The 57,671-nt window shown below is 39.2% G+C and carries 55 protein-coding genes; 33 read left to right on the top strand and 22 right to left on the bottom strand.

The window, feature by feature from the left end; translation table 11 throughout:
* Positions 1-19: 19 nt before the first annotated feature.
* The 8 genes from CWB80_RS11130 to CWB80_RS11095 are packed head-to-tail and all read right to left on the bottom strand — an operon-like array spanning position 20 to position 8,328.
* Complete coding sequence (locus CWB80_RS11130; RefSeq protein ID WP_054553796.1) at positions 20-676, bottom strand: 3-oxoacid CoA-transferase subunit B; 657 nt, start codon at positions 674-676, stop codon at positions 20-22.
* A gap of 11 nt (positions 677-687) precedes the next feature.
* Positions 688-1,386 (bottom strand): CoA transferase subunit A, encoded by a 699-nt coding sequence (locus CWB80_RS11125; RefSeq protein WP_138602200.1) that lies wholly within the window; start codon positions 1,384-1,386, stop codon positions 688-690.
* Positions 1,387-1,397: 11 nt separating this feature from the next.
* Positions 1,398-2,303: a hydroxymethylglutaryl-CoA lyase gene (locus tag CWB80_RS11120; protein WP_138602202.1), complete on the bottom strand. Its 906-nt coding sequence runs from the start codon at positions 2,301-2,303 to the stop codon at positions 1,398-1,400.
* A complete protein-coding gene (locus tag CWB80_RS11115; RefSeq protein WP_138602204.1) occupies positions 2,303-4,267 on the bottom strand; it encodes an acetyl/propionyl/methylcrotonyl-CoA carboxylase subunit alpha in 1,965 nt (654 codons plus the stop codon). The genes CWB80_RS11120 and CWB80_RS11115 overlap by 1 nt, the downstream gene beginning before the upstream one ends.
* Before the next feature lie 8 nt (positions 4,268-4,275).
* Entirely contained in the window at positions 4,276-5,046 is a 771-nt protein-coding gene (locus CWB80_RS11110) for an enoyl-CoA hydratase/isomerase family protein (RefSeq protein WP_138602206.1), read from the bottom strand.
* 10 nt (positions 5,047-5,056) lie between these two features.
* Positions 5,057-6,664, bottom strand: coding sequence for a carboxyl transferase domain-containing protein (locus tag CWB80_RS11105; RefSeq protein WP_135924635.1), 1,608 nt, complete (start codon positions 6,662-6,664; stop codon positions 5,057-5,059).
* Positions 6,665-6,673: 9 nt separating this feature from the next.
* Complete coding sequence (locus tag CWB80_RS11100; protein ID WP_138602208.1) at positions 6,674-7,849, bottom strand: isovaleryl-CoA dehydrogenase; 1,176 nt, start codon at positions 7,847-7,849, stop codon at positions 6,674-6,676.
* A 44-nt stretch (positions 7,850-7,893) separates the two neighbouring features.
* On the bottom strand, positions 7,894-8,328 hold the full coding sequence (locus tag CWB80_RS11095; protein WP_054553803.1) for a MerR family transcriptional regulator: 435 nt from the start codon (positions 8,326-8,328) through the stop codon (positions 7,894-7,896).
* A gap of 341 nt (positions 8,329-8,669) precedes the next feature.
* Between CWB80_RS11095 and CWB80_RS11090 the strand changes: the two genes are divergently transcribed.
* The 11 genes from CWB80_RS11090 (at position 8,670) to CWB80_RS11040 (ending at position 19,907) form a co-directional block, all read left to right on the top strand.
* On the top strand, positions 8,670-9,851 hold the full coding sequence (locus tag CWB80_RS11090) for a thiolase family protein (RefSeq protein ID WP_054553804.1): 1,182 nt from the start codon (positions 8,670-8,672) through the stop codon (positions 9,849-9,851).
* Positions 9,852-9,942: 91 nt separating this feature from the next.
* On the top strand, positions 9,943-11,433 hold the full coding sequence (locus CWB80_RS11085) for a CoA-acylating methylmalonate-semialdehyde dehydrogenase (RefSeq protein WP_138602210.1): 1,491 nt from the start codon (positions 9,943-9,945) through the stop codon (positions 11,431-11,433).
* Between the two features lie 109 nt (positions 11,434-11,542).
* Positions 11,543-12,700, top strand: coding sequence for an acyl-CoA dehydrogenase family protein (locus tag CWB80_RS11080; RefSeq protein ID WP_138602212.1), 1,158 nt, complete (start codon positions 11,543-11,545; stop codon positions 12,698-12,700).
* 10 nt (positions 12,701-12,710) lie between these two features.
* Entirely contained in the window at positions 12,711-13,490 is a 780-nt protein-coding gene (locus CWB80_RS11075; protein ID WP_135924626.1) for an enoyl-CoA hydratase, read from the top strand.
* Positions 13,490-14,632 carry an enoyl-CoA hydratase/isomerase family protein gene (locus CWB80_RS11070; protein WP_138602214.1) on the top strand — a complete coding sequence of 381 codons (1,143 nt, stop codon included), beginning with the start codon at positions 13,490-13,492 and terminating at the stop codon, positions 14,630-14,632. Before CWB80_RS11075 ends, CWB80_RS11070 begins: the two co-directional genes overlap by 1 nt.
* 17 nt (positions 14,633-14,649) lie before the next feature.
* A complete protein-coding gene (gene mmsB, locus CWB80_RS11065) occupies positions 14,650-15,540 on the top strand; it encodes a 3-hydroxyisobutyrate dehydrogenase (RefSeq protein ID WP_138557510.1) in 891 nt (296 codons plus the stop codon).
* Between the two features lie 9 nt (positions 15,541-15,549).
* Positions 15,550-16,311: an SDR family oxidoreductase gene (locus CWB80_RS11060; RefSeq protein WP_138602216.1), complete on the top strand. Its 762-nt coding sequence runs from the start codon at positions 15,550-15,552 to the stop codon at positions 16,309-16,311.
* A gap of 108 nt (positions 16,312-16,419) precedes the next feature.
* Positions 16,420-16,908 carry a hypothetical protein gene (locus CWB80_RS11055; RefSeq protein ID WP_138602218.1) on the top strand — a complete coding sequence of 163 codons (489 nt, stop codon included), beginning with the start codon at positions 16,420-16,422 and terminating at the stop codon, positions 16,906-16,908.
* A 55-nt stretch (positions 16,909-16,963) separates the two neighbouring features.
* Positions 16,964-18,784 carry a protein kinase domain-containing protein gene (locus CWB80_RS11050; RefSeq protein WP_138602220.1) on the top strand — a complete coding sequence of 607 codons (1,821 nt, stop codon included), beginning with the start codon at positions 16,964-16,966 and terminating at the stop codon, positions 18,782-18,784.
* A 38-nt stretch (positions 18,785-18,822) separates the two neighbouring features.
* The gene (locus CWB80_RS11045; protein ID WP_138602222.1) at positions 18,823-19,494 is read left to right on the top strand and encodes an RDD family protein; all 672 of its coding nucleotides are present in this window, start codon (positions 18,823-18,825) and stop codon (positions 19,492-19,494) included.
* Between the two features lie 14 nt (positions 19,495-19,508).
* A complete protein-coding gene (locus CWB80_RS11040; RefSeq protein WP_138602224.1) occupies positions 19,509-19,907 on the top strand; it encodes a biotin/lipoyl-containing protein in 399 nt (132 codons plus the stop codon).
* Positions 19,908-20,076: 169 nt separating this feature from the next.
* Here the strand turns inward: CWB80_RS11040 and gloA are convergent, their stop codons facing one another.
* On the bottom strand, positions 20,077-20,607 hold the full coding sequence (gene gloA, locus CWB80_RS11035; RefSeq protein ID WP_054553814.1) for a lactoylglutathione lyase: 531 nt from the start codon (positions 20,605-20,607) through the stop codon (positions 20,077-20,079).
* Positions 20,608-20,790: 183 nt separating this feature from the next.
* A complete protein-coding gene (locus CWB80_RS11030; RefSeq protein WP_063705328.1) occupies positions 20,791-21,207 on the bottom strand; it encodes a VF530 family protein in 417 nt (138 codons plus the stop codon).
* Positions 21,208-21,390: 183 nt separating this feature from the next.
* Here CWB80_RS11030 and CWB80_RS11025 point away from each other — a divergent pair, with 183 nt between their 5' ends.
* Positions 21,391-21,957: a hypothetical protein gene (locus CWB80_RS11025; protein WP_054553816.1), complete on the top strand. Its 567-nt coding sequence runs from the start codon at positions 21,391-21,393 to the stop codon at positions 21,955-21,957.
* Positions 21,958-22,005: 48 nt separating this feature from the next.
* On the opposite strand, the gene acuI is transcribed toward CWB80_RS11025, so the two are convergent.
* Together acuI and acuR are read right to left on the bottom strand one after the other, a co-directional pair.
* The gene (gene acuI, locus CWB80_RS11020) at positions 22,006-22,995 is read right to left on the bottom strand and encodes an acrylyl-CoA reductase (NADPH) (protein WP_138602226.1); all 990 of its coding nucleotides are present in this window, start codon (positions 22,993-22,995) and stop codon (positions 22,006-22,008) included.
* 61 nt (positions 22,996-23,056) lie between these two features.
* Complete coding sequence (acuR, locus tag CWB80_RS11015) at positions 23,057-23,689, bottom strand: acrylate utilization transcriptional regulator AcuR (protein ID WP_054553818.1); 633 nt, start codon at positions 23,687-23,689, stop codon at positions 23,057-23,059.
* A gap of 373 nt (positions 23,690-24,062) precedes the next feature.
* On the opposite strand from acuR, the gene rmf reads away from it, so the two are divergent.
* Positions 24,063-24,233 (top strand): ribosome modulation factor, encoded by a 171-nt coding sequence (gene rmf, locus CWB80_RS11010; RefSeq protein ID WP_036968408.1) that lies wholly within the window; start codon positions 24,063-24,065, stop codon positions 24,231-24,233.
* Between the two features lie 64 nt (positions 24,234-24,297).
* Here rmf and fabA read toward each other — a convergent pair whose 3' ends face one another.
* Positions 24,298-24,813: a bifunctional 3-hydroxydecanoyl-ACP dehydratase/trans-2-decenoyl-ACP isomerase gene (gene fabA / locus CWB80_RS11005; RefSeq protein WP_054553819.1), complete on the bottom strand. Its 516-nt coding sequence runs from the start codon at positions 24,811-24,813 to the stop codon at positions 24,298-24,300.
* A 207-nt stretch (positions 24,814-25,020) separates the two neighbouring features.
* Here fabA and CWB80_RS11000 point away from each other — a divergent pair, with 207 nt between their 5' ends.
* From CWB80_RS11000 to CWB80_RS10985, 4 genes are all read left to right on the top strand, one after another.
* Positions 25,021-25,878, top strand: coding sequence for a 6-carboxytetrahydropterin synthase (locus CWB80_RS11000; RefSeq protein WP_138602228.1), 858 nt, complete (start codon positions 25,021-25,023; stop codon positions 25,876-25,878).
* Positions 25,871-26,689, top strand: coding sequence for a M23 family metallopeptidase (locus CWB80_RS10995; RefSeq protein ID WP_138602230.1), 819 nt, complete (start codon positions 25,871-25,873; stop codon positions 26,687-26,689). The genes CWB80_RS11000 and CWB80_RS10995 overlap by 8 nt, the downstream gene beginning before the upstream one ends.
* A gap of 5 nt (positions 26,690-26,694) precedes the next feature.
* Positions 26,695-27,129, top strand: a complete 435-nt coding sequence (locus tag CWB80_RS10990; protein WP_138602233.1) for an acyl-CoA thioesterase — start codon at positions 26,695-26,697, stop codon at positions 27,127-27,129.
* Positions 27,130-27,311: 182 nt separating this feature from the next.
* On the top strand, positions 27,312-28,223 hold the full coding sequence (locus CWB80_RS10985; protein ID WP_138602235.1) for an endonuclease/exonuclease/phosphatase family protein: 912 nt from the start codon (positions 27,312-27,314) through the stop codon (positions 28,221-28,223).
* Here the strand turns inward: CWB80_RS10985 and CWB80_RS10980 are convergent.
* Together CWB80_RS10980 and CWB80_RS10975 are read right to left on the bottom strand one after the other, a co-directional pair.
* Entirely contained in the window at positions 28,196-28,600 is a 405-nt protein-coding gene (locus CWB80_RS10980; protein WP_054553824.1) for a response regulator, read from the bottom strand. The genes CWB80_RS10985 and CWB80_RS10980 overlap by 28 nt on opposite strands.
* A complete protein-coding gene (locus CWB80_RS10975; protein WP_138602237.1) occupies positions 28,600-29,514 on the bottom strand; it encodes a glycosyltransferase family 2 protein in 915 nt (304 codons plus the stop codon). Before CWB80_RS10975 ends, CWB80_RS10980 begins: the two co-directional genes overlap by 1 nt.
* A 220-nt stretch (positions 29,515-29,734) precedes the next feature.
* On the opposite strand from CWB80_RS10975, the gene CWB80_RS10970 reads away from it, so the two are divergent.
* The 14 genes from CWB80_RS10970 to CWB80_RS10905 all read left to right on the top strand — a co-directional run bounded on the left by CWB80_RS10970 (position 29,735) and on the right by CWB80_RS10905 (position 47,158).
* Positions 29,735-30,886 carry a glycosyltransferase gene (locus CWB80_RS10970; RefSeq protein ID WP_138602239.1) on the top strand — a complete coding sequence of 384 codons (1,152 nt, stop codon included), beginning with the start codon at positions 29,735-29,737 and terminating at the stop codon, positions 30,884-30,886.
* Between the two features lie 9 nt (positions 30,887-30,895).
* A complete protein-coding gene (locus CWB80_RS10965) occupies positions 30,896-32,311 on the top strand; it encodes a lipopolysaccharide biosynthesis protein (protein ID WP_138602240.1) in 1,416 nt (471 codons plus the stop codon).
* Complete coding sequence (locus CWB80_RS10960; protein ID WP_054553828.1) at positions 32,295-33,659, top strand: O-antigen ligase family protein; 1,365 nt, start codon at positions 32,295-32,297, stop codon at positions 33,657-33,659. Before CWB80_RS10965 ends, CWB80_RS10960 begins: the two co-directional genes overlap by 17 nt.
* Positions 33,652-34,362: an acyltransferase gene (locus CWB80_RS10955; protein ID WP_138602242.1), complete on the top strand. Its 711-nt coding sequence runs from the start codon at positions 33,652-33,654 to the stop codon at positions 34,360-34,362. Before CWB80_RS10960 ends, CWB80_RS10955 begins: the two co-directional genes overlap by 8 nt.
* Positions 34,359-35,483 carry a glycosyltransferase family protein gene (locus CWB80_RS10950; RefSeq protein WP_138602244.1) on the top strand — a complete coding sequence of 375 codons (1,125 nt, stop codon included), beginning with the start codon at positions 34,359-34,361 and terminating at the stop codon, positions 35,481-35,483. The genes CWB80_RS10955 and CWB80_RS10950 overlap by 4 nt, the downstream gene beginning before the upstream one ends.
* Positions 35,484-35,636: 153 nt before the next feature.
* On the top strand, positions 35,637-37,112 hold the full coding sequence (locus CWB80_RS10945; protein WP_054553831.1) for a GumC family protein: 1,476 nt from the start codon (positions 35,637-35,639) through the stop codon (positions 37,110-37,112).
* Positions 37,109-38,185, top strand: coding sequence for a glycosyltransferase (locus tag CWB80_RS10940; RefSeq protein ID WP_138602246.1), 1,077 nt, complete (start codon positions 37,109-37,111; stop codon positions 38,183-38,185). The genes CWB80_RS10945 and CWB80_RS10940 overlap by 4 nt, the downstream gene beginning before the upstream one ends.
* 9 nt (positions 38,186-38,194) lie before the next feature.
* The gene (locus CWB80_RS23110) at positions 38,195-40,030 is read left to right on the top strand and encodes a sugar transferase (RefSeq protein WP_349304226.1); all 1,836 of its coding nucleotides are present in this window, start codon (positions 38,195-38,197) and stop codon (positions 40,028-40,030) included.
* Positions 40,031-40,188: 158 nt separating this feature from the next.
* Entirely contained in the window at positions 40,189-40,509 is a 321-nt protein-coding gene (locus CWB80_RS10930) for an STAS domain-containing protein (protein ID WP_138602248.1), read from the top strand.
* Between the two features lie 8 nt (positions 40,510-40,517).
* Entirely contained in the window at positions 40,518-41,375 is an 858-nt protein-coding gene (locus CWB80_RS10925) for an OmpA family protein (RefSeq protein ID WP_138602250.1), read from the top strand.
* Position 41,376: 1 nt separating this feature from the next.
* Positions 41,377-43,443 (top strand): SLBB domain-containing protein, encoded by a 2,067-nt coding sequence (locus CWB80_RS10920; protein ID WP_138602252.1) that lies wholly within the window; start codon positions 41,377-41,379, stop codon positions 43,441-43,443.
* Complete coding sequence (locus CWB80_RS10915) at positions 43,440-44,144, top strand: AAA family ATPase (RefSeq protein WP_138602254.1); 705 nt, start codon at positions 43,440-43,442, stop codon at positions 44,142-44,144. The genes CWB80_RS10920 and CWB80_RS10915 overlap by 4 nt, the downstream gene beginning before the upstream one ends.
* A gap of 7 nt (positions 44,145-44,151) precedes the next feature.
* The gene (locus CWB80_RS10910; RefSeq protein ID WP_138602256.1) at positions 44,152-45,609 is read left to right on the top strand and encodes a SpoIIE family protein phosphatase; all 1,458 of its coding nucleotides are present in this window, start codon (positions 44,152-44,154) and stop codon (positions 45,607-45,609) included.
* A 100-nt stretch (positions 45,610-45,709) separates the two neighbouring features.
* A complete protein-coding gene (locus CWB80_RS10905; protein ID WP_138602258.1) occupies positions 45,710-47,158 on the top strand; it encodes a sigma-54-dependent transcriptional regulator in 1,449 nt (482 codons plus the stop codon).
* Here the strand turns inward: CWB80_RS10905 and CWB80_RS10900 are convergent.
* Positions 47,127-48,161, bottom strand: coding sequence for a glycosyltransferase family 4 protein (locus CWB80_RS10900; RefSeq protein ID WP_138602260.1), 1,035 nt, complete (start codon positions 48,159-48,161; stop codon positions 47,127-47,129). The two genes, CWB80_RS10905 and CWB80_RS10900, sit on opposite strands and share 32 nt — an antisense overlap.
* A 20-nt stretch (positions 48,162-48,181) precedes the next feature.
* Between CWB80_RS10900 and CWB80_RS10895 the strand changes: the two genes are divergently transcribed.
* Positions 48,182-48,514, top strand: coding sequence for an Hpt domain-containing protein (locus CWB80_RS10895; RefSeq protein WP_054553841.1), 333 nt, complete (start codon positions 48,182-48,184; stop codon positions 48,512-48,514).
* Here the strand turns inward: CWB80_RS10895 and CWB80_RS10890 are convergent.
* Complete coding sequence (locus tag CWB80_RS10890) at positions 48,479-49,384, bottom strand: gluconeogenesis factor YvcK family protein (RefSeq protein WP_138602262.1); 906 nt, start codon at positions 49,382-49,384, stop codon at positions 48,479-48,481. The genes CWB80_RS10895 and CWB80_RS10890 overlap by 36 nt on opposite strands.
* 166 nt (positions 49,385-49,550) lie before the next feature.
* Here CWB80_RS10890 and CWB80_RS10885 point away from each other — a divergent pair, with 166 nt between their 5' ends.
* Positions 49,551-51,524, top strand: a complete 1,974-nt coding sequence (locus CWB80_RS10885) for a response regulator (RefSeq protein ID WP_171041520.1) — start codon at positions 49,551-49,553, stop codon at positions 51,522-51,524.
* Positions 51,525-51,565: 41 nt separating this feature from the next.
* Here the strand turns inward: CWB80_RS10885 and CWB80_RS10880 are convergent, their stop codons facing one another.
* Genes CWB80_RS10880 through CWB80_RS10860 form a run of 5 tightly spaced genes read right to left on the bottom strand, consistent with a single transcriptional unit; the run spans position 51,566 to position 57,099 of the window.
* On the bottom strand, positions 51,566-52,888 hold the full coding sequence (locus CWB80_RS10880; RefSeq protein WP_138602266.1) for a Na+/H+ antiporter family protein: 1,323 nt from the start codon (positions 52,886-52,888) through the stop codon (positions 51,566-51,568).
* A gap of 8 nt (positions 52,889-52,896) precedes the next feature.
* On the bottom strand, positions 52,897-54,837 hold the full coding sequence (locus CWB80_RS10875; protein WP_138602268.1) for a transglutaminase TgpA family protein: 1,941 nt from the start codon (positions 54,835-54,837) through the stop codon (positions 52,897-52,899).
* Between the two features lie 2 nt (positions 54,838-54,839).
* Positions 54,840-55,799 (bottom strand): DUF58 domain-containing protein, encoded by a 960-nt coding sequence (locus CWB80_RS10870; protein WP_138602270.1) that lies wholly within the window; start codon positions 55,797-55,799, stop codon positions 54,840-54,842.
* A 3-nt stretch (positions 55,800-55,802) separates the two neighbouring features.
* Positions 55,803-56,696, bottom strand: a complete 894-nt coding sequence (locus CWB80_RS10865; RefSeq protein ID WP_138602272.1) for an AAA family ATPase — start codon at positions 56,694-56,696, stop codon at positions 55,803-55,805.
* Positions 56,697-56,703: 7 nt separating this feature from the next.
* Complete coding sequence (locus CWB80_RS10860; protein ID WP_054553848.1) at positions 56,704-57,099, bottom strand: response regulator; 396 nt, start codon at positions 57,097-57,099, stop codon at positions 56,704-56,706.
* Between the last annotated feature and the right edge of the window lie 572 nt (positions 57,100-57,671).

Here is a 57,671-nt window from a genome sequence, read left to right as displayed (position 1 = left end):
TACATGGGATGTGAGTGGTTTAAAAAACCATCTCTGGAACATCACCTTCAACAAGCAATTTGCCTGCCGTTTTGCTAATAATTTCATCTACCGACACGCCTGGAGCGCGTTCGATTAGATGAAATGCGCCGTCTTTAACTTCTAGTACGGCTAAATCAGTTACGATTTTCTTTACACAGTTAACCCCAGTTAGCGGTAAAGTGCAACTTTCTAATAACTTAGAGTCGCCATGCTTGCTTGCATGAGTCATCGTAACAATAATATTCTTCGCGCCAGCAACGAGGTCCATCGCGCCACCCATGCCTTTAATTAGCTTTTTTGGGATCATCCACGATGCGATGTTACCGTTCTGGTCAACTTCAAATGCACCTAATACTGTTAAGTCTACATGACCACCCCGTATCATGGCAAAACTATCTGCACTATTAAATATTGCTGCACCTGTGGCTGCTGTCACGGTTTCTTTACCCGCGTTGATCATATCTGCATCAACTTGGTCTTTGGTTGGGTACGCACCCATGCCTAATAAGCCATTTTCAGACTGCAACATAACTTCGATACCGTCAGGTACATAGTTAGCAACCAGAGTAGGGATACCAATACCTAGGTTTACGTAATAGCCATCTTGTAGTTCTTGTGCAACACGCATTGCAACTTGTTCACGTGATAATGCCATTTTATTGCTCCTTAATCGCGAGTTGTTACACGTTCAATGCGTTTTTCAAAGTCGCCTTTGATCACGCGATTAACATAAATACCTGGGGTATGAATTTGGCTTGGCTCAAGATCACCTGGCTCAACAATCTCTTCAACTTCAGCAACGGTAATTTTACCTGCTGTCGCGGCCATCGGATTGAAGTTCATAGCTGTGTGGCGAAATACAAGATTACCGTAGCGGTCGGCTTTCCATGCTTTAACAATGGCAAACTCACCTGTAATTGACTCTTCTAAGATATATGGGCGACCATCAAATTCTTTAACTTCTTTGCCTTCGGCAACCGGAGTGCCGTAACCTGTAGCAGTATAAAACGCAGGAATACCAGCACCACCGGCGCGCATCTTCTCAGCGAGTGTACCTTGTGGTGTTAAAACAACATCAATTTCGCCATCGAGTAGTTGTTTTTCGAAAAGCGCATTTTCACCCACATAAGAAGCGATGATTTTTTTAATTTGCTTATCGTGAAGTAAAATACCTAAGCCGAAATCATCAACACCGCAGTTGTTTGAAACAACGGTTAGATTTTTAGTCCGTTTACGCTTAATTTCACTGATAAGTCCCTCAGGAATACCACACAAGCCAAAGCCACCAGCGATAATAGTATCGCCATCTTTTAAACCTTCCATTGCAGCTTCATAACTTGAAACCACTTTATCGAAACCGGCCATGAGCCTACTCCTTAATTATTCTGAGTGTTCTTTAGAGCAAGTGATACCTTGCTGACAGGTTGTTTATTTAATGCACTGCAAATAGCCCAACCAGCTTTCGCCAGTCTTTCTAAATCAATTCCATGCTCTATGCCAAGTCCTTGCAGTAAGTAAACTACATCTTCAGTGGCAACATTTCCTGACGCACCTTTGGCATAAGGGCAGCCACCAAGGCCTGCAACAGCACTATCAATCGTTGCTATACCGCGGCTTAGGGCGGTGTAAATATTTGTGAGCGCTTGTCCGTATGTGTCGTGAAAATGTACAGCGAGCTTTGATTTATCAATATGTTGCAAGAGTAAATCTAATAACTCATCGACTTTTTTCGCCGTACCTACACCAATGGTGTCGCCAAGGCTAATTTCGTAGCAACCAAGCTCGAGTAATCGCTCTGATACTTTTAATACATCATTGTAGTCGACATCACCTTGATATGGACAACCCATGACGCAGCTAACATAACCTCTAACACGAATGTTATTCGCTTTGGCAAAATCCATAACATCTTTAAAGCGATCAATACTTTCATCAATAGAGCAGTTAATGTTCTTTTGACAAAACGCTTCACTTACCGCTGTAAAGATAGCAAATTCTTGTATGCCGACTTTTTTTGCCGCCTCTGCACCGCGTAAATTCGGGGTGAGGGCACTTAAGTTAACATTAGGCAAATTTAACGCGCTAATAACATCGCTTGAGTCAGCCATTTGTGGCACCCATTTAGGTGACACAAAGGCGCCTGCTTCAATATCTTTAAGGCCTGCATCTGCAAGGGCGTTGATAAGAGCGACTTTATCTTGGGTATTAACGGTAGCTTCATTTTGCAAACCGTCTCTGGCGCCAACTTCTACAATGCGAACAAAATCAGGAAACTGTGCCATTACGCCTCCGGCTCTTCAACAATCGCGAGCATATCACCATGACTCACCAGTTCACCTTCAGCAAAGCAATAGCTGGTTAATACACCATCATGTGGGGCATTAAGCGTGTATTCCATTTTCATCGCTTCGATGATGACAACAGCGTCACCTTTAGCAACAGTACTACCCACTTCAACTAAATGTTTAACAACAGTACCATTGAGTGGTGCAGCAAGTGGCAACGCATCACTTTCGTGTTCACTAATATAGTGTTTATCAATCAGCTCTAGCACCGTTTGCTGTGCTTTGTACATCACTGTGATGTGAGAGTTTGTTTGATTGATATGAGCCACGACTTTTTCGCCATTAACAACTAAGTTTGCAAGGCCATTTTCAACATTTCCAGAGGTTGTATAGTCAACCCCATCTAAGTTGATTTTAAAGCCTTCAGATGTTTTAACCGCATGAACGTTTAAATCAACAAACGGAATCGTAGTCTTAGCGTCACTGTTTAGCATAAAGCCTGTTAATTGTTGCCATGGGCTGCTGCTTTCACCTTTTAGTTGATGTGCATACGTATAGGCTGCCACCACGGTTGCAATAACAGACTGTTGCTCGTTTTTAGCAACAAGGCGCTCACCTTGGTCTTCAATAAAGTGCGTATCGGGTGCACCTGCTTGAAAAGTAGGGTGTTTAGCAAGATTATGTAAGAAATTAACGTTACAGCTAAAACCTGCAAGGTGGAATTGCTCTAGTGCTTTTGATAAACGCCCAAGCGCTGCCTCACGGTTATCATCATGAACAATTAATTTAGCAATCATAGGATCGTAGAACGGGCTAATTTCATCGCCCGCTGCAATCCCTGTATCTATACGTACAAATTCAGATTCGTTCGGTGTGAATAGGGCGTCAATGTGGCCAGAACACGGAATAAAGTCATTACTTGGATCTTCTGCATAAATACGCGCTTCAAAGCTGTGACCTTGTAGCTGAATATCTGCTTGGCTAAGTGGTAATGATTCACCTGCCGCAATATTGATTTGCCAATTCACCAAATCAACACCGGTTACCATTTCTGTTACTGGGTGCTCTACTTGTAAACGGGTGTTCATTTCCATAAAAAAGAATTCATCACCGCATAGTAAAAACTCAACCGTACCAGCACCGCGATAGTTAATCGCTTGGGCACAACGTACCGCTGCTTCACCCATTTCTTTACGAAGCGCATCAGATAAACCCGGAGCAGGGGCTTCTTCAATTACTTTTTGGTGACGACGCTGTAATGAGCAGTCACGGTCGCCTAAGTACACACAGTTACCATGACTATCGGCAAAAACTTGTACTTCAACATGGCGAGGTTTGGTGACATAGCGCTCTAACAGCACTAAATCGTTACCAAATCCGGCTTTTGCTTCACGTTTTGCGCCTTCAAGTGCACTGATAAAATCTTTTGCGTGTTCAACAACTCGCATACCTTTACCACCGCCACCAAAAGCAGCTTTAATCAGTACCGGGTAACCAATTTTTTCAGCTTCGGCTTGTAAGAAATCAGTATCTTGGTTGTCACCATAGTAACCAGGCACTAAAGGTACATTTGCTTGGTGCATAATTTCTTTAGCGCGGGTTTTTGAGCCCATGGCTTCAATGCTTGATGCTGGCGGGCCAATAAAGGCGATATCATTTTTCTCACACGCGAGCGCAAAGTCACAGTTCTCTGATAAAAAACCATAACCTGGGTGAATACAATCAACACCTGCTTGTTTTGCCACATCGATGATTTTGTCTGCCACTAAGTATGAGTCTTTACTTGGCGCAGGGCCAATGTGATACGCCTCATCAGCATGCTTTACGTGCTGAGCATGTTTATCAGCATCTGAGTAAACTGCAACCGTTGTTAAGCCCATTTGCTTTGCTGTACGCATAACTCGGCAGGCAATTTCACCACGGTTGGCAACGAGAATTTTTTTCAATGATTTTGTTGTCATAATGGTTCCTATTTCTGCCAGTTAGGGGCACGTTTTTCAAAAAATGCAGTTAGGCCTTCTTGGCCTTCTTCAGATACACGAATGCGAGCAATGCGCTCAGCGGTTAACTCAATCAGTGCATCATCTATTACGTTGCCAGCTACATCATTGATTAGCTGCTTAGCTGCTTTAACGGCAATAGGACCATTGTTGACAAGGTTTTGTAAATGCTTGTCGAGCGCTGTTTGCAAATCGCCGGTGATCTGGTGAATTAAACCAAGTTGCTTGGCTGTATGCGCGTCAAAAATCTCTGCCGTTAAAAAATAACGACGTGCAGCGCGCTCACCAATAGCTTTAATGACATAAGGGCTGATAACCGCAGGAATAAGACCAAGCTTTACTTCACTTAAGCAAAACTGTGCATCGTCTTGGCAAATCGCGATATCACAACACGCAATCAAGCCTAACGCACCGCCAAATGCAGCACCTTGTACGGCACAAATTGTAGGATGAGGGCTTGTAGCAAGGACTTTCATAAGCTTTGCTAGCTGCATAGAATCCGCTAAGTTTTCTGCAAAGTCATTGCCAGCCATCGACTTCATCCAGTTTAAATCAGCGCCAGCAGAGAAGTGCTTACCTTCGGTTTTTAAAACCAGTGCGCGCACATCGCAACTATTTGCGTGTTCAATTAAACGGATCAATTCACTGATGACTTCTTCGTTAAATGCATTGTGTTTTTCAGGGCGACTTAGTAGCAGTACAGCCACATTTGATTTTGTTATTTCGAGTGTTACTGACATAAGGCCTCCATTACATTCTAAATACGCCGAACTGCGAATCGCGCTCTGGTGCATTTTTAGCTGCACTTAAGGCAAGCCCTAATACATTGCGGGTATCAGCAGGATCGATAATGCCATCATCCCAAAGGCGGGCACTGGCGTAATATGGATGACCTTGTTTTTCGTATTGCTCGATAATTGGCTTTTTAAACTCACTGACTTGCTCATCAGTCATGCTTTCGCCTTTACGGGCTAAACCGTCTTGTTTAACTTGTGCAAGAACGCCTGCTGCTTGTTCACCACCCATTACAGAGATACGGGCATTTGGCCACATCCACATCATGGTAGGTTCAAACGCGCGGCCACACATACCGTAGTTACCTGCACCATAAGAGCCACCAATTAAAACGGTGAATTTAGGTACATCAGCACATGACACAGCAGTTACCATTTTTGCACCATGTTTGGCGATGCCTTCGGCTTCGTACTTTTTACCAACCATAAAGCCAGTAATGTTTTGTAAAAACACCAAAGGAATTTTGCGTTGTGCACATAGCTGAATAAAGTGCGCGCCTTTTTGCGCTGATTCACTAAATAAAATGCCGTTGTTGGCAACAATACCGACTGGGTGGCCAAAGATTTTTGCAAAGCCAGTTACTAAGGTTTCGCCAAAGTAGCGTTTAAATTCATCAAACGATGAATCATCAACAACACGGGCAATTACTTCGCGTACATCAAATGGCTTTTTAAGGTCGGTACCGACAATGCCGTAAATTTCGTTAATGTCGTAACGCGGCGGTTTAACATCATCAAGTAACGGTGCAGTAGGGCGTTGATAGTTTATTCGTTCAATACATTGGCGCGCGATAGAAAGTGCATGGGCATCGTTTTCAGCATAGTGGTCGGCAACACCGGATGTTTTACAGTGAACATCAGCACCACCGAGCTCTTCAGCACTCACTTCTTCACCTGTAGCCGCTTTAACCAGAGGCGGGCCTGCTAAGAAAATTGTACCTTGCTCTTTTACAATAATACTTTCATCAGCCATTGCAGGTACATAAGCACCACCTGCAGTACATAAACCCATTACGACCGCAATTTGTGGAATGCCTTTTCCAGACATACGAGCCTGATTATAGAAAATACGGCCAAAGTGTAATTTATCTGGAAATACATCATCTTGTTCAGGCAGGTTTGCACCGCCTGAATCAACTAAATAAATACACGGTAAATGACAACGCTCTGCGATATCTTGGGCACGCAAGTGTTTTTTCACCGTTAGTGGAAAGTATGTACCGCCTTTTACAGTTGCATCATTGGCGATGATCATACATTCAACGCCTTTCACACGACCAATACCAGCAACAACACCCGCACATGGAATAGCTTGTTCATACACGCCAAAGGCAGCAAATTGTGAAATCTCTAAAAATGGCGAGCCTTCATCAAGTAGCGTTTCAATACGGTCACGAACAAACAACTTACCACGGCCTTGGTGGCGCTCAATCAGGGCAGGGCCACCGCCTAAACGGATATCCGCTACTTTTTCACGTAAATCAGTTACGAGCGCTGCCATGTTGTCGTGATTTTGCAAAAATTGCGGATCGTGTGGATTTACACTCGATTTTAAAATCGTCATAACAAGGTCCTATCGGCTTTCAGTGAATAATTCGCGACCAATTAGCATGCGGCGGATTTCTGAAGTACCTGCGCCAATTTCATATAGTTTTGCATCACGTAACAAGCGACCTGTCGCGTATTCGTTGATATAACCATTACCACCTAAGATTTGGATAGCATCAAGGGCCATCTTAGTTGCAAGCTCTGCTGCATATAAAATAGCGCCAGCGGCATCTTTACGCGTTGTTTCGCCGCGATCACATGCACTAGCTACTGTGTAAACATAAGAACGAGCAGCATTCATTTGCGTGTACATATCAGCGATTTTGCCTTGAATAAGTTGGAACTGACCAATTGGGCTATCAAATTGTTTACGCTCATGAATATAAGGAACCACAATATCCATACATGCTTGCATAATACCAAGCGGGCCTGCAGCTAAAACAACACGCTCATAATCTAGGCCACTCATAAGTACTTTTACGCCTTCGTTTAAGTTACCTAGAATGTTTTCTGTTGGTACTTCGCAGTTCTCGAACACTAATTCACAGGTGTTAGAGCCACGCATACCAAGTTTGTCTAGCTTTTGTGCAGTAGAAAACCCTGGCGTGTTACGTTCAACAATGAACGCTGTAATGCCCTTAGGGCCGGCATTTAAATCTGTTTTTGCATAGATAACAAAGGTATCGGCATCTGGACCATTGGTGATCCACATCTTGTTACCATTAAGTACAAACACATCGCCTTTTTTCTCAGCTTTTAATTTCATTGATACAACGTCAGAACCTGCATTTGGCTCACTCATCGCAAGGGCACCAATGTGCTCACCGCTGATAAGCTTAGGTAGGTATTTTTCTTTTTGAGCCTGTGACCCATTACGGTTAATTTGGTTAACACATAAATTTGAATGAGCACCATAACTTAAACCAATCGATGCACTTGCACGGCTAATTTCTTCCATTGCAATAACATGTTCAAGGTAGCCAAGGCCTGCACCGCCAAACTCTTCAGGCACTGTCATACCTAATAAACCCATTTCGCCAAGCTGTGGCCAAAGTTGATTAGGGAAGGCATTGTCTACATCTGTTTGTTCTGCAAGTGGGGCAATTTCTTGGCTCGCAAAGCTATTAACGTGATCGCGGATCATGTCTGCTGTTTCGCCAAGTCCGAAGTTCATTTCTTTATAAAGTGAAATAGTGCTCATAATGTGTGTTCCTGTGAGAGTCTGTTGACGAGATTGTTGTCAGGTTATTCGTCTAAATTATTAAGGGTTTCACGACAGCGGCGTTCTGCAGTCACCAATTCCATTAGTACAACTTTAATGTCGTCCATTTGTTGGCTCAGGTCCGCTTTTTTCTCTGCGATAAGGTCAAGCATAGTCACTAGCTGCTTAGCGCTCGATTTATCTGCATCGTACAGTTCAAACAAACGACCCGTTTCAGCCAAGGTAAAACCTAAGCGTTTACCGCGTAGAATAAGCTTTAGTCTTACTTTGTCGCGTTTTGAATAAATACGGGTTTGACCATTGCGATCAGGTGAGATCAGGCCTTGATCTTCATAAAAGCGGATAGAGCGGGTGGTAATATCAAATTCTTTTGCTAGTTCGCTGATACTAAACGTTTGCTCATTGCTAGCAGGTTCAACTGCTGCGCTTTCAAAGTTTGTTTGATTGTCTTGTTTCATGATTTATTTACCTCATTCGAATAACACCAATATAAGTGAAGTTTACGTAAAGGTAAAGGGTGATTTGGGAGTTATACTTTAGACTTATAAAGATAACTGGTTGGATTTGTTGAAAAGCTTTATTTATCTAGCCTTGTAAGCAAATGTTCGATTTTTCATACAACAAAATACAGATAAGTTTACAGTTTTACCAGCCGCAAAAATGTTGATTTTAGATTTACGTTGGCGTAAACGTAAATATTATGTATGCTGAATTAAATCGAAATTAAACTATAACAAATTAACTGTTTGGTTACACATGATTTGAACACATGATGATAACCACTTACATGGAGCCAATTATGACTACTGAAGCCGTTGTTATTGTTGCCGCAAAACGCACCCCTATGGGTGGTTTTATGGGCGCACTAAGTGGTGCACACGCAACTGATTTAGGTGCTACAGCTATTAAAAGTAGCTTAGAGCAAGCCGGTTTATCTGCCGATAAGATTGACGAAGTGATCATGGGCTGCGTATTACCAGCTGGTCTTGGTCAAGCACCTGCACGCCAAGCAATGTTAAAAGCGGGTCTTAATCAAGGTACTGGCGCTACAACAATCAACAAAGTATGTGGTTCTGGCTTAAAAGCTGCAATGTTTGCCCATGACTTAATTAAATCAGGCTCTATCAACTCAGCGGTTGCTGGTGGCATGGAAAGCATGAGTAATGCCCCTTATATGTTACCAAATGCACGTTCAGGTATGCGTATGGGTCATGGCGAAGTAAAAGATCACATGATGTGTGATGGCCTTGAAGATGCTTACGACAACAAAGCAATGGGTTGTTTTGCACAAGACACTGCTGATCAGTATTCAATTGGTCGTGAACAAATGGATAACTTTGCGCTTAGCTCACTAACTAAAGCGAATAGTGCGATTGAAACCGGCGCATTTGCAAACGAGATTGCCGCGCACACTATTTCTACACGCAAAGGTGATGTGACCGTTGCGATTGATGAGCAACCAGGCAATGCACGTCCTGATAAAATCCCGGGTTTACGTCCTGCATTCAAAAAAGACGGTACGATTACAGCTGCAAACTCGTCATCAATTTCTGATGGTGCAGCAGCGCTTGTGTTAATGCGTGAATCAGATGCTAAAGCACAAGGTTTAACACCACTGTGTCGTATTGTTGCTCACAGCACACACTCTCAAGCACCAAGTGAATTTACTTTAGCACCTGTTGGCGCAATGCAATCGCTTTTAGAAAAAGCCGGTTGGTCTGTTAATGATGTTGATTTATGGGAAATCAATGAAGCGTTTGCCATGGTGACTATGCTTGCAATTAACGAGTTAAAACTTGATGAAAGCAAAGTAAACGTAAACGGCGGTGCCTGTGCACTTGGTCACCCTATTGGTGCAAGCGGCGCGCGTATCTTAGTTACCTTAATTCATGCATTAAAAAATCGTGGTCTTAGCAAAGGTGTTGCCTCACTGTGTATCGGTGGTGGTGAAGCTGTTGCTATGGCTGTTGAAGCTATTTAATCGCTTTAGAATTTTAATCTCTCACAGCCGCAACGTATTTTAAAAACTATCATGTTGCGGCCTCTTTATACCCACTGGGGAGGAGTGCCTCATGCACCAAGTACCTTTATTTATCAACGGCGAATTTACCCAATCAAGTTCATCGCAGCTGATTGATGTTATCAATCCTGCAAACCAAGAAGTGTTAGCCCAAGTTCCGTGTGCAACGGATGCTGAAATGGATGCAGCCATTGCCTCTGCAAAAGAAACATTTAAAACATGGAAAGAAGTGCCAATTTCTGAGCGTGCGCGCATTATGATGAAATACGCAGCACTACTAAAAGAAAACCATGACGAACTTGCGACGATTATTTGTCATGAGCTGGGTAAAACATTTGAAGACGCCAAAGGCGATGTTTGGCGTGGTATTGAAGTTGTTGAGCAAGCAGCCAATGCACCATCACTGATGATGGGCGAAACAATGGAAAACGTAGCGCGTAAAATCGATACTTACTCTTACATGCAGCCACTGGGTGTATGTGCGGGTATTACGCCATTTAACTTCCCTGCGATGATCCCATTATGGATGTTCCCACTGGCAATTGTGTGTGGTAACACCTTTATTCTGAAACCATCAGAGCAAGATCCATTAACACCAATGCGTTTAGCTGAACTATTTGTTGAAGCGGGGGCACCAAAAGGGGTGTTACAAGTTGTTCATGGTACAAAACCACAAGTTGACCGTTTATTAGAAGACCCAGCAGTACGTGCAATTTCATTTGTTGGTTCGTGTGGTGTAGGTGAATACATTTATTCAAAAGGCACAGCAAACCTTAAACGCGTGCAAGCTTGTGTAGGTGCAAAAAACCACATGGTTATTATGCCTGATGCAAGTAAATCGCATGTTGTAAACAACCTAGTAGGTGCGTCTGTAGGTGCTGCGGGTCAGCGCTGTATGGGTATTTCGGTTGCTGTGTTTGTTGGTCAAGCAAAAGACTGGGTTGACGAAATTAAAGCAGGCTTTGAAAACGTACGCCCAGGTGTATGGGATGATGCCAACGCGGCTTACGGCCCACAAACATCAAAAGCAGCTAAAGACCGTATTTTATCTCTTATCGCAAGTGGTAAAGAGCAAGGTGCAACGTGCTTAATTGATGGCTCTGACTTTACTGTTGAAGGTTACGAGCAAGGCAACTGGGTTGGTCCAACGCTATTTACTGATGTAAACACCGAGATGGATTTATACAAAGAAGAGATCTTTGGTCCTGTATTGGCTTGTATGTTTGTAGATACTCTTGAAGAGGCGATTGAGCTTATCAATAACTCGCCTTACGGTAACGGTACTTCGTTATTCACATCAAGCGGCGCTGCTGCACGTAAATTCCAACATGAAATCGAAGTAGGTCAAGTTGGTATCAATGTGCCAATTCCTGTGCCACTCCCGTTTTTCTCTTTCACAGGTTGGAAAGGCTCATTCTACGGTGACCAACACACCTATGGTAAGCAAGGTATTCGTTTTTACACAGAAACGAAAACAATTACTTCACGTTGGTTCGAGGATGATATCGCCTCAGGTCCGAACATGAGTATCAACCTTAAATAAGCCGTAATTAATTTACTGCTGAGCGAGCACACGCTCGCTCAAAGAACACACATTTAAACGACAACAATCGTTATTCACACAAGAATAAGACAACAAATAGAGGTCTACTATGGACTTTAATTTAACCGAAGATCAGCAAGCGTTTGCTGAAACAGCCCGTCAGTTTGCAGAGTCAGAACTTGCTCCACATGCAGCTAAGTGGGACCAAGAACACATTTTCCCGAAAGACACCATTAAAGCAGCCGGTGAGCTAGGCTTTTGTGGTTTATATACCCCTGAAGAAGCGGGTGGCTTAGGTTTATCTCGCCTAGATTCAAGTATTATTTTTGAGCAGCTTGCCATGGGTTGTACCGCAACAACCGCTATGTTGACCATTCATAATATGGCAACCTGGATGATTGCAAGCTTTGGTACTGAGGAAGTAAAAGCTCAATACTGTGAACAATTAGTAATGGGTGAGTTACTTGCGTCTTACTGTTTAACAGAGCCAGGCTCTGGCTCTGATGCTGCATCGCTAAAAACCAAAGCGGTTAAAGAGGGCGATGAGTATGTGATCTCAGGCTCTAAGATGTTTATCTCAGGTGCTGGTGAAACTGATTTACTTGTAGTTATGGCACGCACTGGTGGTGAAGGCGCTGCCGGTATTTCGGCATTTGTTGTACCTGCAGACGCAGCAGGTATCGAATACGGTAAAGCTGAAGAAAAAATGGGCTGGAATGCACAGCCTACACGTTTAATTAGCTTCGAAGGTGTGAGAATTCCTGCGGCTAACTTATTAGGTCAAGAAGGCGAAGGCTTTAAGTTTGCAATGCAAGGCTTAGATGGTGGCCGAATTAATATTGCTACCTGTTCATTAGGTACAGCACAAGCAGCACTTAATACTGCGCGCGAATACTTAAAAGAACGTGAGCAATTTGGTAAGCCATTAGCTGCTTTCCAAGCACTGCAATTTAAGATTGCCGATATGAACACTGAGCTTGTTGCCGCTCGTCAAATGGTGCGCTTAGCCGCATTTAAACTAGATACCGGTGACAGTGAAAAAACCACTTACTGCGCGATGGCAAAACGTTTTGCTACAGATGTTGGTTTTAAAGTCTGTGACGACGCACTACAAATTCACGGCGGTTACGGTTACATCAAAGAATACCCATTAGAGCGTCATTTTAGAGACGTACGTGTGCATCAAATTCTTGAAGGCACAAACGAAATCATGCGTGTGATTATCGCACGCCGTATCTTAGCTGAGTCAGCTGGCGACATTCTATAAGGAGCAACCTATGTCTAATCCATCGATTGATTTAAATATTGAAGGTAACGTAGCGGTTTTAACTATGAATAACCCGCCAGCGAATACCTGGACACAAGATACATTAACCGCGCTTAAAGACACTGTAACTGAGCTAAATGCTAACAAAAATGTCTATGCATTAGTGATTACAGGCCAAGGTGAAAAGTTCTTTAGTGCAGGTGCTGATTTAAACGTGTTTGCCAGCGGTGACAAAGGCGTTGCTGCCACTATGTCAAAAGTGTTTGGTGATGCATTTGAAGCACTAACCAATTTCCGTGGTGTATCAATTGCGGCAATTAATGGTTATGCCATGGGTGGTGGTCTTGAAGTGGCCCTTGCTTGTGATATTCGTATAGCTGAAGAGCAAGCTCAAATGGCACTTCCTGAAGCGAAAGTTGGCTTACTGCCTTGTGCTGGCGGTACGCAAAACCTTGCATGGCTTGTTGGTGAAGGCTGGGCAAAACGCATGATCTTATGTGGCGAGCGCCTAAAAGCAGACAAAGCTCGCGAAATTGGCCTTGTTGAAGAAGTGGTTGGTGCTGGCGAAAGTTTAGCTGCAGCAATGAAACTTGCTAACCAAGTTGGCGAGCAAAGCCCAGTTGCTGTGACTGCATGTAAAGAACTTATTCAAAAAGGTCGCACACAACCTATGGCTCATGCGTTGCCATTAGAGCGTGAGCTATTTGTTCAGTTGTTTGATACGCAAGACCAAAAAGAAGGCGTGAATGCGTTCTTAGAAAAGCGTAAAGCAAATTGGGTAAATGGCTAATGACTAACGTAACACTACTAAATCATCAAGATGCGCCTGTGGTGTTTGAAACTGCAGAGGCCAAGAGCGGCCTCATTGCAATTGCGACACTCAATGCGCCGAAATCGTTAAACGCTTTAAATTACGACATGATCCAACTGCTTGAGCCTCAGCTTAGAAAATGGGCTGACGATGACGCCGTTGCCATGGTCATTCTAAAAGGGGCTGGCGAGAAAGCATTTTGTGCCGGCGGCGATGTCGTTAGCCTGCATAAAGCAATGAGCACAGGTGAGCCAGCTAACTACATTGAAGACTTTTTTACCCTTGAGTATAAATTAGACTACCTAATTCACTGCTATGAAAAGCCAATATTACTTTGGGGTAATGGCATTGTTATGGGGGGCGGCCTTGGTTTAATGGCTGGGGCAAGTCACCGAGTGGTAACAGAAACATCGCGTATCGCAATGCCTGAGCTAACCATTGGTTTATACCCAGATGTGGGTGGCAGTTACTTCTTACATAAAATGCCTGAGCAAGTGGGTCTATTCTTAGGGTTAACTGCGGCGTCTATCAATGCTGAAGATGCCTTGTTTGTTAATCTTGCTGATCACTATGCAACAGCAGATAAATATGACGCTATTTTAACGGCAATCACCGCTGAAAAATGGGGCAAAACAGCCTCATTAAATCACGAAAAGCTGACTAAAATTTTAATCTTGATTGATAATATTTCAGGCCGTGTTCCTAAAGGCAATGTAAAAGATAACTTAGCGGTTATTCAAAAGCTGGCTGAGTTTGATTCATTGCAGGGAAAAATTGACTACATTCAAGCTTTACAAACTGAAGACAAATGGCTTACTCGTGCGCAAAAATCATTAGCGCATGGTTGTCCGCTTAGTTGTGCACTGGTTGAACGTCAATTAGCAAATTCAAAAGAGATGACGTTAGCAGATTGCTTTAAGATGGAGCTAGGCATGTCGGTACGCTGTGGCGAAGTAGGCGAGTTCCAAGAGGGCGTTCGTGCGCTACTAATCGACAAAGACGGTGCACCTAACTGGCAGTTTAAATCGCTTAGCGATATCGACGAAGCAGTTGTAGATAGCTTCTTTACAGCACGCTGGGATGAGCAATCTCACCCACTAAACTCATTAACGTCATCTTAAGTCCAAGGGGTAAACAAATGGCTAAATTAACAATAGGATTTATTGGTTTAGGCAACATGGGTGGCCCAATGGCGGCAAACCTTGTCAATGCAGGTCATACAGTTCGTGTGTTTGACTTAAATAAAGCAGCGGTCAGTGAGCTTGCCGATAAAGGTGCAATTGCTGCTACCGATGCAGCTGAGTGTGCCATTGGCGCTGATATTTTTATCAGTATGCTACCAGCAAGCAAACACGTTAAGTCGCTTTATTTAGGCGAAACAGGCCTTATCAACTTACTTGATAGCAAAACTTTGGTGATTGACTGCTCAACCATTGATGCCGAATCAGCGCGTCAAGTAGGTAGTGAACTTGCTCAAAAAGGCATTGATTTTGTTGATGCACCGGTATCAGGTGGTGTAGCAGGTGCAACAGCGGGTACTTTAACCTTTATCGTCGGTGGTGAGCAAAGTCACTTTGAAAAAGCCAAGCTGGCTTTAGTAGATATGGGTAAAAACATCTTCCATGCTGGTGATATTGGCGCAGGCCAAGTCGCAAAAATCTGTAACAACATGCTGCTAAGCATTTTAATGGCTGGTACTAGCGAAGCACTACAAATGGGCATTAACAACGGGCTTGATCCAAAAGTGTTAAGTGACATCATGACTGCAAGCTCTGGCCGTAACTGGACACTTGAGCTTTATAACCCATGCCCTGGTGTAATGGAAACGGCGCCAGCAAGTAATGATTATAAACCAGGCTTTATGGTTGATTTAATGGCGAAAGACTTAGGTCTAGCTATGGAAGCGGCTCAGCAAAGTAATTCATCTACCCCAATGGGGTCAATGGCGAAGAATCTATACACTATGCTTCAGCATCAAGGTGCGGGTAGTGATGATTTTAGCGCTATTTTTAAATTATTCTCGAAGTAGGAGATTGTTGTGGAAATTAAAAACAACAACATCGTAATTACCGGTGGTGCGCAAGGTTTAGGCTTTGCAATGGCCGAAAAATTTGCATCCCTTGGTGCGAACATCGCCCTTATCGATATGCAACAAGACGTTCTTGATACTGCAGTGTCATCGCTTGCTAAATATGGCACAAAAGTCATGGCGTATGCTGCTAATGTCACAGATGAAGACGCTGTGGTAGCAACGTTTAACACGATTAACAAAGACTTTGGCCATATCGGCGTGTTAATTAATAACGCGGGTATCTTACGCGATGGTATGTTTATCAAAGCAAAAGAAGGCAAAGTGCTAGATAAAATGTCGTTGGCTCAATTTCAATCTGTGATTGATGTGAACCTGACCGGTGTATTCTTAGCAGGACGTGAAGCTGCGAGCCACATGATTGAGTCTGGCAAAGGCGGTGTAATTGTTAATATGTCGAGTGTTGCTCGTGCTGGTAACATTGGCCAAACAAACTATGCTGCGTCTAAAGCCGGTGTTGTTGCGATGACAACGGGTTGGGCGAAAGAACTAGGTCGCTTTGGTATCCGTGTTGGTGCAATTGCACCAGGTGTTATTCGCACAGCAATGACAGATGCAATGAAACCAGAAGCAAAACAACGCATGATGGCGGTAACGCCAGTGGGTCGTTTTGGTGAAGCAGATGAAATTGCTCAAACAGCACAATACATTGTAGAGAACGACTTTTTTACAGGTCGTGTTGTTGAAATTGATGGCGGTATCCGCCTTTAGTTTTAAATGGTAACCCTTTACCCATTGAAAGTACCAAAACGGTAAGCCTAGCTTGCCGTTTTTTTATTTTTAAAGTATTTTAAATTCATAATAATAAGGAGATTTGTTATGAACACTGATGGCATTACAGTATCAATGAGCAAGGGAATTAAAGCCAACTTCAAACTGGGTGAACATTTAATTGAATACTGGGGTTCTGCTTACTCAGGTAAAGAAGTTCTGAAAGTAGACGGTGAATTAATAGCAGAATCACGTAACTTTAAAACTAAATCTGTTCATGAGTTTAATATTGATGGTAAAGCCTGCCAATTAACAATTTTAGTGACTTTATTCAGGAAGTTTTCTTCTACCATCACATTAGAGTGTGAGAGTGAGCTAGTTCACAGTTATCAACTCACATATGGTAAAACCCGACAAATTGCTTGGTATTTAAAAGCAATCCCATTTTTATTTGCAGGGATTTTAGGCTGGTGTTTTGCCGCTGATTTTCTTACCTTATTAGAGTTAGTCATTTTTGGCTGCTTAACCTTTGCAATATCAGAGCTGCTTATGAAAGATCAAGGCTGGATCATCGAAGAGCAAAAGCCTTGTAATTAACTGCCTAGCATTCAATAATTAAGCGGTTAAAAGCCGCTTAACTTTGAGAGATGCAGTGAATCCCAAACAAATCCGCAATTTTTATATCAATGAAGAACAGTCTGTTTATTTGCTGTCTCACCATGATGCTAAAAAGCACCGCCAATGGCTTAACATTTGTATTAAACAACTTACCTTGCTTGGTTACAGTGACGTTGAACTAATTGGCTCTGGTGCATTTGGATTTGTTTTTGCCGGTGTTGATGATGAAAACCTACCTTGGGTATTTAAGTTTTCACGGATAACCCTTGCACAAAGTGTACGTGATCGTCTAGAAGACGAAGCGTACATGCTCTCGCAAGTTAATAATCCGCTGGTGCCAAAATTTTATGCCTTTGAACGCATTAAAAAGCAAGGCATTTTAATGATGGAGCGGGCTCTAGGTGAAGACTTAGAAAAAATTTCCATCAAGCAGGGGCGTTTTAGTGCAGCAAAAGTCATGGCGCTTGCTCTTAGGCTACGTAATGTGCTGGTAGATTTACGTGAACACAAAAATGGCTTAAGCCCACAGCCAATTGTGCATGGCGATATTAAACCCTCTAACATCGTTTATGATGAACAAACCAATAAATTGTCATTAGTAGACTGGGGCAGCTCTGTTTATGCACAAATTGATGCAGAGGGGAATCCGGTTGCCAGCAATTTTATGGATCTTATGTCTGCTGATATCAGCACCACTAATGCACGTATGGGTGATGTGTATTTTATTGGTGATGAGCAAATGTCAGGCGGGCAGTCATCGCCACGTTTTGATGAACAAGGTGTTGCCTCAACTCTTTATGCACTGGCCTCTGCACAATCTTGCAGGTTCGGTGCGGCGGTTATTCCGGCTACAAGCCTGAATTTACCTATGGAGCTTGCCCGAGTTATTGACGGTATGCTTTCAAAGGATAAGGCCACTCGCGATGGCGCTGGTGATTATTTTATGCGAAACATGCCGACAATGGCTAAAGCTTACCTCCCTGAGCTGCCCCGTAAGGTCATTCGCCCTTATATTCCTTATTGGTTTAGTGAGTTTGATGAGCACCCAGACACGGTTGTTTATAGCTCACGTAAGCAATTTTTAAGACAAGCCGACCATAATCAACAATTACTTGATGTAAACGATGCCCAGCTCGACAGATACTACAAAGAGTTTTTATTTGATACCGGCGACACCGAAAAAGCATTTTTGGCCTCAATAAGCAGATTAGCAAAATACCCAGTAGTAGGGGGCCTTAGTTTTCACTGGAAAGAAAGCTCACTGTTTGTTGAATCTTCCCTTATTTTGCATGATGAAACGCTTGGCACTGCGTTTACCGATGCGATTAACAACACGGTAATGTTAGCACAGGGGATTGAACAAAAAGGTCTCTTTAAATGTTGCTTGTTTGATGCGCGTAAAACCATTCAGCTCGAGCGCGATGGCACAGGTGCGTTTAAATTTGAACATTTACCTGAGCTTGATTATGAAGTAATGGATGTACAAGCCTCAGACGTAACCAGACCGCATTCGTACTTTGAAGATGGTAAAGACCCTGATGAGCAATTACAGCTCCCGAAAAAGGTCATAAAGTGCGTATTTGAACTTAACCAAATTCACCACACAGGTTGTATCATTTTCGAAGCCTTACCTGATAGGATGAAAATACACCATTACTATCGTCTGCTAGATGCCAGTAAAGAACCAGAATTTAAACGTTTATTAAGTAAGCTCATGCAATACGCGGTTAATATCACAGATGTGGGTGTAGCAGGATTTATGAAGCTACCTTACAAGAATACTCGTGAATTTGATTTGTGTACTAAACAGCCCGATGAGTTTTATCCGCGAGACCCAAAAAGAGCTAAATGCTAAAAGCTGACTAAATTAAAGCAGTAAGGAGAATAACAAACATGGACTACACCCCAAATTATAAAAATTATTCATTGAATGAGCTTCTAGATGCTCAAAAATATATTGATAAAGATAGCTTCCCACAAAGAGCACAAGAGTTAGAATTAGAGATAGCAAATAAAATAAAAGACCCAGAAATAAAAGCAGAGTTTGAAGAGCTAGAAACGAATAAAAGGTATGCTACTTTTTGGCCTCGTTTTTGGGCCGCGATTATTGATGGTTTAATATTTACAGCATTACTTTATATTGAATGCTTACTCTTTGGCGTTGAATACTCTAACCAAAACATGGTTTTACAAGCCGTTAATGGCGTTCAGTATATTGGCTACGTTGTTTTTATGCATGGGTTTTATGGCCAAACTCTTGGTAAGATGGTGATGGATGTTAAAGTCCTCGATCATGACACTGAAACAGATATTAATCTTAAACAATCGGTTCGCCGAGAATCTGTAAATATTGCTATTAACTCATCTTGGATACTACTACTTTTATCTATTTCAATATCGTTACAACAACTAGGTAGCATACATGAGTTTTTAACTTATTTAATTATGGGTTTGAGTTCTTTAGCTACAGTATGGGCATTGTCAGAATTTATAACTATGCTGTTTAATGAAAAGCGTCGTGCAATACATGACTTCATAGGTAAAACGGTTGTTGTTAGGTTGTAATAAGGAGCGCGACTATGTCAATCCCAATAAAAATACCTGAATTACCAAATGATATTGGCGATGTTAAGGTAGCAAATGTTCATGTAGATGTTGGCGATATTGTTTTAGTTAATTCCCCCCTCTTTGATATAGAAACAGATAAAACAATATTAGAAATTCAAGCGTCTGAAGCAGGTGAAATTAGTGAATTTAAGGTTAAAGCTGGGGATTATGTTACTGCTAACCAAGTAGTTGGGATGATGTTACCTGATGAAAACGCTGAAATTAGATTTTTTCACTCTACCCCGAAGGAAAATGCTACTTCTAAAGTAAACACCTCAGATAAAAAGAGTAAGAACCATCAAGTTCAACATTATTGGCTGCTAGTTCTTTTTTTTGTGGCTATTGTAGGTATTATTTATACAAGTTTGTAACTGAGAAGATGATGTTATTTGGCTTTTAACAGGTGTATTTAAAGCTAAACAATGACCAAATGATAATTAATGGAATCTTTATTTTAAAGAGAACTCTGAGTTAATAAGTAAAACCTTAAAATGAAAAATTCAATAACCTGCTAAATAGCAGGTTATTAAAGGGGCAGCCTTACTTATGCTCTTCAATGATCTCAGTGATCCCTTCAGCCGAGAGTATTTCTATCCAATAACCATCTGGGTCTTTAATAAAGGCTAAGCCTTTCATTGAGCCATCGTCTGGTTTTTTGACAAACTCAACATCATATTTTGCAAAACGCTCGCATGCTGCGTACACATCTGGCACGCTAATACCGATATGACCAAAGCCTTTTGGTTCATCATTACCACTATGGTAACCTGTAAAACTGTCGTCATTTTCTGTGCCCCAATTATGTGTAAGCTCGATAAGAGCAGGGCGGCGAAATACCCACTGTGCTTTTTCTTTATCGCTGCCTGTTGGCATGTCTTGCTCATAACCTAAAAAGTACAGCGTAAACTCCATTTTAGGGAAGTCATATTTACCAAGTAACTTCATACCTAAAACATTTTGATAGAAATCTAAAGAAGGCTTTGGATCTTTAATGCGCAACATTGTCTGTTGCATTACATAACCTTGCGTAGCGGTTGCGATTTGTTCAGGTGATTCGTTGTAGTTAGACATACACATCCTTTTTAGCTGATATTTCTGGTAATGTAATTAGTCTAACATATTCACGTTACCCTTAAATTAATAACAAATATTTTTGATGTGCTAAGACAAATCTTCAGTTCTTAATTTGCTAACCCAAATAAAAAACCGCCCAAACAGGCGGCTTATTTCATCTTACAGCTCAAAGCTTAAAAATCAATTACCCCAAGGATTACTCGCACTTGAACGTTGTTTTCTAGCTCGAGCAAGTTGTTTAGCTTCTTTTTTAGCGTGAATGCGTTTGGCGTCGGTAAAACTTAACTCACACGGTTCACCTGGTTTTTGATCAGCAGGGATCACGCGATCGCGTGGCGGTAATTCGTAGTTAACATTGTCTGGGCGTGGTAAGTTTTTAAGACGATACAAATAAAAGTTCTCGACTTTTTCTTGAGCCCATTGGGTTTTACGTAAAAACTTAACCGCAGATTTAACATCTGGATTATTCTTAAAGCAGTTCAACCGCATATAGGCGTGGAGTAATTCCCAGCCATATTGTTCGACAAGCTCTGTTACGACTTGCTCAATACCAACACCTTGTAGCGGGTTATTGCTGAAAATTTCTTTATTACTCATATCATGCTCTTGTTTATTGTTTACGTAATTAGTTAATTATAATTTGAAAGATCTAATTTAGATACCGCTTATCAATTTGATATACGAACCATTTTAAAAGTTTACATGTTTACCTTATATGGGTAATCTATGCGCTTGAATTGGCATGAGGCTAATTTATTAAATTGATTAAGGAATCTATAAATGGGACTTTTTGATAAGATCAAAACACAAGCTAATACAATTGGAACAAATATTAGTGAATCAACCTCTAAACTAACCAGTGATATCTCTACTGCGTCGAAAGAAAAATCAAAGCTTTCAGCGATTAATTCTGAAATTACTTCAATTAACGGGCAACTAAATATTGCTTACCAAGACATTGGTAAAAAGTATGTATCTAATTTAGTCGATAATAAGGGTGAAAATGTTGAAGCTGTTCTAAAAGATACACTCGACAGAATAGAGCCTCTTTTAGAGAAAAAAATAGAGCTTGAGAAAGAAGCAGTAGAAATTGAGAAAAAATTAAAAGATCAGATAATTCTACAAGAAAAAGCAATTTTTCAACGTGAGTTTGATGAAGAAAAAGAAAAGCTAGAGAAAGCTGTGAAACTGGATGTATTAACAGAAAAAGAGATGCAGGATAAATTAGCTAGAGCTCAGCTTAAATTGGATAATTTTGATAATATTCGTAAAGTTAAAAAACAGTACGATATGCAATTAATTTCAAAGGAAGAACTAAACGAAAAGCTTGCGGCGTTTGGTGTTTAAATTCTTTTTTTTAAAAAGGCTCTAAGGTGTTTAGAGCCTTTAAATCTATTACTTACAATTAACTACTACACGGCCACGTATTTCACCTTTTAATAGGGCTTCTGCATTTGCAACGGCGTCAGAAAGCGGGACTTCTTGTGAAATAGTATTTAGGTACTGCGCCTCAACTAACTCACTTAAACGTTGCCATGCTTCAATTCGGTCAGCTTTAGGGCGCATTACACTATCAATACCCATTAGGCTAATGCCACGAAGGATAAACGGCGCTACCGTTGCCGGAAAGTCCATACCTTGTGCTAAACCACAGGCTGTTACAACACCACCGTATTTAATCGATGCACACACATTTGCAAGGGTGTGGCTACCCACAGAATCAATTGCACCAGCGAATTGCTCTTTTGCCAGTGGTTTACCAGGTGCTGAGAATTCATCGCGAGATAAAACACGTTTTGCGCCTAATTTTTCAAGATGATCTGCTTCGTTCATGCGGCCTGTTGTGGCAACAACATCAAAGCCAAGCTTATTAAGTAAATAGATAGCAAAACTGCCCACGCCGCCATTGGCTCCAGTGACCAGAATTTCACCGCTTTGAGGCGTGATCCCTTGTTTTTCTAAAGCGATAATACTAAGCATTGCGGTATACCCCGCAGTACCAATTTGCATTGCTTGTTTTGGTGTTAAATTAGCGGGAAGGGGGATAAGCCAATCTGCACTCATAGATGCTTTTGCACTTAAACCACCGAGGTATTTCTCACCAACACCAAAGCCATTTAACAAGACTTTATCACCTACTTTAAATTCATCACTTTTAGACTCAGTCACTGTGCCTGCAAGGTCAATACCTGGGATCATCGGGAATGTTCTTACCACAGGGCCTTTACCTGTAATCGCTAAAGCATCTTTGTAATTCAAGGTGCTGTAGTCAACATCAATATTTACATCGTGCTGGTGGATACTTTCTACAGGAAAGTCTATGTATTCGGCACGATAGCCTTGATCATCTTTGTTGATAACTACCGATTTTACTGATGTTGTCATGTTGACTCCTTTTAGACCGATCGTCTTTTAATGGTTAAAATAAAACCGTATTAAAACGGCTTTATAAAATTAAGCGTAAAAATTGAGCTGTATAAAGGGTAAGCGGTTCACTTGATTTATCAAGTTTAGAGCGCATCACTGCGCCTTCCCATCCAATCCAGAAGAACTCAGCAAGCATTTTACAATCTGATGATTGAGGTATTTGTTTTTGCTGCTTTGCGTCTATCAAGCAGTGTTCAATTAGAGCTTGCCAGCTGGTGTAAGCCTGCTTAATACGTGCAATCATTGCTTCATTAAGGTAGCTGAGCTCTTGGTTTAAATTACCAATTAAGCAGCCGCGATTAAACTCAAACTTTGCCATGCCTTGTTTAGCGTCATTAGCAAACAGTACAATCCTTTCAAGAGGGGTTGTTGCATCGTTTGCTAGGTGGCGTTTTAACTTTGCCTGAAAATAGCTGTCGTAAGCATCTATGAGTGCCAAGCCGAAATCATTTTTACTTTTAAAGTAATGATAAAAAGATCCCTTAGGTACTTGTGCTGATTTTAAGATTAAATCAATGCCGGTTGCGCTAAAGCCTTTTTCAGTTAATACGGCTAACCCTGTATTAATTAGTAGGGCACGCGTATCTGCATTTGAACGCGCTATTTTTGGTGGCCTGCCACGACGGCTCGGCACAGAGTTATTTGTTTCCATGAGCACCATATTAGACCGATCGGTTTTTAATATGCAAGTAATAAATAGACTAAATTGTAATCATCACAAATTTGTCATGATTACAATTTAATTGGGAACTTTGTCGAAATAGGCTAGGTCACAAATATTGAAGCTAAAAGAGCTGTATCGTTTTTAGCTGAATTTAAGTGTATTAATAGATGGTTTTAGTTAAAGAGGTACGACCACCTAGTCATTTAAAATGTTAATTCATTTGAGCATCAGCACGTTAGTTATTGTCAATTTATTTAATTGCTTTTTGCTATTTGAATTTAACAGTTTTATTAACTATTCATTAAATGTAGATGTCAATTTCGCTACATATCTATAAATATAAAAGGTGAGGATATTACCTATGAAGAGACAGAAAAGAGATCGTTTAGAAAGAGCTCATTCTCAAGGTTATAAAGCAGGCTTGGCAGGCCGTTCCAAAGAACAATGCCCTTATCAACAAATAGACCCTAAATCAGAATGGTTAGGCGGCTGGCGAGAAGCCATTGAAAACCGAAATATGTTTAAAACTTAAAATAGGCACCTTATTTACGCAAAAAAGCCCCACTTTGGGGCTTTTTTGTATCTACAAATTAATATTAGAATGCAGATGTATCTTGGAAAAGACCTACTTTAAGATCTTTTGCTTCATAGATTACGCGGCCATCTACTTCTACAGTACCATCAGCCATACCCATGAATAATTTACGTTTAATTACACGCTTCATGTCTAAACGATAAGTTACTTTTTTAGCTGTCGGTAAGATTTGACCTGTGAATTTAACTTCACCTACACCAAGTGCACGACCAAGACCTGGACCACCAGACCAACCTAGGAAGAAACCAACTAATTGCCACATAGCGTCAAGACCAAGACAACCAGGCATTACTGGGTCACCTTTAAAGTGACAGTCGAAGAACCAAAGATCAGGGTTGATATCTAGTTCTGCAACGATTTGGCCTTTACCGTGCTCACCACCATCAGCAGTGATAGAGATAATGCGGTCCATCATTAACATGTTGTCACTTGGTAAACGACAGTTGCCTTCACCGAACATTTCACCTTGACCGCAAAGGACCAATTCTTCTTTTGTATAGCTGTTTTTAGGTTCCATAACTCTCATTCATCGCTTAGAAATTGCCCCGTACTTTAGCGTACACTTGTACGCTAAACAACTCGGAGCAGTTAATTATTTGCTATTTTTCGCTTGTTTTATGACCATTTAATTAAACTGTCGCTGATAAAGGGAGATAAAACCGCGCATTGTGAAGTAAAAATCATTATAATTGCTGTGATTCTTTAACCAGTCTAAAGGAAATTTATGATCCTTTTTGTAAACTCACTGACAGTGATTGATTTTTCTTACTTGTGTAATAAACGCGGCGCAGTTGGCGAGAGCTGGATTGTGGATTTAACTCTGCACGGTCAATTAAATGATGAGTCGATGGTGCTTGATTTTGGCTTAGTTAAAAAGCAAATCAAGGGCATTATTGATAACTGTATCGACCATAAACTTGCTGTGCCTGCCACACTAAACGGTTCACTAACACAGCATGCTGAGCACAGCGTGCTAGATTGTCATTTTGGTGATAATTATCACTTAGCTATGAGCGCTCCTAACCAAGCATATTGTTTAATCGATGCTGATGTTATTGATGAAAAGTCGGTAACCGAGTTTTTAATTAAAACAATTATGCCTGAGCTACCTAGCAACATTGAAAAGATTGAAATTAATTTATACCCAGAGCATAGCCAAAGTTTTTATTATCATTACAGCCATGGTCTTAAAAAGCACGATGGTAATTGTCAGCGTATTATTCATGGTCATCGCTCTCAGATTGGTATTAGCCTTGATGGTATGGCTATGCCTCGCTTACAAAAAGAGTGGGCAGATAAATGGGAAGACATTTATCTAGCAACAGCTGAAGATGAAATCAATAAATCAGACCTTAAGCATGTAACTGCACAAGAGAACGATGTGTGCTTTGCTTACACATCACAGCAGGGCTATTTTGAAATGGCGATAGACAAATCACGCTGCGACATTTTACCTTGCGATACTACGGTTGAGTGCATTGCAGACTACTTAAGTTCACAAGTTAAAAACCAATACCCTGATTCAGAAGTTAAAATTACAGCTTACGAAGGGGTTGGTAAGGGGTCAATCAGTTATGCGTAAAGGATTACTAATAGCTGCATTTGCAGGATTGTTTTCTTTAACTGCAAGTGCTGTTGAATTAAAAGGACATTTAACTCAAGGCGGTTTAGTAACAGGCCAAATTGATGGCGCTAAAAGTGTTAGCTTCAATGGTGAGCCTCTTAAGCTTTCAACAAATGGTGAGTTTGTGTTTGGCTTTGGTCGTGATGCGAAGACAAATCATAGCCTTACTTGGGTTGATAGTGCTGGTGTAAGCCACGAACAATCAATTGTGATCACTAAGCGTGATTACAAAATTGATAAAATCACCGGTGTAGCAAAAAAATATGTTTCGCCACCTAAAGAAGTGTCTGAGCGTATTAGCCGTGAAGCTGTTGCTGTACGTAAAGCGAGGCAAGTCAATTCTGACTTACGGTACTTTTTAGATCCTGTTTATAAGCCGGCAACGGGGCGCATTTCAGGTGTTTATGGTAGCCAGCGTTACTTTAATGGTGAGCCTCGCCGCCCGCACTTTGGTTTAGACATTGCCAATAAAACGGGTAGTCCAGTGTATGCACCAGTAAGCGGCACAGTTGTTTTTGCTGATGCTGACTTATATTACTCTGGTGGAACCTTGATCCTTGACCACGGCCATGGTGTTACCTCTACTTATATTCATTTAAGCAAATTAGATGTAAAAGTAGGGGATGAAATTAAGCGTGGCGATAAAATTGCCGAGATCGGTGCAACCGGTCGCGTAACTGGCCCTCATTTAGACTGGCGTTTTAATTGGAAAAATGAACGCCTTGACCCTGCGCTAATGATGCAAGACACATTAGCTAATAAAAAGTAGAGACTATGACACAACCAATCGATCGTGACGCTATTATTGCAAAGCGTATTGCTGACTCAACAACGTCGGTAACAAAAACTGTTTTTCCTGGCCGCACCAATCACCACAATACCTTATTTGGCGGTGATGCGTTGGCTTGGATGGATGAGGTCGCGTTTATCGCTGCTACACGTTTTTGTCGTAAGCCACTTGTAACTATTTCGTCTGACCGTGTAGATTTTAAAGAAGCCATTCCAGCTGGTACATTTGCAGAGCTAATTTCTAAAGTGGTGCATGTAGGAAACACTAGCCTTAAAGTAGACGTTGAAATCTTTTTAGAAACAATGCACAAAGACGATAAGCATTTAGCTATTTCTGGTAGTTTCACGTTTGTAGCTGTTGATGATAATCACAGGCCAACACCGGTTGTTTGCGATAAAATGATCAACGGTTTCGAATAAAGCACGGCTATACCAATTCGCAATAAAACTTAATTAAGCGAATTGGTGTTAAACTTAAAAAATAAGTACCTGCGGGTATTTATTTTTGCATATAAAAGAACACATCATACTAAAATTTGTGTAAATATTATCTCAGCAAAGATTAAGAAATAGGACTATAAGTAATCAGAGGGAGGGTGGCTATGCGTTTACTAATTCTGGTTCTTTATGGCGTTCTTTTATTTTTAGCTTTTAATCAATTAGATTCTTATATGCTGGATTTAATCGCAGCGCTAAGAGGTCAGTTAATTTTAGTTAGCTTTTTACCTGTAGGGTTATGTTATTTTTACAGTAAAAAGGTGGCATCAAGCTTACTAGTTTTAAGTACAATTTTGACTTTAGTGCACTTTAAACCTTACTCATCTAATCAGAGGGAGGTCGGTGATATTAAGGTTACGCAAATAAACCTACAATATAGTAACCCTAACTTACAACAGATTATCTATAACCAAATGATAGAAGAGAAAAATGATATCCTGGTGTTATTAGAATTTAATGATACACAGCGTCATGTTCTTGATAATCTCAACACTGAATATCATTTGTTTGGTTATGCTGAAGTTGAAGGCGCGCCTTTTGGTATAATCGTTATCTCAAAACTTCCGATTATCCAAAAACAAATTAAACGTTTTGATAATCCAAAACTAGGCTATGTAAAACTTAGTTTTTTGCATAATAACATTATGTTAAATAGCCTTGTTTTTCATCCTCCATCACCAAGAGATAGAACTCTATGGACGCAACGCAACTCTGTTTTAAGTAAAGTGCAAAACGAAATTAAAACTTTAGGAGGGAATTGGTTAATTGCAGGGGATTTTAACACGGTTCCATGGTCGCGCTATTTTATTGAAGCTGATAATAATTGCTTTGATCGTAGTGGATTTTATGTAACTTGGCCTTCTAAAATTCAATTTAATGGCTCACCAGTTTTAGGTCTTCCTATTGACCATTGCATTGCAAGTGAGAAAATTAGGCTAACTAATATTAATACTAGTTTCGTTAAAGGTAGCGACCACAGGTCGCTTACCTATGAAGTTAAACTATCTAAACAGTGAAGTTGTCTTAATTTACTATTTTCTATCAATATCTCTACTAACATACTTAATTCAAAATTATCCCAAGGCTTTGCCGTAATCATTGTTGCGACTTTATCTTTGACTGCATGCTTAGATGCTTCCATCTCTGCATAGCCAGTTAATAACATACGCGAACTGTAAGGTTTTACTGCCTTAATTTTCTCAAGTACAGCTAAACCACTCAAAGAAGGCATTAATAGATCACAAATTACCAGGTCAAGCGCATTTTGTTTCGCATATTCAATAGCTGCATAGGGATCACTGTAACAAACTACAGAATAGTTACTAATTAGCAGTCGTTTTAATGAGCGCAAAATTGCCTCATCATCATCAATTATTAATACAGTTTCTTTCATTAGCTTGCACCCAATAAGTGTTTTAGATCATAAAGAACATGTTTAAAATTTCGCTTATGAGGAAATAGCCAAAATGCCTTATTTGAATAGGATAGTGCTTTCGAGTAATTACCTAATTCTCTATAAAACTCACCATAACACTCACTTAAACGTGCTTTTATTTTCTTTAATTCTCCTTTTGTAACCCCGTATTGATTCCTGCGTATAATTTCAACCATTGCGGCTAATCGATTTTCTCTATTAGCAGTTATTGAGTTTGCTCGCATCAAGTAGTGCATTGCGCACAAAGAGCTGTAAGCTACATCACCTTGCTTAGCTATTTTTAACCAACAATCCAGATCTGTTGCGCTTGTTAATTTGTGATCAAATCCGCCTACGTCAATCAAAGCGGCACGTTTAACCATTACAGATGAAGTGCCAACAATGTTAGTTGTTATCATTTGACTTATTGGATTTTTCAGCAAATGAAATTCTGTGTTCGTTCTATTGCTTTCGAATTCAGGCCAGTAGTCAAAACAGCTGATTATGTCTTCATTTTTTTCATTAAAGTGCATGTAGTCTGTAAAACTTAGTACGCACTCTGGATGCTCGTTATGAAAGGCTAACTGTTTAGCTAGTTTATCTTTTGACCAGTAATCGTCTGCATCTAAAAATGCAACATACTCTGAATTTGCTTGTGTGATGGCCAAGTTTCTTGCTGCCACGACACCTTTCCTATTTTGCGTAAATAAACGTACTTCTTTATTTGTTTTAGCGAGTTGTTGTAAGTAGTCTATGCTTCCGTCAGTAGACCCATCATCAACAATAATAATTTCAAAATTAACATCATTTTGTTGGTAAATACTGTTTATGCATGTCTCTAAATACTTGAGACAATTGTAATTAGGGATGATTACACTAACTTGAGTAGACATAAGATTACTCCAAAAACTTAAACATATTATTCTTGTAGTACGCAATTTAGAAGCCACTTTTATTAGCTCGATATTGGCTATAATTCTCTGATTTTTCTTTTTGTGCGTTGCATTTTGCAATTATTTATAGATTTGACGTCTCAAATTGAGAAAAGTACCCCATAAAAAGCAGGTATGGTTATTGCCCTTGTTTCTACATATATTTTAGTAGGAGCATTTTATGAAACACATCGCTATCTTAGTTCCGAGTTTCCCAGTTGCATCAGAAACATTTGTTGTCACAGAAATTAATGCACTTCTAGATGCTGGACATAAAGTGACGGTATTCACTTTTGAAAAAACCTCTGTGTTGATTAATTTATCAAGTGCAATAGAGGTCAAAGAGATTGAAAAGCCTGATTTTAAAAAAATACTTCCCGCAATGTTTAATGTTGTGAAACTCAGTAAAGCAATAAATACTGCAATCCAGTTTCGCTCGATATCTACACAATCTCTTATTGGCTATGGCTACAAAATTGCTCAGTACCTTAAAGTTGCCAAAATAGATCATTTGCACTGCCATTTTATGCATGGCCCTTTAGCATATGGCATTGTTGCTGCGAAAATGGCAAATATAACTGTCTCTTCGATAGGGCATGGCCATGATGTTTATGTGAATAGTGCCGATTTAAACTCGAAATTAGCTTTATGTGATTTCTCTGTCGCTGTGTGTGAAGAAATGGCTATGCAGTTTAAAAAATGCGAAAAAAGTAACGTGAAATTACTTCACTGCGGTATCGATACTACAAAATTTAACCAAACACCTTCATCATTAAGCGAATCTGTAAGGTTAATTTTTATAGGTAGGCTAGTCGAAAAGAAAGGGCTTCAATTCTTATTACCAGCTCTTAAACATATGCCTAAAGAATTTGGTATTACTTTAGATATCGTTGGCGACGGTCCAATGATCAACGACCTAATATATATGGCTGAAGAGCTTGGCGTAAGAAAGTCAGTCAGGTTTCTAGGTGAAAAACCTCATGCTTGGGTAAGTGAAAACCTAGTGAATTATTCAGCTTTGATTGCCCCATTTTGTGTTGCTAAAAATGGTGACCGAGATACAGGGCCACTGGTTTTAAAAGAGGCAATGGCATGTGGTTTACCTGTTTTAACAACCACTTTAATGGGTGCGAATGAAATTGTTACGCCTAATGTTGGCATGAAATGTATGCCTAGCAGTATCTCTGGTATTAGCAAGATGCTTTATAAATTTCATCAGTTGTCACCTCATAAACGCTATTTACTCGGCCAAAATGCAAAACAACATGTTAATCAGCACTACAATGCATTTAACCAGGCTAAACAACTATCAAAGTGGGTTGAAGCTTTGTAAGGAACAGTTATGAGTAATCTAAAACAAATAGGTTATTTTGCCGTCGCAGTATTATCAGTAAAAGGACTAGGCTTTTTATTGCTACCAATTAGCACACGATTCCTAAGTCAAGTAGAGTTTGGTCAGTTAAATTTTCTTGTAACTGTTTCTGCGCTGTGCTCGCTTATTTTATCAATAGGCTTACCAGAGCTTTTACTTAAACAACAGTACAATACTCATACTGAAAAACTTGCTCTGTTTCGTGACGCGGTAATAACAACCTTTATATTTAGTTTACTCTTTGCAGGTTGTTCTTTGATTTTTTCTGAGCAAATAGCACATCAGTTACCGGCCAAAGTTGATCCTCTAGATTTAAGGCTATTAATTGTTAACCTTGTACTATCGGCGCTAATTGGTATTCCGTACATTTATTACCGCTTGACTAATAATGCGAGAACATATTGTTATTTATGCATTTCTCATGCTTTAGTCCAAACAACATTAACGATTACCTTACTATTTTTAGGTTTCAGTATCACTGGAGTTATGGTGTCTGGGGTAGTGAGTAGTTTACTTATTGTATGTATTAGCTATTTTGATATTTTAAAGGTTATTAATGTAAGTTATTCAGAGTTTTCTTGGCGAATACAAGGGAAACAGATTGTTTTTATCATTTCTATTGTTATCTCTAGTTTATTTATTTATACCGGAAACGGCGCTGAAAATTGGTTTATAGTTGCAAACTTTGATGAGACATTGTTAGCGAATTACTACGTGGCGGCGCAGTTTGCAGTATTAACTTCGTTTACGTTTGAGCCTATACGCCTTTGGTGGTTTGCTAAACGTTTTAGCCTAGTTAAAAACAATAAATCTGAATACGAAAGTAAAGCCATTCTCTGTTTGAATGTTGGTTTAGCGCTTTGCGTAGTGATGTCTGTTCTTGCTCCAATCACTTTAAATTTAGTGTTACCTGATAATTACCACGGCAACGAGCACTGGTTAGTATTGTTAATTGTTGTGGTTGCTATTAGGCACCATAGCGATATTTTGAATATTGGTTGTTATACGCATAAGAATGGGATCTGGGTACCCATTATTAATTTTTTAACTGCATTAGTCGGTCTGAGCCTTTTATATCTTCTGGTGCCAATGTTTGCAGTAGAAGGAGCGATCTTATCTTTAATTATTATGCAGAGCTTTAAACTGTTATGTTTTTACTTAACTAGCCAAAAATTTGTTCCGCTAACTTTTAAACTATCTTCACTTGCTCCTAGTTGGCTTGCTTTATTGATCATAGCGGGTATTTCGTTTATGCCTGGCAATTTAATTCTACAATTAGGTGTCCTGTTAGCGTACATTTTTGTATTTATTAATCAGTACAAGAGCATCATTTTACGAGTTATCAAAAAAACGGTAGAGGAGCGTAAATATGCTCAATTACTATAAGCAAAATCAACTTGTAATAAATGGTATTGTTGTCACCGTACTGGTTATTTCGACTTACTCGCTACTAGGTCCTATCGCCGTTTTTGCTTTATTACTACTTCCTTTTGCAGCGTTTACAGCAGTGAAAGTCAGTGTTGCATTTATTATCTTATTTATTCTTTTTAGTTATTTTAGGCTACACGAAGCATTTCCTGTTTTGATGCCATTAAAAATTCCTAAGCTCTTGGCATTAGCATCTCTTTTAGGGATTGCATGGCATCTATTTATTTCGCAAAAATTAAAGCCTCATTGGCATACAAATCACCTTATATTTTTTGCTTGGTTTATTTGGTTAACTATTTGCGTATTCAGTGCGGCTAACCGTGGTTTAGCGCTTGAGTATTGGTCAGGTGTGTTGATTAAAGTGCTCATAATGGTGTTTGCAATTTCATGGTGGATGACTTCTCTACAACATTTTAATGTTATCCGCATTGGTATTATGATTTCAGGCTCAGCCATCGCGCTTGTAGCCTTAAGTAATAAAATGAATGGGATCGGTCTTGTTGAAGGAACTCGTGTGACTATTTCGCGAGAACTTCGCTCACAACTCGGTGACCCGAATGATTTATCACTTGTCATGATGTTCCCAGTGTCTTTTCTTGCAGCTGAAGTTTTTGATAGTAGCGCCCATAAAATAAGACGTTTTATAGCACTCATCTGTCTAATAGTTGCGATTAGTGGCGTTATTGCTACTCAAAGTCGTGGGGGATTACTGGGGATTGCAGCAGTATTAAGCTTTTTTATCTATCAAAAAATTAAAAATCCAATCATTGTTGGTTGTATAGGTGCTGTCGGAATGCTCGCGATGATTGTTTTTGCAGGGATATCAGATAGACAAAGTGGTGGTGCTCATGAAGATGGTGTCGATGAGTCTGCAATGGGCCGTATCTATGCTTGGCATGCGGCAATTAACATGGCGCTGTCTAATCCATTGACTGGGGTAGGTGTAAATAATTTTGTCGCGAATTATTTTTTCTATAGTCCACATTGGGATGGCAAGAATCATGCAGTACACAGTACATGGTTTCAAGTACTTGGCGAAACAGGCATTGTTGGGATGTTCATATTCATTGCCCTGATCACATGTATTTACCGAAGTTTAAACCGTGTTTTCTTGATAAATAAACAGCTTAACGATGAAAAAATAGCAGTGAATGCGAAAGCACTTAAAGGCGGGCTGATAGGCTTTATGGTGTCAGGAACCTTTTTAACTCAAGCTTTTACTTGGCCTATATACATCATCTTGGCGTTAACTATTGCTCTTGAAAAGCTTGTTATAGATAAACAAAAGGAAAGGCATTATGACTGAGAATTTAAAACAGTGGTTAAAATCAAGTGACAGTCCTTTTGCAAAGTCACTTTTTCAAATTGCAAAACTCATTCGCAATCCGCAAATGTTTGTAATACCAGGTTTCCATGCATGCCTATACAAACTGCATTTACTTGTTAAAACAATTTTCAGTGAACTATTACGTATCTTCTATTTTACGCCAATTTTTAAAAGCCAAATTAAAGGTTCAAAACGTAATTTATATCTTTATTCTGGTATGCCACAAATTTTAGGGCAGCTAGATATAACGTGCCAAGATAATTCTCGTATTAGTGGTATTAGCACTTTTTGTGGTCGTAGTCATGGGTTAAACAAATCGCAACTTATCATTGGTAACAATGTTGATATTGGTTGGCAAAACTCATTCTCTGTGGCTGGTAAAATTGTTCTGCAAGATGATGTTAGGCTTGCTGGACGGGTTTTTTTAGCTGGTTTTCCAGGCCACCCTTTAAACTCGCAAAGGCGCGCTTTAGGTGAGCCTGATGATGATTCGCAAGTCGGAGACATCATTATAGAGCAAGGGGCTTGGGTTGGAACGGGGGCGACAATCCTTGCTGGCGTAACAGTAGGAAAGGGCGCAATAGTTGCTGCAAGTAGTGTTGTTACAAAAGATGTACCTGCAAATACGATCGTGGCTGGAAACCCTGCAAAAGTTGTTAAGAAGCTGGAGTCAGAGTCATGAAATTTATCGTTTTTGGTGAAGATTGGCAAAGCCATCCAAGCAGTACTCAACATATCTTTAAAGAATTAGCGAAAAGCCATGATATTGTATGGATAAATTCAATCGGTATGCGAAAGCCAACAATAAAGTTGCTTGATGTAAAAAGAGTTTTTTACAAACTAAAGTCCTTAGTGTTGAAAAAGAGGCATACTGAAGAATCTGCAGACAAGCACAGCAAACTTAAAGATCATACTTTGCCGATTTTACCTTGGCATGACAATAAGCTTGTAAAAGCATTTAATAAATGGATTTTTAATAAAAAGCCTTTTGTTGATAATGAACCAATTATCTATTGGGTTAGTGTTCCTACTGCCATATACCTTATTAATTTACGTCCCATAGACAAGATTGTTTATTATTGTGGCGATGACTTTTCGGCTTTAGCGGGTGTTGATCATTTAATGGTTGAACCACTAGAGAGAGAGCTTATTCTTAAAGCCGACCTCATTTATGTAGTAAGTGAATTTCTTTCTAGCAAAATGCCAAAGCATAAAGTTAAGCTGTTATCTCATGGTGTTGACTTTGATTTATTTAATAATAAAAAGCAGAAGGCAGTTGAACTTAGTAATATAAATAAACCGATTATTGGCTTTTATGGTTCTTTAAATGCGTGGCTCGACAAAGAGCTTTTGCAAAAACTGGCACTTGAACGGCCTCAATACCAAATAATGTTAATTGGTAACATTATTGAAAACTTTGATTCATTATTATCCCTTAACAATGTGTCCCATGTACCCGCAGTAGAGCACCATAAACTTGCTACTTTCTCTCAACATTGGCATGTCTCGATTCTCCCATTTGTTGATAACGCGCAAATTAGAGCATGCGATCCGCTTAAACTTAAGGAGTATCTAGCGACTGGGACCCCCATTGTTTCAACTAATTTTGCTGCAGTGAGCCCCTATCAAGAGGCTGTGCTGATCGCAGACTCTATGAATGCCTTCATTGAGCGTGTGGACTATGCCGTTAGCATAAGCGATGAGCAAAAGCTTAATTGGCGACAAACTCAAGCTGATTACGCAAAAAATCACAGTTGGCAAGTTAAGGCGCTACAAATAAGTGATGAGCTAGGGCTTGGTTAACTTCATCTATTAAAAGCTGCATTAACGCAGCTTTTTTTATTTTTGGAACAAGATCTGCAACAGAATAACTAATTGAAATTATCGCAATTTATTTTTTTCAAAATGCAAATATAACTGTATTTTTTTGCAAATTGCAAAGCAATAGGTAACTCCATGTTAGTTAAAGAGCAGATCAAACGATTAATATATTTAGGGCTTTATGCGCTTTACACGCGTATTAAGCTTTTTATTATTCCGTTTTGCATTGTGCCTCTTGTTGTTATTTTCATGGGGCTGACTGCTCAAAAACAATATACCAACCACGCAACCATTTTGATTGAAGAATCTGCACTTTTAAATCCGTACTTAGATGATCTGTCTTTTTCATTTCAGTTATCAGATCGTATGGCAGCACTTAGAACTTTAGTTATAAGCAGAAAAGTACTTATTGCTGTCGCTAAGGAAACTAATTTAATCGCAGAAGATGCAACGCCAAAACAAGTTGAAGAAATTCATCAAAAGCTCTCTAAAGCTCTCTCTTTGTCATTAATCGGCGATGAATTAGTGCGTATAAACTTTATATGGCACGACCAAAGTCAAATGAAACCTGTACTTGAAAAAGTGGTAGAGAAATTTATTGAACGCTTACTTGCGCCAACTAAAGCCTCTTTAGATACGTCAGAACAATTTTTCTTTCAACAACTTGAAGGGTTACGCCAAGAGTTAGAAGTATCTGAAGAATCTCTTGCTAAATTTAAAAGCCAAAATAGCAATACATTACCAACGGTTTTACATAGCAACCGCGAAACATTCGATAAATTATTATCGGAAAAACAGCAGAAATTAATTGCTCTTTCTGGTGCTAAAGCAAAGCTCAATGCACTAAAAAATAAAGTAGGGCAAGCTAATCCAATCCTAGGGAAGTTAGAAGAAAAAATTATTCGTACAGAATCTGAATTAAGTCTACTGCGCACTCGTTATACAGATAAGCACAGTAAAGTTATTGAAAAAACACGTACTTTAAAAAACTTAAAAGCGCGTCAGCAGTCATTACTTGAATCAAGCGAAGATTTAGATACCTCGAATTTAGATCAACTTTGGCAAATGGTTAATACCTTGCCTTCGGGTGAAAATAAAGAATCCAGTGTATTGGTTTCTCAGCTGCTTGCCTTAGAAGAGGCTAAAAATAACCTGCTTCAACAGGAACAAGAATTTGCAATGCTAGAAGAACAGGTAAAAGAGGTAAGCGAGAGATTATTAATTACCAGCGATGTAGAAAAACAGCTAAGAAAATTAGAACGAGATTACGAAGTTAAACAATCGTTGTACAAAGATATGTTAAGCCGATACGAAATGGCAAAAGTAACAGGAAAACTTGTTAAATATGAAGGCCCAGACAAAGTAAAAACAATTGAACGCGCCTATAGCCCAACGCAACCAATCAATACCTCTTTAGTCATGACAATCGTGATTGGAGTTGTGCTTGGAATGTTTACAGGTGGAGCAAGTGTATTTGTTGCTTCACTTTGCGACAGCCATCTAAAAGATATTCAAACTATTGAAAAGCTTAGTAATGCACACGTAGTAACTGTCCTGCCAATTATAAACAGCAGTGCATCTAACAAGCATATTGAAGGAGAACCTTTATGAAGGTAATGCACTTAGTACAGCATTTAGAAGTTGGCGGCCTAGAAAAAATGGCAATTACGCTATTAAAGAATAGTCAATATAGCCAAACAACCATCATCGTCTCGTTAGAAGGTGATAAGGAGTCAGCAATCAAACAATGGCCGGAACTTAGCAATTATAAAAGCAGTGTTTTTTGTTTAAATAAAGCACCTGGCTTTAAAGGTTCGGTTATAAAAAAATTAAAGGCGCTTATAAAAGAGCAGCAAATAGATATTATTCATAGTCATCATATAGGTCCATTACTGTACGCTGGTATTGTGTGTTCATTAACAACTAAGCGTATTCGCCATGTTTCGACTATTCATGATGCTTGGTATTTAAACAATATTAAGCAACGTTTTTTCACCAGAGCTCTTAACTTATTAACACATATTCATTGGGTAGCAGATGCAAACATCGTAGCCAATGAGTTTCAATCAAAAACGTCAATCATACCTCAACAGACAATTTTAAATGGTATTGATTGCGAGCAATTTAAAGCAATAGATAAATCATGTGCACGCCAGCAGTTAAACTTACCAGAAAATGTTCAGTTGATCGGGTGTGCAGCCCGACTAATTGAAGGTAAAGGGCATAAAGACTTAATACATGCTCTCATTTATTTGCCTGAGAATTATCACCTTGTATTTGCAGGCGATGGTGACCAGAGAGATTTACTCCACAAAGCTGTTGAAAGCTATGATTTAAAATCGCGAGTACATTTCTTAGGAAACATACACGACATGAGAGTTTTTTACTCTAGCATCGATGTTATGTGTCTATATTCGAAACGAGAAGGTCTGCCCCTGTCTATCATTGAAGCGATGGCATGTGGAGTACCTATTGTCGCATCTGATGTAGGTGGTATTCACGAAGTTGTAACTGATAAAGAGGGGGAATTGATAGCAGCAAATAACTACAAGCTAATTGCCCCTGCAATATTACGTACTTTGCAATTACCAAACGGAAATCCTATTCGTCATCATGCTATTGCTGTTGCTGATGCACGGACCATGAGTAGTCAATATGACAATTTATACACAGCGTTAGCGTGATGGGAGGCTATGATGACAATTTTCAGTATCGTATTTTTAGTATTAGTATTCGTTGCAATTTACCACCATGTTGGATATCCAATCATGGTTAATTGGGCTGCAAAAAGTCACAAATCTAAACACAAAAATAGCAAGTCTGACCCTAAAACCTATCAGCCAAATATTGGTATTTTAATGTGCGCGTATAACGAACAAGACCACATAGCAGAAAAGTTACATAACTTAGCCTCATTGTTATATGACAATGATCATTACAGCATACATGTCTATTTTGATGGTTGCACAGATGCGACGGTGAACAGAGCTTATGAGGCTCAACGTGTTTTACTGAGCCATGGTGTGCAATGTTTTTTCCATGTCAGGGAAGAGAACAAAGGTAAAGTGCATGGATTAAATACATTAATGGGGTTAGCAAAATTTCAAAATGATATTTTATTGTTCACTGACGTGAGCGCGCTATTGAGCATTGATGCTTTAAATAAGGTCGCCGATAAATTTAGTAATCCAAAAGTTGCTATTTCTACGGGAGTGTACACACTTGATGATAGGGCTCCAGATGCACAAAAAGCATATTGGAAGTATCAAAATCAAGTAAAACTATCTGAGTCCGAGCTAGGTGCAGTAATTGGTGTGCCTGGTGCCATGTTTGCGATGCGTTCAACATCGGCAATAGAGCTTGATGATAACACTATTAATGATGACTTTATTTTATCTATGAATGCGCTTGCACAAGGTGGTAAGGCAGTATTAGATGAAGACGTTGTTATTTATGAGCGTGAATGCGATTTACAACAAGAAGACTACAAACGTCGTATCCGCCTTGGAGCAGGGAATTGGCAACAAATTAAGTCCCTAAAACAGCTTCTAAAGCCTCAGCTTGGTTGGACGAGTTTAAACTTTTTTTCGCATAAAGTACTGCGCGGCGTGATGCCGATTATCTTAGCGTGTATCTACTTGTGTATTTTATTCGAAGCTGCATTCATGAAAACCACATGGGCAGTGTTTTTAGCCATAGGCATTTTAAGCTTACACGGTGTTGAGCTGTTAAAGAGTGTTTTTAATATTAAAATACGCGTACCTATTTTGGATAAAACAAACTATATTTTAAACAGTTATTTTCTGTCTTTATATGGAATTATACGCTACGAGCTAGGGTACTTTAATGCCCCTTGGCGACGTGTGAGGGATAACAATGTGAATCGTTCTTCTTGTGAGATATCTGGTAAGTCGCTTGTGAAGGTTATAAAGCGTGGCTGTGATGTTATCGGTGCATTAATTGCAATCGCTCTCGTTTGGCCCATTTGTTTATTTGCCGCTATCGCAATTAAATTAACTTCTAAAGGCCCGATTATTTTTAGCCAACTTCGTGTCGGTGAAAGCTCAGATGACTTTGTCAAATTATTTAATGTATATAAGTTTCGCTCTATGGTTGTTGATGCTGAATTAAAATCAGGTGCCGTATGGGCGAGTAAGGATGATCCACGAATTACTCCTATTGGCAGATTTATGAGAAAAACGCGTATTGATGAGTTACCGCAATTAATAAACGTTCTTAAAGGGGATATGTCATTAATTGGTCCAAGACCAGAGCGTCCAGTTTTCTATGCAAAGTTAGAAAAAAATATCCCCTATTTTTGTCAACGAACTTATGGCGTAAAACCTGGTATTTCGGGTCTTGCCCAAGTAATGAATGGCTACGACGAATCAATAGAAGATGCTCGCAGTAAAATTGGTTGGGATTATGCCTATTCACTTAGTATGTCTACGCCATTAGCATGGCTAAAATTAGAATGCTCAATAATTGTCAAAACGCTAATGGTTGTTTTTACAGGAAAAGGCCAATAGTTTTATGGTCAAAATCAGTTGCATAATGCAAATTAATTCCTATAAATTAATTGCATTATGCACAAAGTAAATAAAAACTTAAAATTATCAATATCTTATATTCTGGCATTTAAGTTGTAACAGTAAGATTAACCAAACCATCTTAAAGGTAGAAAATCATGACTAATACAACTAAATCTGATGCAAATACCACATTCATCACTTTACCAAATGATTTCTCTGGCTTAGCAGTCGATAGCTTCAAAGATCAGTTCGAAACGGTAGCCACGAGTGAACAATCTAATGTGGTTCTTGATTTTAGTGACACCACCTTCATCGACTCCTCAGGTATTGGTGCCATGGTATTTTTATATAAACGAATTGAGAAAAAAGGCCAAAAGCTTTCTTTACTGAACGTTTCAGGTCAACCACATAAATTAATGAGTTTACTAAGAGTAGATAAAACCATCCCATTCATTGAGCAAGCTGACATCGCGTGAGGTGAGTTATGAAGCACATACTAATAACAGTTTTACTGATTATAATTGGCGGATGTGCTTCTTGGCCTGATGAAGGACAAGGAGGCTGGGCCGAAAAATACCAAAATTACCCATTAACCGATGAACAAAATGAGCTTATTTACGATACACAAGAAACAGTGGTTTTGAGTGAGTTTGAACATCACGTTTTGAAATTAGATTTGTTGAAAGCTCAAGGCATCAAACAATGTATGCCCGCTCAATTGCTTAAAGCTCAAATTTATGAAAATCGTATACGTCGTTTAATCGCAGCCCAAATGTGGGAAGACGCAGAGCATGATCTTTTGATCCATTACCACGGCCTAAACCAGTTATCAAAACACTTTGAAACAGTTAATGCGATGACGCAATGTGCTGGCCCAACGGAGAATGAGCAGGTGATGACTGCATCATTGAAAGAGCAGATCACTGAGCTGCTAAATAGTGACAATCAATTCTCTTTTAATGACTTTCAAGTAACACCTAAATACATCTCTCGATTATCACAAGCGGCTGACTTAATAAAACAAGTAGATAAAATCAATTTATTACTAGTAGGGCATACAGATATTAGCGGGCAACAAACCAATAACTATGAATTAGCATTGAAACGTGCAGAGACGGTTAAACATTGGTTAGGAATTTACGGGGTTAATCCAGCTACGATTACAACGCTCACACAAGGTAGTTTATCACCTTATAGCAATGAGCCCGACTCAAATGCTAAACGCCACTCAGATAGACGTGTAGAAGCGATAGTTATTGATATTACTGACAAAGATACGAACAAAAAAGTACATGCATTATCCAGTTGGACCAAAGTTTTAAATGGTCCTAAGGGGCAATAATATGAAACAATTAATTTTAATATGCTTACTTATGTTCTCAACACTCGCTGTTGCAGAGCAAGTTCAAGTCGGAAACAAAATATATTTCTACTTACCGGGTGAAGTAGAGTTTGATGAACCATTTGAAGTTGCCAAAGATGGCACCATCACTTTACCTGAGCTTGGTAAGATTAAAGTAACTGGCGCTGAACTTGCTGAAATTGAACAGCAACTACGTGCTGCATTGAGCGAAGTCTATGTTGCGATGGACGATTTTTATGTCGAAATTCGTTCTAGAGATATTTTTATTAATGTTATGGGTTATGTGAACGACCCATCTCAAGTCAGTATTCCCCGTGATGGTAATATCCAAATGGTCATTGCACGTGCAGGTGGCTTGAAACCAGGGGCACAGCTAGACAGACTACAAATTCGTCGCGGTAACGATGTAATAGAATTCAATTACAAAGCCTATTTAGATTCAGGCAACATTGACTTATTACCCCAATTACAAAGTGCCGACACAGTATTCGTACCTGTATCACCACTATTAGGCAATGTACAAATCGATTTTGATGCGCAAACATTAAGTGCATCCGGTGATGCCAGCGATAACAGTGCAATCACCTTACTTGGTGAAGTCCACAATCCAGGTAGTTTTTCATTCAAAGAAAATATGAGTGTATTAGATGCATTGATGCGAGCTGAAGGCGTAACTCGCTACGCAGATGTAACCAAAATTCGCGTTATCGTAGACAAAACACCTGTTGTTTTTGACCTAAAAGCGTATTTGGATAAACCTAACAACGATACAATGCCTGCACTAAAAGCTGGTTCTACGATTTACGTGCCTATCATGGTTGATGATGTAAACACTACATCACGTACCGTCTACATCATGGGTGAAGTACAAAAGCCGGGTGCTTATGAGGCCGGCGATAGTACCAGCTTTTTAGATATTCTTGCAAATGCCGGCGGGCCGACTCGCTTTGCAGAAACTCGCCAGATTAAGATTTTAACGCCATCGGGCGAAAGTATTTTATTCGATCTGCAAGGCTACAGTGAAGGAATTGTGACTGTAAAAGTGCCTAACTTAAACCCAGGAGATGTGATTTTTGTTCCAGAAAAGACTGACCAAAATGAAAAAAGTTGGTTGAAAGTGCCACCAAAACGCGCAATTAAAATTATCGGCGCAATCCAATCACCGGGCCGTTATGAATGGAGTCCCGAAATGGATTTCACAGATTTACTTGCGCATGCAGGCGGGCCTACTAAAGGCGCAAATATCAATGATATAAAGATCGTTCGTAACGGTGAAGTCACTAAACGTTTCGATTTAGAGCAGTATACAATTAATGATGCAGGAAACTATGAATTACCCAACTTGATTGCTGGCGACACTATCATTGTTGAGGAACTGCCAGTTGATCCTGCTGATAATAAATCGCAATGGATCCGCCAAGAATCAAGTAAATCTATTTATATAATGGGGCAAGTTGGTTCTCCAGGCCGCTATGCATTTAATACTAATATGCATTTTATTGATATTTTAGCCGCGGCTGATGGTCCTACAGATAATGCAGATTTACGTAATATTCGTATTACCCATCGTAATGGAAACACTGCAAAGGTTAGTAAGTTAAACCTCGCACTTTATTTTGAAACAGGCGATGAAACACTGTTTCCACACGTTTTACCAGGCGATACCATTTACATTCCTGAAAAAGATAAAGATTGGTTACGTACCCCTAAAGAGCAAGTAGTGCGTATTATGGGGGCTGTTGAAAAGCCTGGTCGTTACAGCTTTGATGACACTATGACGGTACTTGACGTACTAGCAGAAGCAGGCGGTCCATCAAGCTCTGCACTCATAGACAAAATTGTGGTGGTTAATCATTCATGCTGTAAAGAGCAGTCTCGTGTATTTGATTTAGAAGAGTTTGTTAAGAATCCGAATTCAGCGTATATCCCTGTGTTACGTGCCGGCGATACGCTTTATGTGCCAGATAAAGGTCAGGATTTAATTAGCCAATTTAAATCTAACTTTCTCGACTTCATAACAGTAATCGCTTTAGTGGTGGGCCTATGAAAATGATACCTTCTCAATACCAAGAGCTTGAAGCAGTTTGTAATGAAATTGATAACCTTAAAGCTCGCTGTATTTGTTTTATATCTTTAACAGGAAGTGAGGGGTCAACTTCCTTATGTACTAGCGTTGCAACAAGACTATGCAATCAATCAAAAAAAGTTTTGATCATTGATTTGAACCCAATTTCGCCTTTTAAACTTGATCAGAACCAAAGTACTGACGTTGGGCCATGGTGCTTTAGTGATATAAGTTGTCAATTAAATATTATTAGCACAGATCACGTTGATATTTTAACTATGCAGCATCTAAATGAGCTGGAATCAGTTAAAAACAAATCAATCCTAAACGATGCAATTGAACGAATAAAACAAGAATATGACTATGTGTTTATTGATATGAGCCCAGCACTTAAGTGTAATCGAGGCAATGTACCATTACATGCGCTAAGCTTATGTACTGACATGACATTTTTGACTGTTTCATTAGGTTTAAATGATGAAGAAGCACTGTGCCATGGCATTACAAATCTAGAGCAAGCAGGATTGACTGAGATTAAAATTGTAGTCGCACAGCATAACTTTGCTCCACTGGGTACACGTTTGATTGAGTCACTTAAAACGCACCAACATAAATGGCCTAAACTTTCTAATTACCTAATAAATAAAATAATTAAACAACGTTGGTTGTTTACTGCATATTGAGAGACAAATGGACTGCCTTTATCAAAAGAGTTATACGCTAGATTGGCCGATAGTGAGTGAGATACGGCATGTTTTAAAACATATCCTTACTGCAATTAGTGTCAAGCACCAAGACATTGATGCTGCAGGCCTTGTCGCAACCGAGTATTTAACTAATTTACTACGCCACACAAAGAAAAATGATAAGCCTTTGTTATTTAGTATATTTAAAGTATCAAACCAGCAGTTACGAATTGATTTTAAAGATTCATTTAAAAGTTATGATATTTTTAATAATCACTCATCAAATTGGGAAATAGACAGTGGTGAGCTTGTTGAAGGGGGGATGGGGGTTGCGCTTATCAAGCATTATTTTCCTAATGCTAGCTATAATACTCATCATCAATTTAATACATTTTCTTTCTCTTTAAACAATATCGATAAGCGGCCAACATTGATATACATTGATGATGATAAGTCACAATTGGCTCTGCTTAAAGCCTATTTATCCGAACATTTTCAAGTAATTTGTTGCGAAGACATTGAATCAGGTTGGCAAGAGATCCTGACCTCAGGTGCGACGATTTTACTGTTAGACCACAAGCTTAAAAATGGTACGAGTGAACCGCTATTAAAACGACTAAACCAGTCAAATCTAAAAATTAATTTATCAGTTGTTATGCTCACGGGGGATGACAGTGAAGAGTTGATCAAAAGAATTAATATGCTCGGCGTTGATGATTATCTAGTTAAACCTGTTACCAAGACTAGATTACTGCAAAGTATTGAAAGAATTGTTCATCGGTTCTCTGCTTTAAAGTACTTTGTTAATGAGGACAGAGCGCCAACCAAACGTGAGCTAGAAACGTATAACGCTTATAATTTTGGCTCAATTATAAGCCAAATGGGGGGAGATTTTTGTTTGTATCCCCACCAGCATAGCAACGCCGTGGTAATTGGCGATATGATGGGACATGGTCTAGTCGCTTTAAAAGAGAGCTTTGCTATTAAAGGTTTTTTAAGTGGTTGTTTAGCAACAGAGATCCCTTTAGAGACCGTACTACCTATGTTGAATAGAGCCCTTTCTGAGCAGCGCTTATGTAAATCAAGCTTAGTAACCTTGTTGATAATTTATATCGAAGATAACCGTTTACATTGGTTCAATGCGGGTCATCCTGCGCCTTGTGTTATTAATAAACAAGGCCGTTTAGAGCAGCTAGTTGGCACAGATCCTTTGCTTGGCCTTAATGATCAACATCAATTTAAGCATTACCAATATGAACTAGCTGAGGTTGAGCACATATTAATCTTTACAGATGGTTGGTTAGATAACCAACACTTAGATGAAGTGGATCAAATAGTATCGAAATTAAACGCAAACAAACTCTACAATGAAGATTTTGCATATGGTTTATGGCAAGCCAGTCAAGTGAAGTTATCTGAAGAAGTTGATGATGCATCACTCATTGTGATCAACAAACACTAAAGTTTGAGTTTACAAACTGAGCGATTTCACACTAAGCTATTAGTAAGGTTTTGTATCATAATCACTTTATCTCAACAGCTATTAAAATAAGGACATACCAATGCCACCTAAAATTCTCATTGTTGAAGATACTGAGTCACTGGCTTTAATGTACCAGTCATACTTAATACCCACGGGTGTAAATACGCGCATCGCTTACACCGGCGAGCAGGCGATAGCTGCTTTAGAAGAATTTCAACCAGACCTGATCATATTAGATGTCATGCTGCCGGATATGAATGGCCTTGATATTTTATCATCATTAAATGCTGAGAACTCTCCGCAGGTAATTGTCTTAACAGGCCATGCAACAAAAGAAATGGCCATTAAAGCAATTAAATTAGGTGCGAGTGACTTTTTAGAAAAACCCATTGAAGCGGATCGCTTTCGGATCACTGTAAATAACGGATTAAAACTAAAAGACTTAAAGCAAACCGTAAAAACATACAAAAGTACCTATGAGAATGGACAGTACTTTGATTTGATTGGCAGCTCTGCTGAAATGCAATCTGTTTACCAAATTATTAAATCTGCCTCAGCAAGCAAAGCAACCGTTTTTATTACTGGTGAAAGTGGTACAGGAAAAGAATTATGTGCCCGTGCAGTGCACCTAGCATCTCCGCGTGCAAATAAACCCTTTGTTGCTTTGAATTGTGCCGCAATTCCTAAAGATTTAATTGAAAGTGAGATTTTTGGACATTTAAAAGGCGCATTTACAGGGGCCATTGCAAACCGTGAAGGGGCTGCCGGCCAAGCTGATGGAGGAACTTTATTTTTAGATGAGCTCTGCGAAATGGATATTAATCTTCAGAGTAAACTCTTACGCTTTATTCAAACTGGTTGTTATCAGCAAGTAGGGAGTGAAAAAGAGGTTAAAGTTGATGTACGTTTTGTTTGTGCAACAAATCGTGATCCTTTGCTTGAGGTTAAAGAAGGGCGTTTCCGCGAGGATCTATATTATCGTTTACATGTTATTCCTGTCACTTTACCACCTCTTAATAAACGTGGCAGAGACGTTATTGAGATAGCAGATGCCTTATTCAAAAAAATTAGTAAAGAGGAAGGGCGTAGTTACAGGGGCATGTCTGATGCTGTTAAAAACATGTTTTTAAAATACAGTTGGCCGGGTAATGTTCGACAACTAGAAAATACAATTAGAAATATTCTCGTACTTCACAATGAGGATTATATAGAAACAAATATGATCCCTGCTTTACCTCATAGCCAAAACCAGTCAGTCGAAACGGCAGCTTCTGAACCAAGTCATAGGGTTAAAACACAATTTGAGGATAGTACGCCTATATCTTCAGAAATAATTTCAATTGATGAAAAACCAGCAGAGTTTTCTCAGTCAGATATAGAACCCCTTTGGTTAGTTGAAAAACGCTATATAGAACAGTCTATCGATGCTTGTGATAACAATATTCCAAAAGCAGCGGCCTTGTTAGATGTGAGTCCTTCAACACTTTACAGAAAAATCAAGAGTTGGGAGGAAATGCAGGTAAGCTAGCGGTATAAGCCTTATTTAATTGTTCAAATTGCTGTTTACCTGAAAAACGTTGCTCAACTAATTGCTTAGCATTTTTGAGCATATTGCGCTTTTGCTCAGCACTGAGTGATCGTAAGTAATTTAATTGGTTTACTAATGCGTCAGTGCTTGAATCAGTCATTAGTAAGCCATTTTTTAAATGCTCAATGATTTTAACAAGTTGGCCAACAGGTGCAGAAATCACTAGTACACCATTAGACATTGCTTCAAGTACAACCATAGGTAAACCTTCAGCCCTTGAACAAACAACCAATACATCTAAATGTGGCCATATTTGTTCTGGCTCACATTGTCCATGATAAGTTATTGCTGTTAAATCTAATTCACTTGCCATTGGTCCATCACCAAACATATGAAAATTAAGATATTCAGATGAAAATTGTTTAGCAGTCTCAATAAATATATCAGGGGCTTTCTCGTAAGATAAGCGGCCAACAAAGCCAACGTTAATTGGCTCTCTCTCAATGTTTATTGAGTGCTTAGATTTATTATTCAAACTGATAAAGTTTTCCAGTAGTTCTGCTTTGTAAATCTGTTTTGAAAGAATATCTGAAACGGCAAAATTAAATGAAAAGTAGCTTAAAAGCTTATCAAGCCTGTTATATAAATAAACGAGTCCCTGACCTTGCTCACCGGCATGATAAGTAGATATACAACGGCGACTTTGCATTAAGCAAGCGAGCTTGCCTAATATACTTGCTTTATAACCATGAGTATGAAGTAACGAACTAGATGGTAACCCTTTGATAATTTTGTAAAAATCAAAAAAACTTCCGCCCGCAAATTGGTAGTCAATATTTGCATTATCTAAACGATTGTAAAATGCGATGTTATTATGATCTTGATAAAACAAAACTGAGCTTTTAATATTATATTGTTCAAGCAAATTGCATAGGGCGATGATATGGCTTTCGATGCCGCCAATGATGCTTGAATCTACAAATAAAATAACACTGTACTTCATATCTACTCCAAGGAAAAAACATGATAGATACTGCTACATTTGCACAATTGCAACAGGATGTTGGTGAAGACCTAGCAAAACAGCTACTACAAGTGTACCTCACTGAATCCACACAAATTGTTAACGATATTGCTGATACAACAAAACAAGCAACTATTTCTTTAAATGCTCATAGTCTGAAAAGCAGTAGCCGAAGCTATGGCGCGCTTTCTGTAGGTTCTATTGCTGAACAAATTGAGCACAAAGCCAAAGCTGAACAATTCGATCATGAATTGCATGATTTAATCGAGACACTGCAAGATCAATTTTCACTAACACTAAAGCATGGAAATAGCTTGATCAGTTCGGCTTGATTTATCAGCCTCCAAAATTAATGGCATTTTAAGTATCTCACCAAAAACAGTACTAAGTTGTTCAATATCATGTTGCTGATTTGGTGTTTTAATCACATCATCAAAATGTGAAACAATTTCGCTAAGTGCGTCGTGTGAAATACTTAAATCACAAAATGAATATCCCAGCATACTTTCAAGCCAATCAACGGGTTTTAAATCTAATGATTTAATTACACTTGTTTCTTTTGCAATATTTTCTATAAACACTCGACACGCTGAAGTCATGTTAATTGCTTGAGCGATATCTTCTACAAGCATAGCTGGCATAACACTGGTTATCAGGCTACCAGGACCAATTAAAATTAAGTCAGCATTATGTATTGCTTCAACAGCACCTGGAGCCGCATTTACATTTTGAGATAGAGTGACATATTCAGGTAACTGAGTTAGCGAGTCTATCTGGCATTCACCAATAATTTTTTCACCGTTTGGTAAAACAGCTAATAAATCGGTTGGCTCATCAGACATTGGCAAAATGGTTTCAGAATTGCCCAACATCGCATTGAACCAAGCAATTGCCTGAGTCGCAGAGTTAGTTTGTTGTGATAACCCTAGCAGTGTTAAATTACCTAAACTATGACCATCTAACTCACCGCCTTCAAAGCGATGGTGAAATACTTTATGTACTAATGAGTCATCATCGGCAAGTTGTAGGCAACAACGTCTTATATCACCTAAAGCAACGCCCCCCTGACTATTTCTTAGTTTTCCTGTACTACCACCATTATCAGTTGTTGCGACAATTGCAGTGAGTTCTGCGCAATGTGGTCTAATTGCACTAAGCATATGAGATAAGCCGTGGCCACCACCAATACATACAATTTTCATTTGATTCACCCTAATTAGTTCATACCAATTAAAAGCATAAGGCATACCATTTTTAAGATTTAGCTAATATGATGAAATATCGATAATTTTTTAAAAAATATATGGATGAATCTAATTCTTTTTTCTATATTTGCATTATGCGATGCAATTTTTGATAGGAAAAGCCATGGCGGGTATTAACTTAGAGCAATTACCAATTGTGCTAAGACAGTTTAATGGAATAACAGAAAATCAAACTGTTAAAAAAGAACTTCAAGTTTTACTTAATCCTTATTTTAGTTTTAATGAGCTTTGCTTAATTAATATTGAAAACAATAAAGCATCAGTCGAAATGCGTACTATGAAGTATTTCGATTTTGAAGAAACATTGTTTATTGATGCTTTGATTGATGACTCAATGTTATGGGTTGAGATTAACAATAGCAGCATGTTTAGAACCCCAAGCAATGTAGAGAGTGCTTTAGTCTTTCAAGTAAAAACAGGATTTGGTAAAGCTCAATGTCTGGTATTTTTATCTATTGAACCAGGAGCTTGTTTTAACGAACTTGAATCAATGCCATTACAAATTTTACTTCAACAAGTTGCACATCAATTAGAACATCAAACGAGGCTTAACAGGCAAAAATTTCATTCGACTTCACTATTAAGCCGTTTAGCTGAGCTTTCAAATCTATTTAATGACTTTGCCAGTGAATGGTTTTGGAAAACCACAGAAAATAATCTGTTTACAAACGTATTAACCTCAAACGTAGCAAACAATCTATACAAAAGGCATTTCCTGAATAAAACATTTGACGATGTAATAACTGAACATGAACAAACGCAGTTAAAAAAGTGGTCTCAATTTAAACACTTATTGTCAGAACAAAATGAATTTATAGATTTTGAATTTGAGATAAATTCATCACCTCAAGCTTGGGTGTCTTTTAGTGGTAAACCGCAATATGATGCAAATGGCCATTTCAAAGGCTATATGGGTATTGCAAAAGATATAACAGTAAATAAAGATAGAGAGTATGCACTTAATCTAGCGAAGAACAAGGCTGAAGAAGCCAGTCTTGCAAAATCGCAATTTTTAACTGTTATGTCGCATGAAATAAGAACCCCAATGAACGCCATTGTTGGCATGTTAGAACTACTCGCTGACTCTGAGTTAAATGAAAAACAGAGTAGGTGGTTAAATTACGCTAATACTAGTGCAGACCTTCTTCTAGATCTGATAAGCGATGTTTTAGATTTTTCAAAAATCGAAAGTGGCTCACTGCAACTTGATGTCAAAGCGACAGACATTTATACATTGGTTAAAAATATCGCTTCTCAATTCTTAGAAACAAGCCAAAGCACGGGCGTTATTTTTTCATCTGAAATAAAAACGGGATTACCTAAAACTATCGATATAGATAGTGCTCGCGTTGGACAGATCCTATTTAATATTTTAGATAATGCGATTAAATTTACTAAAGTTGGTACTGTTAATTTTAAAGTTGATAGTAACGAAAAAGAACTTATTTTTGAGATCTCGGATACAGGGCAAGGTATGTCTCAGTCTCAACTTGAGACAATCTATGACGCTTTCAAACAACATGATGATGGCGTAAACAGGCAAGCTGAAGGGATAGGTCTTGGGCTGAGTATTACAAAAAGTCTGGTCGATCTTATGAAAGGAACTATCACTGTTGTTAGTGAGCCTAACGTAGGCACTAAATTTACGATAGTGATACCCTTTACCTTGGTAAAAGAGACCACTCACACACAGGAACAAGAACAGTCACTTGAGCCGATTTCTATTTTAGTAACAGAAGATAATAAAACGAATCAGGTGTTAATTAAGACATTCCTAGAAAAACTTAACCATCATGTAACACTTGCAGATAACGGCCAGCAGGCAATTGAAAAAGTGCAAGCAAGTACTTTTGATTTGGTTCTTATGGATATGATGATGCCGGTTATGGATGGAATAAGTGCAACTAAGTACATGCGCGAGAAACTAAACCTCACCATACCTATTGTGGCATTAACTGCAAATGCTTCTAAACAAGATAAGAGCGCTTGCTTAGAAGCAGGAATGGACAAAGTGCTTACTAAACCAATCAGATTTCATGATTTAAATCGTGCTTTACGTATTTTATTCAGCCAATAAGAAAGCCCCAAATTGGGGCTTTAAAATAAACAATACTAATTTTACAACACCATTGCCGCAACCCAGCCAGCAATCAGTAGTGGAATATTAAAATGGATAAAAGTAGGCACGACAGAGTCCCAAATATGGTCGTGTTGACCATCTGCATTTAAGCCAGATGTTGGGCCAAGTGTTGAATCAGAGGCAGGGGAGCCTGCATCACCTAGCGCACCAGCAGTTCCAACCAGTGCCGCAGTAGCCATAACAGAAAAGTTTAGTTCCATACAAAGTGGTACAAACAGGGTGGCTATAATTGGCACTGTCGAAAACGAGCTACCAATGCCCATGGTGATTAATAAGCCAACGACTAAAATTAACGCAGCGGCAAGGGGTTTGTTACCTTCAATCAACCCTGCTGCAGAGCTAACTAATGAAGCTACATCACCGGTTGCTTTCATCACTGAAGCAAAACCTTGCGCCGAAATCATAATAAAGCCAATCATCGCCATCATAGCAATGCCTTTACTAAATACATCGCCGTTTTGTTCAAGCTTTACAACACCGAATAAGGTAAATATAGCTACCCCAACAAGACCACCTAGGATCATAGAGCCACTAATATTTTGTGCCACTAATGAACAAAGTACGGCGGTAATTCCCACTGCTAACACCTTTTTAGGCTGTTCAATGACAACCTCTTGCTGTTGCTCTGTTAGGCTGTGAGACTCGTAACTACGGCGTTTTCGATAAGATATAAACACCGCAACCAATAAACCAAATAACATGCCAATGGCTGGAATGATCATTGCCATCGGCACTTGAGTATTAACAATCTCTAAGCCATTTTCAGTGAGGTTCTTGTGTAGTATCGAGTATAAGTAAATGCCACCAAAACCATAAGGTAGCACCATATAAGAGGTGGCTAAGCCGAAGGTTAAGATACACGCAATGGCACGTCTATCAAGGCGTAACTTGTTAAAAACAACAAGTAGGGGCGGTATTAGAATTGGTATAAAAGCAATATGCACGGGTATCAAATTTTGCGACGAGATCGCACACAACAAAATAATGCTCAATATAAGATAACTAAGTGTCGTTTCGCCTTTGTGGCTATTGTCGTTTACTTGTTTTAGTAACTTAGACGCTAAAATACGGGTTAAACCCGACTTAGAAATAGCCACCGCAAATGCACCTAACATCGCATAGCTCAGTGCTATTTCAGCGCCGCCCGATAAGCCATCATTAAATGCATTTACGGTTTGTGATAAACCAAGGCCTGCGGTCAAACCCGCAACAATTGCGCTTACCGTCATCGCCACAATGACATTAATTCGACAAAGTGTCAGGATCAGCATCAACATAACGCCGACAATTACTGCATTCATATTGTTCTCTATTTGGCTGTTTTGAGAGAGTTTAACAGAACTCGTACGCGGTTTTTGCGATTTTGGTTATATGATTGCTGTTGATAACGTACTTCGATGATTATTTGCTCAAACTCACTTAAATATGCCTCTGTTCTAGGCTTTTGCTGTTTAATTAAAGCAATATTTTGCAGTGGCGTGTTGGTATCAACTGACTCAATGCCTTGCTTTTTTGCCCACAGGTATAGCTTAGTGATGTCATCAACCAGCGGCTCTCTACTTCGAACAGGGCGTTTGTTATATAAGAAATAGCCAGTAAAACTTAGTAATAATGTACCTAACACAATTAAAGGTGTTAGCCATGCTGACTTATTACCAAACAGTGAATCAAATAGACTTTGTTGTGATTCTTGATCAAACGTAAGCACCCAGTTAGTCCATTTATAGTCGAGCTCTTCAAGATGAATTCTAAGCCAGTTTATTGCTTTAAAATGGCTCCAGCGTTTTAGACCAAAGTTAAGATTGTCGTTAAAGCTTTCGTTTAAATCACCCAGTTGTGATAACGAACCGTTTAAACGCTCAGGAGCAACAACAGCGGTAGCATCAAATATGTGCCACTTTTCATCGAAGAACACTTCAACCCATGCATGCGCATCGTATTGATAGATATTGAGCGTAGCAGCTTTAGTTTGTTCACCGCCTAAATACCCCGACACAACACGGGCAGGGTAACCGGCGACACGAAACATGAATGCAGCGGTGCTGGCATAGTGACCACAAAAGCCACGTTTGGTATCAAACACAAACTGGTCTAGTGTATTATCACCATACATGGGGGTAGGCGTTAATGTGTAAGCAAACTGCTGCTGATTAAAGTAATCTAGTAGCGCGTTAAAGTAAGCTTGCGCATTTTCATGCTCAGCAGCCAGCTGGTTTGCCAGTGCCGTCGTTTGTGGATTAGTTGTTTTAGGTAAGCGGGTATATAAGCGTTTTTCAAAGTCATTTAGACTCAGCATAGCCTCACTACTGGTTACCGCGTATTTAATATTTTTGTTTAAGTTACCTTTGCGCTTTAACAAACCATTGTAGGTTGAGTGCACATCAGAATTATCACTTTGCGCAAAGCCAAGTGCAAAAAGCCAATTAGAAGATGAGGGCTCTGCAATAACCTGATAATTAATGCTATTACTTTGAGTAATTGTACGGCGAATTGGGTTAAATTGTTGAGACTTCAAAATGTCCGATATTAGCCATTCACTACCATTAAACTCATCATGAATAAGGCTGCGCCAGTAATAGGGGGCTTGTAAGTTTTGCCCTGGCTGTTGCTCTACCCGAAAAACTAAGTCATCAGATTCCGCTAATTTCGCAATAGAAAAGGGGTTAACTTGCTCTGATAAACCCGTTTTAGCAAGCTTTGGCCCCGGTAGCTGCCAAAACGCTGGAATTTTAGGTAAAAATAAAATCAAAAACGCCGCTATGGGTAAGGCTAGTAGTATGGTTTTAAAACTTTGTTTGTTAGCTGCCTTAAAGCTTTGCGGGCTAGTTAAATAGCCAAGTACCGCGAAGTTAACAATATAAAGTACACTGACTACCAAGGTTTCAAATAACCCTTGATGAAACAAATACACGGTTGAAAGGTTAAAAAACACCAGTAAACAAACGGTTTGATACTGTTTAACGGTTTTCGCTTGTAGCAATTTAAAGCTACTAGCAAGTAGCATCATGGATACAAATAACTTGACCGTATCGCCCACGCCAACCAGAACAAATAAGGCAACTAAGCAAACCGCAGCCAAAATATTCGCCACCAATCCATTTAGTTTTTTATAAAACTTACCTAAAAACAGGTTTAAAAAGCTAAGGCCAGCCAATATGGCTAAGAATGGAGTAGGTACTTCAGTAAACAAAAAGCCACTGGTAACAATAAACAGCAGTGATAAAACGGTATTTATAAGCGGTGTATTCATAATTAAAACTCCGCTAATGCTTGCAAGCAGGCTTTTTGATGGTTGACCCCTTGGCCTTTCGCAATATGTTTATTGGGTAAGGTCAACGAAAACGCCATTTGTTGGTCGGTTAATTGGTTCACCAAAAAACATAACTGGCTTAATCTATGCTCACTATTGCCACTCAACATATTGAAATTAAGTGCTAATTCCTGTGATGCGTCACTGGTAAATTCTTTCGTTAATAGCTGCTGAGTTTTAGCGTAGTGTTTCCACGATACCTTATTTAGCGCTGTACCTTGCACAAAAGGAGTAAGTTGATAAAAGTCATCATTACCGGCTTTAACTTGTGCGTTATCGCCGTCATGTACGTCATTGTCATGGAGCTGTGTATCAAGCTTTTCAGTGGCGATAGGCTGTGGGTAAACATAAACCGTTTCGGTTGGCTCTATATAACTCCACACAGACACCAAACCAAAAGGAAAGTGGCTAATGATTTTGATTCTATCAAAGCCATATGCACCACGTTCACAGCATTTTAGCGCTATTTCAACGGTCTTTTTCTCTTTACTTTGCAGTGACACAGTTTCAGACTCAAGGTTGTCATTAATCAGTTTTATAAGTTCACAGTATGATTGTGCTTGAATTTGAAAACGCGCAATAGGGGCTTTTGGCGCATAACTTTCGTTTACTGACTGGTATTTAACCGACAAACCTCTCACATTCTTATAGCCGGTGAGTATCGCAAACACCAAAACAACCACCATTAAATACGCCATGGCTAAAATCAGGTTGTTTTGATAGTTAATGCCCATCACAAAGTTCAGTAATGCAATTAGTAAAAACTGCCCACCAAGTTTTGAGGGTAATACATAAATCGTTTTATGTTGAAGCTCAATTTCGTTAGTTTTATGCTTATTTTTTAATAGCTTATTAAAAATAGATTGACGAAATTGCTCAATAAAAGCAGGGCGCTTAAACATGTTTTATAAGCTTACAGGCACATGTTTAAGTGCATAGCCACTGTCACCAGCGTTTAAGCCAAGCCTGTGATCAGTCACACTAGGAAAAACCGCTTGTACATCTTCAGGCATTACAAAATCACGACCTTCAATATACGCCCATGACTTTGCAGCTCGGGCAAGCGCAATGCTGGCTCTTGGTGATAATGGGTTTACAAAATGGTTATCTTGGCGAGTAAACGCAACTAGCTCAAGGATATAATCAACCACCGAGTTGCTTATCGTTACTTTATTAATTTCTTTTTGAATAACAGCAAGTTGCTCAGGATTAATACGAACAGGCAAGTCGTCATAATTACGATTGTTTAGGCCTAAAATGAGGTTTTTCTCAGCTTGTTTATCAGGAAAGCCTAAACTAATACGCATGAAAAAGCGGTCTAATTGTGACTCAGGTAACGGATAAGTACCAGATTGATGCACTGGATTTTGCGTAGCAATCACAAAAAATGGTGATGGTAGGGCGTGTTTAACCGAATCTACCGTAACTTGTTTTTCTTCCATTGCTTCTAACAGTGCACTTTGTGTTTTAGGACCTGCACGGTTAATTTCATCACCTAAAACAACTTGGCTAAATACTGGGCCTTGATGAAATGAAAAACTATGTTCTTTAGCATCAAAGATGTTTGTACCAAGAATGTCAGAAGGTAATAAATCGCTAGTGAATTGAATACGTTGATATGACAAGCCAAGAACTGCGGCAAGTGCATGAGATAAAGTGGTTTTTCCCATGCCTGGTAAATCTTCAATTAACAGGTGGCCTTCACTAAATAAACAAGTAAGGGCGAGTTTGATTTGTTGTTGCTTACCAAAAATGGCCGTTGATAGGTCATCTATAATGAGTTGGATTGTCGAATTCATAAACTACTTAATTTGTTATGGTTTCCATCAATTCTAGACGTTTCATAACAGAGTCGACTTTTTTTGCGTTGAATGGTTTGGCGATAAAACCTTTTGCACCTAATTCCCAGGTGTTTTGCACATTCTCAAGACTATTATGACCAGAGCACATAACAACATGAGTATGAGGATGGCGGTCATTTAAGTATTCAAGAATTTCCGTACCGTCAGTGTTAGGTAGTTCAATATCAAGAAAGATTACGTTAGGCGACTTTTCTTCAATTACGGTTTTAGCTGATTCAAAATCTCGACTTTCTAAAATATCGTCAAAACCAAGACCAGTTAAAATTTGATTTAGATAGTCGCGGATATCTTGCATATCATCGATTATCAAAATAGGTTCTAACGGCTTCACAAATTCCATATCGTTTACATCTTATCGTTACATCTCAAGTTGATAGTTTTAATATAAGTCATGAGATAACTAAGCTCAAGAAACAAGCACTAATAAAATGAATAATATGATAAAACAACACCTTAATGTCCGATACCGTCTAGTATTGGACTTAATATGCGCAGAGAATAGGTATAGCTATGTAGAGACGCTTTACTTCCTATAATTTATATTATGTTAAATAGTATATTAATCTTAATAAGCAGGTTCATTAGTCGTTAGATTTTAAGGTTTTTTAGGCCCTTTTTGGTTAATTTGGGTTTTCTCGTATTTATAGCTTTTTATGAACTGTTCATTTTTATTTTGTAAGTTTTCAACCAAACTTACTTCATTCCAATAAGTCCACAACGGTGACTTTTTACAAACCTAGATTTGAAATGCCTTTCTTGTACGGCTTCCAAAAATTTTGGTTTCACTGCCTGTAACCGTTATGGCTTTAAGTTCATTAACTGTAACCGTAACAGCAACCACACCTAGGCATGTTTTTGCAGATGGCCTAATTTATCACCACGTTTCAACTAACGAGGTGATTTATGAGTCGT

This window comes from Pseudoalteromonas sp. S1650 (genome assembly GCF_005887195.1).
In the GTDB taxonomy this organism is placed as follows: Bacteria; Pseudomonadota; Gammaproteobacteria; order Enterobacterales; family Alteromonadaceae; genus Pseudoalteromonas; species Pseudoalteromonas simplex.
The sequence above is the reverse complement of the archived record's forward strand: the minus strand, read 5'-3'. Positions and strand labels throughout refer to the sequence as shown.

Bases quoted from the DNA above. Each gene is read 5' to 3' on its own strand.
- CWB80_RS11095 (WP_054553803.1), bottom strand. From the start codon at position 8,328: ATGAAACAAGACAATCAAACAAACTTTGAAAGCGCAGCAGTTGAACCT.
- CWB80_RS10980 (WP_054553824.1), bottom strand. From the start codon at position 28,600: ATGAAAGAAACTGTATTAATAATTGATGATGATGAGGCAATTTTGCGC.
- CWB80_RS10940 (WP_138602246.1), top strand. From the start codon at position 37,109: ATGAAGGTAATGCACTTAGTACAGCATTTAGAAGTTGGCGGCCTAGAA.
- CWB80_RS10920 (WP_138602252.1), top strand. From the start codon at position 41,377: ATGAAACAATTAATTTTAATATGCTTACTTATGTTCTCAACACTCGCT.
- CWB80_RS10905 (WP_138602258.1), top strand. From the start codon at position 45,710: ATGCCACCTAAAATTCTCATTGTTGAAGATACTGAGTCACTGGCTTTA.
- CWB80_RS11045 (WP_138602222.1), top strand. From the start codon at position 18,823: ATGGACTACACCCCAAATTATAAAAATTATTCATTGAATGAGCTTCTA.
- CWB80_RS11075 (WP_135924626.1), top strand. From the start codon at position 12,711: ATGTCTAATCCATCGATTGATTTAAATATTGAAGGTAACGTAGCGGTT.
- acuR (WP_054553818.1), bottom strand. From the start codon at position 23,689: ATGGAAACAAATAACTCTGTGCCGAGCCGTCGTGGCAGGCCACCAAAA.
- CWB80_RS10955 (WP_138602242.1), top strand. From the start codon at position 33,652: ATGACTGAGAATTTAAAACAGTGGTTAAAATCAAGTGACAGTCCTTTT.
- CWB80_RS11125 (WP_138602200.1), bottom strand. From the start codon at position 1,386: ATGGCCGGTTTCGATAAAGTGGTTTCAAGTTATGAAGCTGCAATGGAA.
- CWB80_RS11080 (WP_138602212.1), top strand. From the start codon at position 11,543: ATGGACTTTAATTTAACCGAAGATCAGCAAGCGTTTGCTGAAACAGCC.
- CWB80_RS10900 (WP_138602260.1), bottom strand. From the start codon at position 48,161: ATGAAGTACAGTGTTATTTTATTTGTAGATTCAAGCATCATTGGCGGC.
- CWB80_RS10950 (WP_138602244.1), top strand. From the start codon at position 34,359: ATGAAATTTATCGTTTTTGGTGAAGATTGGCAAAGCCATCCAAGCAGT.
- CWB80_RS10945 (WP_054553831.1), top strand. From the start codon at position 35,637: ATGTTAGTTAAAGAGCAGATCAAACGATTAATATATTTAGGGCTTTAT.
- CWB80_RS23110 (WP_349304226.1), top strand. From the start codon at position 38,195: ATGATGACAATTTTCAGTATCGTATTTTTAGTATTAGTATTCGTTGCA.
- gloA (WP_054553814.1), bottom strand. From the start codon at position 20,607: ATGTCTAACTACAACGAATCACCTGAACAAATCGCAACCGCTACGCAA.
- CWB80_RS10970 (WP_138602239.1), top strand. From the start codon at position 29,735: ATGAAACACATCGCTATCTTAGTTCCGAGTTTCCCAGTTGCATCAGAA.
- CWB80_RS10990 (WP_138602233.1), top strand. From the start codon at position 26,695: ATGACACAACCAATCGATCGTGACGCTATTATTGCAAAGCGTATTGCT.
- fabA (WP_054553819.1), bottom strand. From the start codon at position 24,813: ATGGAACCTAAAAACAGCTATACAAAAGAAGAATTGGTCCTTTGCGGT.
- CWB80_RS11030 (WP_063705328.1), bottom strand. From the start codon at position 21,207: ATGAGTAATAAAGAAATTTTCAGCAATAACCCGCTACAAGGTGTTGGT.
- CWB80_RS10875 (WP_138602268.1), bottom strand. From the start codon at position 54,837: ATGAATACACCGCTTATAAATACCGTTTTATCACTGCTGTTTATTGTT.
- CWB80_RS11055 (WP_138602218.1), top strand. From the start codon at position 16,420: ATGAACACTGATGGCATTACAGTATCAATGAGCAAGGGAATTAAAGCC.
- CWB80_RS10995 (WP_138602230.1), top strand. From the start codon at position 25,871: ATGCGTAAAGGATTACTAATAGCTGCATTTGCAGGATTGTTTTCTTTA.
- CWB80_RS10885 (WP_171041520.1), top strand. From the start codon at position 49,551: ATGGCGGGTATTAACTTAGAGCAATTACCAATTGTGCTAAGACAGTTT.
- CWB80_RS10975 (WP_138602237.1), bottom strand. From the start codon at position 29,514: ATGTCTACTCAAGTTAGTGTAATCATCCCTAATTACAATTGTCTCAAG.
- CWB80_RS11120 (WP_138602202.1), bottom strand. From the start codon at position 2,303: ATGGCACAGTTTCCTGATTTTGTTCGCATTGTAGAAGTTGGCGCCAGA.
- CWB80_RS11085 (WP_138602210.1), top strand. From the start codon at position 9,943: ATGCACCAAGTACCTTTATTTATCAACGGCGAATTTACCCAATCAAGT.
- CWB80_RS11100 (WP_138602208.1), bottom strand. From the start codon at position 7,849: ATGAGCACTATTTCACTTTATAAAGAAATGAACTTCGGACTTGGCGAA.
- CWB80_RS11025 (WP_054553816.1), top strand. From the start codon at position 21,391: ATGGGACTTTTTGATAAGATCAAAACACAAGCTAATACAATTGGAACA.
- CWB80_RS10930 (WP_138602248.1), top strand. From the start codon at position 40,189: ATGACTAATACAACTAAATCTGATGCAAATACCACATTCATCACTTTA.
- mmsB (WP_138557510.1), top strand. From the start codon at position 14,650: ATGGCTAAATTAACAATAGGATTTATTGGTTTAGGCAACATGGGTGGC.
- CWB80_RS10965 (WP_138602240.1), top strand. From the start codon at position 30,896: ATGAGTAATCTAAAACAAATAGGTTATTTTGCCGTCGCAGTATTATCA.
- CWB80_RS10925 (WP_138602250.1), top strand. From the start codon at position 40,518: ATGAAGCACATACTAATAACAGTTTTACTGATTATAATTGGCGGATGT.
- CWB80_RS10860 (WP_054553848.1), bottom strand. From the start codon at position 57,099: ATGGAATTTGTGAAGCCGTTAGAACCTATTTTGATAATCGATGATATG.
- CWB80_RS10915 (WP_138602254.1), top strand. From the start codon at position 43,440: ATGAAAATGATACCTTCTCAATACCAAGAGCTTGAAGCAGTTTGTAAT.
- CWB80_RS10865 (WP_138602272.1), bottom strand. From the start codon at position 56,696: ATGAATTCGACAATCCAACTCATTATAGATGACCTATCAACGGCCATT.
- CWB80_RS11130 (WP_054553796.1), bottom strand. From the start codon at position 676: ATGGCATTATCACGTGAACAAGTTGCAATGCGTGTTGCACAAGAACTA.
- CWB80_RS10890 (WP_138602262.1), bottom strand. From the start codon at position 49,384: ATGAAAATTGTATGTATTGGTGGTGGCCACGGCTTATCTCATATGCTT.
- CWB80_RS10985 (WP_138602235.1), top strand. From the start codon at position 27,312: ATGCGTTTACTAATTCTGGTTCTTTATGGCGTTCTTTTATTTTTAGCT.
- CWB80_RS10960 (WP_054553828.1), top strand. From the start codon at position 32,295: ATGCTCAATTACTATAAGCAAAATCAACTTGTAATAAATGGTATTGTT.
- CWB80_RS11090 (WP_054553804.1), top strand. From the start codon at position 8,670: ATGACTACTGAAGCCGTTGTTATTGTTGCCGCAAAACGCACCCCTATG.
- CWB80_RS10895 (WP_054553841.1), top strand. From the start codon at position 48,182: ATGATAGATACTGCTACATTTGCACAATTGCAACAGGATGTTGGTGAA.
- CWB80_RS11115 (WP_138602204.1), bottom strand. From the start codon at position 4,267: ATGACAACAAAATCATTGAAAAAAATTCTCGTTGCCAACCGTGGTGAA.
- CWB80_RS11070 (WP_138602214.1), top strand. From the start codon at position 13,490: ATGACTAACGTAACACTACTAAATCATCAAGATGCGCCTGTGGTGTTT.
- CWB80_RS10870 (WP_138602270.1), bottom strand. From the start codon at position 55,799: ATGTTTAAGCGCCCTGCTTTTATTGAGCAATTTCGTCAATCTATTTTT.
- CWB80_RS11000 (WP_138602228.1), top strand. From the start codon at position 25,021: ATGATCCTTTTTGTAAACTCACTGACAGTGATTGATTTTTCTTACTTG.
- CWB80_RS11040 (WP_138602224.1), top strand. From the start codon at position 19,509: ATGTCAATCCCAATAAAAATACCTGAATTACCAAATGATATTGGCGAT.
- CWB80_RS11105 (WP_135924635.1), bottom strand. From the start codon at position 6,664: ATGACGATTTTAAAATCGAGTGTAAATCCACACGATCCGCAATTTTTG.
- CWB80_RS10910 (WP_138602256.1), top strand. From the start codon at position 44,152: ATGGACTGCCTTTATCAAAAGAGTTATACGCTAGATTGGCCGATAGTG.
- CWB80_RS11110 (WP_138602206.1), bottom strand. From the start codon at position 5,046: ATGTCAGTAACACTCGAAATAACAAAATCAAATGTGGCTGTACTGCTA.
- CWB80_RS10880 (WP_138602266.1), bottom strand. From the start codon at position 52,888: ATGAATGCAGTAATTGTCGGCGTTATGTTGATGCTGATCCTGACACTT.
- acuI (WP_138602226.1), bottom strand. From the start codon at position 22,995: ATGACAACATCAGTAAAATCGGTAGTTATCAACAAAGATGATCAAGGC.
- rmf (WP_036968408.1), top strand. From the start codon at position 24,063: ATGAAGAGACAGAAAAGAGATCGTTTAGAAAGAGCTCATTCTCAAGGT.